Origin of the sequence: Myroides sp. DW712 (assembly GCF_046557355.1) — a bacterium.
Taxonomy (GTDB): Bacteria; Bacteroidota; Bacteroidia; order Flavobacteriales; family Flavobacteriaceae; genus Flavobacterium.
Window position 1 is genome coordinate 115,343 of sequence record NZ_JBKFDO010000008.1, and the last position, 57,671, is coordinate 173,013.

The window sequence follows — 57,671 nt, forward strand, 5'->3', positions numbered from 1 at the left end:
GGGAATCAATCAAAAATCCCATTCGGTTACCTTAACTCGTGGAATTATTGATACGTTAGACGATAAAGAACTCGAAGGTGTGATCGCTCATGAACTAATGCATATCCGAAATAACGATGTGCGCTTGTTGATTGTAACCATCGTTTTTGTGGGAATCCTAGGGGTTGTGCTCGATTTATTACTCCGTGGACTATTTCACGGCTTGGGACGTAGACGAGGAGGAAAAGACAATGGGGGAGCGATTATCATTCTCCTTTTAGTCGTAACGGTGGTGATTTACTTCTTTTCGATGGTGTTTAAATTTGCCTTATCGAGAAGTCGCGAGTATATGGCCGATGCAGGGGCAGTTAGCATGACCAAAGATGCCCATGCTTTAGCAAGTGCCCTGCGCAAAATCAGTGGAAACTCTAAAATTGAAACGAAAAACGACGAAGTAAAAGAATTGTTTATCGACAATGGAACTGATGAAAAAAGCAAAGGATTTATGGGAAGTATTGGCGCTATCTTCAGCACCCACCCACCCATTGAAAAACGCATTGAGTTTTTAGAAAAAATGTAAACCTATACATGATTGAAGGGTTTCCCAATTTAAATAGGGTAACGCTGAACCAATCACTTAAAAAAACAAAAAGAGGGTGACCTAAAAGGCACCCTCTTTAATTAATCCTCTCTACTTCCATCATCGGCCATTCGAACGATTTTCGGCGTAAACATCGCTACCACATCCACTAAATCGCCTTGAGCTGCCATCACCTGATGAATATCTTTATACGCCATTGGTGCTTCATCTTTTCCTGCTCCGATTAATTCAACCCCATGATCCTGTAAAACCGCTTTAATATCCTTTGCTTTTAGCGTTTTTATGGCTTGGGTTCGACTCATTTGTCGTCCTGCTCCATGAGATGCGGAATTCAACGCTTCTTCTTCTCCCTTTCCGCGGACTAAAAATCCCGGTGCAGTCATCGATCCAGGAATAATTCCCATCACGCCTTTACTCGCTGGAGTTGCTCCTTTTCGGTGTACAATGACCTCTTTTCCCTGGTACATTTCCTTCCAGGCAAAGTTATGGTGGTTTTCAATCTTCGCTAATACCTCAGCTCCAATCGCTTTTGTCAATTTATCGTGAATTACTTCGTGACAAGCAGAGGCGTAATCACCCGCTAAATTCATTAAGGTCCAATATTCTTGTCCTGCTTCTGAATTCATATCCAAATACGCTAAATTCTTCGCCTCCTGAGGGAGCTTACATAACTCTTTAGCAATTTGGGTATAACGCCCTGCAATCATGGCCCCCATTCCACGGGATCCTGAATGCGTCAGCAACGCCAAATACGTTCCTTGGTCTATGTTCAATATCTCATCGCGTTGCGCAAACTCCATGATTCCCCATTCCACAAAGTGGTTTCCTCCACCTGAAGATCCCAATTGTGCCCAGGCTTTATCCTGTAGATTCTTGATGAAGGGATTCAGATTAAACTCACCTCGATCCAAGATATCATGTTGGGATTTATACTGTCCTAAGAACCCATGTCCTGCGCCAAACTTCGTATGTTTCACCAATTGTTCTTTCAACAAGGCTTCCATTCCATAAAACTCGATTCCCTTAATATCAAAAATTGACAAAGCCATTCGACAACCAATATCCACTCCTACACCATAAGGAATCACTGCATTTTCTGTAGCTAATACCCCTCCAATAGGCAGTCCATATCCTTGATGGGCATCGGGCATTAAAGCCCCAGCAACAGCCACAGGTAATTTCACTGCAACTTCCATCTGCTTAATCGCTCCTTCTTCAATTTGGTTCGAACCATACACGCTATATGCAACAGACGTTTCTCTCAAAGGAATCGTTTCTTCCTCTTCCTCCTGCTGTCCAACTCCTTCAATTATAGCCGTAGCTAATGTTCCAAATACTTTATGGTTAAGGTAATCTTCAGCATTATCCAATACCATTTTATAATGCGCTAACATTTCTACACGTGTTAGTCCTGTTCGCTTTTTATTTGCCTTTAATGCAATCCCCAATAATTTCGTTTCAGGGTATCCCAAGGCGAGTAAATCGTTTCCGTTTATTTGTTTATTTTCTTTCATTTTTTTAAAAATTATGGGTAAATCCTAAGCCGTGAACTGTTAACCGTTAACCGTTAACCAAAAAGCTCTTTCAATTGTTTCAACACATTACCTCCTCCAGACAAACTAATTTCTCCCACTTTATCGGCAATTTTATCGATATATTCCATCTCTTTCAATCGCATTAACATCTCGTTTTCCTCCATTAATTTAGCGGTATTTAACAAGCTACGGGTAGCTGCGGTTTCTTCTCTGCGCGTAATCATATTGGCTTGTGCCTTTTTTTCAGCTATCAACACCTGGTTCATAATTTCTCGAATATCCCCTGGTAAAATAATATCCTTTACTCCACAAGATTTTAGGTCAATTCCCAAGGCGGTCACACTTTCTTTGGCATCTGTCAAAATCGCTTGGGAAATATTTTCTTTATTCTCCATCAATTCATCAAAAGACATACGTCCCACCTTTTCTCTGACCATCAATTGAATGGTATTGTACATTTGTTTTTCTACATCTTTGTTTTCCACATATGCCAACAACAAATCACGTACTTGATAAACAATATTGATGTTGATACGCAACTGTACTTTGTCTTTCGTTAATATTTCTTGTCCATTCATATCCATCGTTTGTTGACGTACATCAACAACGATCATCTGAACTTTGACTTCATTTTTCCAATAACAATAATCTCCTGCATCCAAGACCCCTTGAAACTGCTCATCGACAAACAACAGACCTTTCTCATTTGCTCCAACCGTATACATGCGCAAAAAGTTGAGCATATTCCCTTTGTTTCTAATGTTTCGGGCAATCGTTAAGGGCACTTCTAAACCGTCCATTGTAAAACGCTCAAAAGAGTATATTGTCGTCTCTTTCCAATAAACATAACGTCCCGCGGCTAGTGCTGTGTAAAAAATATTGTTTCGAAACACCAAAACCACTTCATTATCTAGCACATCGACAACCGCTACAAGCGCGGCGAACTGCTTATTTTCCAACAACGCATCCATATCTCTACGCATAGGGAACATTTCCGCCTGATTAAATTCCAACACTTCCTTTTGTCCCCACAACCAGTATTGCCCAGTTGTATACACATTTTGTAGTTCCCCTTGCTTAAACACTAAAGCTACGTGATTGGTTTTTACTTGTATCTTTTTCATCACTCTATTTTTTTATTTTTTTAAATCATTTTTACTAAGAACAATCCAACTAGGCTTCCCTTCACTCAGCGGAAAAAGAAGGACGCTTTGAAGTTGAATCATTTGTGTATAACCTAGTATCACTCAGCAAGCAAATGATACTGTTTATATCCTCCCTGATTCTCCTTTCGCACCGTTACTTGTTTTTACAGGCGTTGATCGGGTGTATTTAGCCTTGTCTTCCGAAGATTTCAAACCTAAAAACTGAAACACTAGTTGACTGAACTTTTTTATGGAGGAGATTTTTATTGAAGTTCTCCTGCTTCTCCAAAAATTGCTTTTAAGGCAATGGTATTTTGCTCTAACCAGCTAAGCTATATTGCATTTCGCAATAGTAGGATTCGAACCTACGACACAAATACATACTAAACCACTAGTCATCCATCTAAAGGAAGTGAGGAGTCGAACCTCAATATTCTACACATACAAACAGGATAAGGATAACGATTGCACCTTACTTCCGCGCTATACTGAAACGCTTCCAAGGTTTGTATCTTTCGAACAGTACAAAGATGCACCTCATACTACGCAAAGAAAATGCGCAGTTAAATATTTTTTCAAAATAAATTACAAAACGCTATAAAAGAACTATTTAAAACTTAATTTAAAAATAAAAAAAGCAATATACGCAATTCCATTGCGCACTTAAAGCAACAAACTGAAAAAAGAGGAGTAAAAACAAAAGAGAAAAATGCTATTTTAAAAAAGTAACGATCAAAAAAAAGAGGTTTTCCTTTCGAAAAACCTCTTCTATGTTACCTGAAGAAACCTAATGTTTACTTCAATTGCTTTTGCATGATTTGATTCGTATAATATTTCCCCTTTACTTTGATAAAGGCAGGCATAGATCCTTTGGTTTCAAAACCGTGTTTGCGGTATAGGGCAACGCCAGCCTTATTTTCTTCATAGACTTGAAGCCACAAAAGTTCGAGTTGGCTTGTCGTCCTTGCCCAATCCAGAACGCCTTGTACCAACAAGGTTCCCAAACCACACCCTCTCCAAGGTGCTAAAAGTCCCATACCTAAAATAGCAGTATGTTGAAGTGCATTTCTTGGATTTCCCGTTAGATCGATATTTCCGATAAGTTGCCCTTCACACGTGGCAACGAGTAGAATCGAATTCGGACTCTGTTGCATAGCATTGATCCACTGTTGGGTTTCTTCTTGCGTTTTAGTAAACTCCTCTACTTCCAAAGGAATATAAGCACTGTCTTTTAAATATGCGCGAATCAATTGATTTAAAGCAACTGCGTCTTCTACTTGAGCTTCTCGTATTACAACGGTAGATTCTTGCCTCAAAAGGTATGTTTGAGGGGTAAATGAAAGGGGGGTAGCCATCTTAGTCGATTTGAAATCTAAATATACTATTTTAATCCATTTGATTTGCTTTTATTCTACCAACTGCGCAATCATTCCGCGCAATCAAGAGGTTCAATCCTTTGTTTTGTGTATTTTTGAAAGGTATTTCAAATTCAATCCAATGGCAACAAATAAACTTGCGCTATTGCGTTATCGCATCCTTGATGAATGTTTACAAAATCGCTTCCGAAAATGGACGTTGAATGATCTTATCGAGAAAGTTTCTGATGGGCTTTATGAATATGAAGGAATTGATTCCGGAGTCAGCAAACGCACCATTCAATTGGATATTCAAACCATGCGCAGTGATAGCTTGGGATATAATGCCCCTATTGTAGTAGTGGATCGAAAATACTACACCTACGAGGATGCGCAGTACAGCATCAAAAACTCACCGATCAACGATTCGGATAGGGAGAAGCTAAAAGAAGTCGTTGCTATCTTAAAGCACTTAAACGGATTTAGTCAGGTCGATGAGATGAGTGAGGTCATCGCCAAATTGGACAACAGCTTATTGACGCGCAGTACAAAAGCGCCCAACTACATTCAGATGGAGGGCAATCCGTTATTAAAGGGAATTAAGTTTATTAGCCCCTTGTACGAAGCGATTAAGAATAAACAAACGTTGCTGATTGAATACCAATCTTTTAAATCCAAAGCAGCATCTAAGAATTTCTATTATCCTTATTTACTGAAAGAATACCGCAACCGTTGGTTTTTGATTACCCGAAGTAGTAAAAACAAACATTTACTTACTTTGGCACTGGATCGCATCACCAATGTATATGCTTTGGCCAACGAACCTTACAAAGAATATCAGGGCGTTAATTTTGATCGCTACTTTGAAGATGTATTAGGGGTAACGAAAACAGAGCAAGATCGCGCACACAAAGTTATTTTATGGGTCAATCAATACCATGCCCCCTACGTCAAAACCAAACCGCTCCACAGCTCACAACAATTGCTGGAGGAAAATGAAAAAGGAATCAAAATACGCTTAGATGTGGTACTAAATTTTGAATTAGAACGCGAAATATTGGGGTTTGGTGAAGCGATTAAAGTCCTTTCCCCTCGTCATTTACAACGACAAATTGCCAAACGCGTGGAGAAAATGCATCAACAGTATCTAAAGGATGAAGTATAAAAAAAAACAGCTGATTCGCTTCTCTTTTGCTTATATTTTCTCTTGAAAGTCAAGTAATTTTTGTTTCACTTCTCTTGATACTTCGTTTTCATCAATCGTAAGAACTAAATCTTTTAGATCCTGACGATCGGATAACGCAGCAATAATTCTACTGCCTAATTGAAAGAAAAGAAAGCCTTCATCTTTTAACGACGCTTGTTTTAGTTGCTTGGATACAAAATTTAGTATTTCTTTGTCTTGTTCATACTTTAGATAATTTAATACCCTCAAATCCATTACATTGATTTTATTTTTATCGAAAATGATTTGACGGACCACTTGATTCTGTTCTGCAGTAATGGAATACGGATGAGCTACAAGATTTCGTTCTGGTGTGTGATCTACTTTCTCGTTGAGTAAATCAAAAACGCCATCCCAGCGCGTTAACGGCTCTTTGATACAATCCACTATCCAAGTAACATACTGTTGTTCTTGTCGCTCCGGATTCGAGATTGCTAAAACAGCTTGTAAGCCGATTAACTTCTCTTTATACAGGCAGTAAGCATCTGCATCTACTTCTCTTGCTCCATAAGACCAAGAATAAGGCCAATAAAAATGCTCTCTTATATCCTTATTCAAAAAAAGCAATACTTCCTGTCCCTCTCTAAAATCAAAAGGTTCTGGGCACATCATACCGAGATAATGGGCAATACAGATCTCCTTCTCTATTAACTCCCCTTTTAGTTCTTCCTGTATGACAACTTGAACCCAGGTATTATATAGGCTTGGTGGTTTCGTCACATCATACTCTTCTTCTAAGGGGATAAAACCAACGACTTTTCCATAGGCCACATGATCTGCTCCTTTATACAAATCACTTAAGGTCTGCGGAAAAATAGGATAGGCCCACAATGAGTCACTACTTCCCGATAGGAAGAATACAAGAACAACAAACAAATATTTTCGCATAGGCTTTAACTTAAATAAACAAGGGATACGTATTCTAAAATACTACATTCTCAACAAAACTAAAGAACAAAAAAAAACTTATTTATTTAACTTTATTAAAATTAAACTTAATTTTATTATATTTAAACTTAATTTTTTTAAACAAACATAACTTGAAGACGCAATACCCAATCCTAAAAATCAAACCTAGCCAACTAGAACGTTATCACGATGTGATAAATGTTATACTACTCCTTTCATTAATAGGAACCACCTGTTATTACTATGGTCAATTACCCGATACTATTCCCACCCATTTCAATATTGCTGGTGAGCCTGATGCGTATGGGGATAAAATTACCCTACTTTTCTTACCAGGACTAGGTGTATTTGTTTTTGCCTTATTGTACTACTTTCAATACAAACCCCACCTCTTTAAACATCGAATAACGATAACCGCTGAAAATATAGAAGAACAATACACCAAAGCCATACGCATGATGCGCGTATTAAACACCTTTACCATCCTCCTCTTTTTCTATATTCAATACCAAACCATACAAACTGCTTTAGGCAAAGAAGAAGGATTAGGTCAATACTTTATCGTTTTTGCCGTAATTGGAGGGCTACTCCCTTTACTTACTTTCGTGTTTTCGAGTAAAAAGACATCGTAACCCAAACGAAGGATCCCTAGATCCAAAACAACTAACCTTCCTGATAAAAAAAATTCACCCAATACAAGGGAAACAATTCTTGAACAGATATCCCATTCATCTCAAACAAAAAAGGGATTGTCTACAAGACAACCCCTTCTATTTTATATCGCTACTGTCAACCGTTAACTGTCAACAATTATATCTCTCTATTGATATCCCAAGCTTCTAAAATATCAGCAACACGCTTCACGAAAGAACCTCCTAATGCTCCATCAACCACGCGGTGATCGTAGCTGTGTGATAAGAACATTTTTTGGCGGATACCGATAAAATCTCCTTCAGGTGTTTCAATTACTGCAGGCACTTTTCGGATTGCTCCTAAAGCTAAGATACCTACTTGTGGTTGGTTGATAATTGGCGTACCAAATACACTTCCAAATGTCCCCACATTTGTTACCGTATACGTTCCTCCTTGTGTATCGTCTGGTTTTAATTTTCCAGCTTTTGCGCGGTTTCCTAAGTCGTTAACCGCTTTAGCCATGCCAACTAGGTTCAATTGATCCGCATTTTTAATTACTGGAACGATTAAGTTTCCATTTGGTAAGGCAGCAGCCATTCCTAAGTTGATATTCTTTTTCTTGATGATGAAATCACCATCGACAGAAATATTCATTCCAGGGAAGTCTTTTAATGCTTTCGCTACCGCTTCCATGAAGATTGGTGTGAACGTTAATTTTTCACCTTCTCTCTTTTCGAATGTATTTTTTACTTTATTTCTCCAGTTTACGATATTCGTTACATCCACTTCGATAAATGATTGTACGTGTGCTGACGTTTGCACTGATTGTACCATGTATCCTGAAATCAATTTACGCATACGATCCATCTCCACGATTTCATCTCCACCGTTTACGGAAACTGGAACAGCTTTAGTTGCTGTTGTAGCTGGTTTTGCTACTTCTGCTTTTGCAACTGGAGCCGCTACCGCTTGAGGTTGCGTTCCTCTTGTCTCAACATAAGCTAAAATATCGTTTTTCGTTACTCTTCCTTCTTTTCCTGTACCTTGGATAGCCTCTAACTCGCTCAAAGAAATTCCTTCTTCTTTGGCAATATTTTTAACTAGTGGTGAAAAGAATTTTTCAGAAGCTGAAAAATCTACAGGTGCAGCTACTTCTTGAGCTACTTGTACTGTTTGTTCTACTGCTGCAGCTGTTGGAGTTGCGCTTGCAGCTGGAGTTGAAGCAACTTCGCCTCCTTCTGTTTCAATGATAGCGATTGTTTGCCCTACTTGAACAACATCGTCTACTTGAAATAATATTTCTACCAAAGTTCCTTCGACTTCTGATGGAACTTCACTGTCAACTTTATCCGTTGCGATTTCTAATACTGTCTCATCAGCCTCAATGCGATCCCCTACATTCTTCAACCAGTTTGTAATGGTTGCTTCCGCAACACTTTCTCCCATTTTGGGTAATTTCAATTCGAACTTTGCCATATTTATAACCTAAGGTTGTGTTTCTTAATTCAGATTACAAATTTAATAATATTTCGGACTTTTTCCACGTAAAGATAAAATTATCATTCTTCTAAAATTATCACGGATCCTTTACTATTACTATCATTACTACCAATCAAAAACAAAGAATTCACAGGTTTAATTTTATAAATTATTTCTGATCTATAATTTTTATGCATAAAGGTAATGATCTCTTTATTAGTTAAATAATCGCCATCAAAGATAATTTCTACTAAATCTCCATTGATTCCTTTCTTTTCCTTTATTATTTCTTCTAAGCCATGTAAGCTTTCCACCCGTTGTAGGGAGCGTTGCAACGTCTTTTCAATCCGTTCTCTTACCTTTGGATTTTCACTCACTACTATGGTGTGACTGACAGTTGCTACCTTATCCCCTTTTTTCTTTTGTTTTGAAAACAAAAAAACAAAGGTAATCAAGCGCATCAACACGTCAAAAACATAGGACTTTCGAAAGTGTTTCTCGTAAAAAATTTGCGTCCCTCGATGAAATCGTTTGACATATTCTAAATCTTTATCTGTACTTTCTCCTTTATAATGAATAATGGTTGTATCAGCATAGTAATAATTCTCATAGCCTTGTTTTAAGCTTGAATAAGATAAATCAGTATCTTCAACATACATAAAGAAGCGTTCGTCAAATCCACCGAGCTCGAGATACAGTTTACGAGGCATAAACATAAAGGCTCCTACTAAAATTTCCACAGGACCATTTTTATCTGCGGGTAAATGAGAAGCATAATACCCATTGACCAGCACACTGGAAGGAAATAAACGATACAATCCACTTACCTTCATAAAAGAGCGCCAATAAGTTGGAATTCCCCTTTTGGATTCGGGTAGAAATCCTCCTCGTCCATCGATTAATTGGCAACCAACAATTCCTAACTTTGCCTTACGTTCAAAAAGAGCCAATAACTTGTGAAACGTATCTTCTGCTACAACCGTATCGGGATTGAGAATGCAGATGTATTTTCCTGTAGCTCGTTTTACACCAATATTATTTCCTTTGGGAAACCCTAAATTCTCTTGATTCGCAATATAGCACACCTGGGGAAATAGGTTTTTCATCATCTCGGCACTATCATCTTGCGAATTATTATCAACTACTATAATTTCCGCGTCAATCCCTTCGATGGCAGACTGAACCGATTTAATACATTGTTCCAGAAAATAACGAACATTATAGTTTAAAATAATTATAGATAGTTGCATCCGGCAAATATAGTAGGATTAAGAAAACTACAATAGAAATAATACAAAAAAAAGGCTGAATACCGCTAGATATTCAGCCTTTTACTTCTTTATTATAATTCCTTATCCTTTATTTATTGCTTCTATTGTTTTTTTAGCAAAACTGTTCGAAGGATCTAAATTTAGTACTTTTTTAAACTCCTCTACCGCTTCTGAGTTTCTATCTTTGTTGGCATAATACGTAGCAATTGACGTATGAGCCTCAATAATCTGGTCTTTGTTCGAAGGATCTTTCAATTCATTCTTCTCTCCTAGCACTTTCAAGAACCCTTGGTATGATTCATACATGCGGTCATACGCGTCCACGTGATCAATATAGCGGTTTGCACGCGCTCTATAGAAATACGCCTCTTGTGTTAATGGTGAAGCTTCAATTGTTTTTCCTAAATACTCATCTGCTTTTTTCAACAAATCTTCACTATCTGGACGTTCTGTTGATCCCAATAAATAGTATGAATACCCCACATAGTAATTATCATAAATATAACCCGATGATTCTTTTATATCTGCAGAAATACTTAAGATATCAATTACATTTTGATACTTCTTCTCTCTAAACAAATCTATACCATAGCGGTTAAATTCACCTGCAATTGCAATTTCTACATTGACAGCATCTTTCAAGTGGTTCAAACCTTTATTATACAATTCTTTGTTCTCTCCATCCTGAGATAAACCAATTTCAGATAGTCCTAAATACATATAATCACGCCCAATTGCATTTAAGCTTTTTGACTCTTTTAAGTATACTTTCAAGAATTTATCTAAAGCATCTACACTAACCTGGTAGTTTTTATTTTCATAAGCAGCATACCCTAAATAACGGTAGATACGAGGATTTACTCCTTTTACATCTTTCATTTGTGTAGCTACGCGTTCCAATTCTGGATAATTTTCCGTCAAGACTAAGAAATCTGCATAGCGCATTTGAGAATCAATAGAATTCCCTGTTGCTTTAATGAATTTTTTATAATTTTCACCTGCCTGTGCAATTAACTGTTTTTCTTGTTTGGCATTTACTTTCGACCACATATATGAAATTTCAGCAATTTCTCTATACGCTGGTGCATAATCAGGTGTTGTTGCTAAGATTTCTTCACAAGCTTTGATTGCATCCGCATAAGCTCTTGCACGCTTTGTAATCATAGCCATTTGCAGCTTCGCCTCTACTAACGTAGTATCTAAATCATACGCATTTCTAAATGAAGCGAACGCATCATTCAAATTCTTTTGCTCTAAAAATGCACGTCCTAAAAGCAAGTGTCCCATTGGATTACTATAATCTTTTGCTACAACATCAGCCGCAATCAACTGTGCCTCTTTTGGATTAGGCATCTTCGAATTTAAATATGCCGCCGCAACTAACAACTGTTCGTTGTAGTCTTTCTTTTTAATATCTTTTTCTGCTTTTTTGAAATTCGCTACAGCTTCAGCAGAACGATTATTGTCTAATTCAATTTGACCTAAACCGATGTAGTTTAATGAACCTTTTGATTTTGCTAAAAGCCCTTTGTCAAAATAATAACGAGCTGAATCCGATTGATCTTCTTTTAAGAACACATCTCCTAAATAGAAATAGTTCATTCCATCCGCTGGTTTCTTCCCTATTAGTTCTTTTAAAATATCTTTTGCTTTATCAAATTGTTCTGCATTGATAGCTGTTTTTGCTTCATTTATACTTTGAGCAAAAGCAAAAGAACTACTTAAAGCTAAAGCTAACAATGAAATAGAATACTTTTTATTCATAATATATCGTTATTGTTTTATAAGTATGTGGTTTATTATTTAATTTCTTTGGTCACTACAATTTCTCTAGGTGGTGTATTAAAAGGAAACAAGCCTGATTTTAAAACAATACGTTGTCCTTTATAACCAGCAATATACGAAGCAAATCCTGTTCCTAAGCCATTTTTTCCTTGCATATCCCAAACATATAGTTTGCGAATCAAAGGATAAGTTTCTTCAGCAATATTGTTTTGACTTGGTTTATAGTATCGGTTATCTGCTGTGTTTTTCACCGCTAAGACTTTTACCGCCTCAATATTTTTTTGAATCTCGGCATTGGGCTGTGTCAGCCAATTCAATCCAATTACACCAATAGCTTTGGGATTCTTCACCACATAATCGATTACTTCTTCTGTGGTATTCAAGAAATAGGCGTAATCTTTAGGAAAAGCATCAAAACCCGTTGCTTTGCGGAAAGAAGCAGAAACGCTAGAATTATAGTTATCAAAAACCAAGAAAGAATCTTCTTCGCTTACGCGTCCTGTTTCTAATTTTTTCAAGATTGCTGTATAATCAACAATTGAATCTGTTGCTGTTTTACTTGTTACAAAAACAATTGCATCACTAGCGAAATGCGTTTGTTTAGGGGCAACAACTCCTTTGTAGTGCTCTTGTTCTTCTTCTGTCATTACTCGTGGCAACACAGCCACTCGAATTGAATCCGAGAACAGTAAATTAATGATTTCGCGTTCCGACTTAGAAAGCAAGTTCAACTTCGCGTGTTTATATTCATTTTCAAATAGAATTGCTACATCTTCCACAATAGGAAACACCGATTCATCTACTCCGATGGTTAATTTGCCCGTTAATAACGTTTCTTCCTGAGAAACTGCTTCCGTATTGGTATCAGCAGGGGTTGTGTTTTTATCTTTACATTGAAAGAACAAACTCGTTGTTGCTAAAACACCAGCTAAAATTCCTATTCTAGCAGCGCTTCTTCCTTGAATCATATAAAACAAATTTAGAACAAAACTTAGTTTGCTCATTTTCTTTCGTCTAAGATAGATATTCTTTATAAGAAGGAAAAAATAAAAGTATTTTTTAACATAAAAAGGAGGAATAAAAAAAGCTTCGAATAATTCGAAGCTTTTTTTAATCTTTTCCCATATTAGTATTCCACAAGCGGTAGAATCTAAAAAAACCATAGACTATCAGAACAATCCCGAATAATATTCGATGATTATCTTCCATTTGAAAGGGCAATGACTTACTTACGATAAGTGCTATTCCGCAGAACAAATAAAGAAGAAAAAACAAGAGTCCAAAAAAGAACAAAAATCGCTGTAAAAGCGATTTTTGTTTGAATTTATTGTTAAACATTACTATTGTACTTGAATTGTAATTGGCAATGTAAATTGAGATCGAACAGTTTTACCGTTTTGTACCGCTGGTTTCCATTTCGGCATGTTAGACAACACGCGTACTGCTTCTTTTCCAGCTCCGTAACCTGGGTCACGTACAACTTTGATATCGGTTAAAGATCCGTCTTTTTCAACGATAAACATAACGATAACACGAATAGATTTCACACCTGAATCGATGTCTGGGGTTCTAAAACGTTGAATAAATTGTTTATTAAACGTTTGCATTCCTCCAGGGTACTCTGCTGGCACTTGTACAGCAATGAAAACTTCGTTTCCATCTCCGTCTCCACCAGACCCAGTTCCTTTATCCGCTTCTCCTGTTTTCTCGGTAATCTTGATTTCCCCTTTGTCCTTATCCCCTTTCAGGTCTTTCTTACCAACCTCTGCATCTTTGAAATCCTCTTGTTTGGCGATTTCTTCTTTCACTTCCTCTTTCTTCGCAATTTCAGGTTCAGTAAACTTTTTCGTATCGTTTATTGATTTAACCTCATCTGCTGGTGGAGGTGGTGGAGGTGGTGGTACATCCTCTGGTGGTGGTGGTGGAGGGGGTGGTGTGTTATCTGGTAAATTTATATTTTCCATTTCGATAACCTTATCCAACTTATCCACCTTATTGTTTCCAAAAGTTCCTTTTGCCATATCGATTAACATTGGGGAAACCAATGCTAAACCGAACAAAGCAATTCCTGAGAACAAAGCTACAGTGGTTACTTTTGGGTTTTCAGATCGCAATTGATATGCTCCGTAAGACTTGTTACGTCCCTCGAAGATAATATCAACCCAATCCTTTTTAAAGATATTTAATTTTGACATAATTTCTTAATTTCTCAGAACGTTAACTACTTCTCACCTAATATTTCTAAATCCTCAGCTGTGATATCTACTAATGCATATGATTTAATACCTGAGATAGCCATCTCATCTAAAATATCAACTAAGTTGCGATACGTAGCTTTTTCACTAGCTCTGATGATTACGATCAACCCTTGGTCTGCTTTTTGTGAATAAGCTAAAGCGGCTTTGTCTTTCTCTAACAATACTTGACGAATTCCTGCTTTACCGTAGGTCTGATCTGTAGGTCCTTCTAATGGGTTGTTTACCATACCCATATACCATTTCAGTTTGTTATCCCCGCCAATTAGTATGGTCATTGTACGGTTCTCATCTACTTTTGTTTTTTCCTCCTCTATTTCAGTATCTGCATCCTTATCTGGCATCGCAAGATTCATAGACTGAGGCTTATTCATAGATGTCGTCAACATAAAGAACGTAATCAATAAGAAGGCCAAATCCACCATCGCAGTTAAATCTACTCCGGCATTTTGTTTTTTACTTCTTACTTTTTTGTCCTTATTGCCTCCGCCGCCTGTATTTAATTCAGCCATTTACAGTTTAATTTTTTAATGATTAAAAATCTTCGTTTCTAAGTCCTGTAACTAAGAAGAATCTATTTACACGTTGGGCTTGCAAGATATCGATAACGTTTTTCACTGCTGGGTAGTTTGCTTCTGCATCTCCCTTAATTGCAACGTCTAACACTTTGTTATTTCTTTCTTTTGCCACTACACGTGCCATCTCTACCCAATCTTTCAATTGATTGTTTACAGAATCTGTTGGAATACCTGGTTGGTCTGCACCAACTTTGTTTCTAACGTCTGCAGGTAGATTTAAAAATTTCTTCAAATCGTTAATAGGAGTTCCGATACCTTCAGTATAAGCAAATACTTCTTTTTCTTTATCACTAAACTCTATCTGATAACGACTACCCATTTTTTCAAGCGTAGCAATACGATCTTCTTTACCTACAACTCCGAAGAAAACCTTTTCATCACCTGGTTCTCCCCCGATTGTAACAGTTGCTAAGTTACTTTCAGGTAATTTCGTTTGAACGGTTGAATTTGGTGTATCTACTGGTAATGGCTCCGGAAGCTTTGCTGTCGATGTTAATACGAAGAAAGTTAAGAGTAAGAATGACACGTCACACATTGCGGTCATATCTACGCTCATACTCTTCTTTTTCATTTTACCTTTAGCCATTGATAAATTATTTTAACTCCTATATTTTTCAATATAAGATAATTAATACTTATTCTAAAATTATTTTACTAATCCTTTGAATCTTCTGTATGCTTGAGTAATAGCAAATCCAGCTTCATCAATTGAATAAGTTAATCTATCAATTTTTGTAGTAAATGAGTTATACATTACAATCGCTAATGTTGAAGTACCAATACCTGTTGCAGTACAAACTAACGCCTCAGAAATACCTGTTGCTAATGCAGCTGAGTCAGGAGTACCAGAAGTCGCTAAAGCGGAGAACGCTTTAATCATCCCTGTTACTGTTCCTAATAATCCACATAATGTACCGATAGATACTAACGTAGCCAATACGATCATGTTTTTCTCTAACATTGGCATCTCAAGCGTTGTAGCTTCTTCGATTTCTTTTTGGATAGCTTCTGTAGCTTCTTCGCTGTTGTATCCTTCTTTTTTCATTTGTTGATACTTCACTAAACCAGCTCTAACAACGTTAGCTACTGACCCTTTTTGAGTATCACAAGCTTCCATAGCCTCTTCGATTCTTCCTTCATTGATAGAAACTTGGATTTCTTTTACGAATTTCCCAACATCTCCTTTTCCTGAAGCTTTAGAAATCACTAAAAATCTCTCGATTGAGAAAACAATTGTCATAGTTAATAAACCAATTAACACAGCAACTACGGGTCCTCCTTTATAAACCATCCCCATGAAGTTACCTGGTAGTGGATGTCCTGCTGGATCACCATTTTCAAAGTTCGCTGGATTACCCATTACGAATTGCCAAATAAGGTAACCAAAAACAATACATAATACAACGGCTAATGATGCAAATAATCTACTTGCTCCTGAGCTTGACCCTACTTTTTCAACTGATTCGTTTGATACGTTTGTCATCTTTTTAAAATTTAATTCTTTTTTTTCAATTATTACTTATTACTTTTTTACTTTTTTAAAGTCATCAGTGTCGCAAATTTATGTTTTTAGATGAAATAAAAAAATTAAAATCCATTTTTTTAAAATAAGCTAACCTTGACTTAACATAAGTTTTTTTATACTTACCTTAACTTTTAAAAAATAGTAAGCAGTGGTAAAGATAATAAGTCTAAATGAATTTTACTATCTTTATTTCACCAACACAGTTACATTTAACATTTAATATTTATAACATTTGTTCATGTTTACTTGTGTATTTTGCTAAAAATCATCTTTAATTATACAAAATACTCAAAATGAGCCTAGAGATTTTTAAAACTGATATCATAAATGGTTATAGTCATAAAACTGATTTTATTACCATTGGTTGCGCAAATTTGGATCAAAAAATTGTCGCAGATACCTTTGTCAATCTACCGTTAAAGACCTTTAATCGCCATGGATTAATCGCAGGAGCAACCGGTACAGGAAAAACAAAAACCATCCAAGTTTTATCCGAACAACTCGCCTCAAAGGGAATTCCCGTGTTAATGATGGATATAAAAGGTGATTTTAGTGGTATTGCCCAACCAGGAATATCCAATGATTTTATCCAAAATCGCCATGTGCAGATGAATATTCCCTTTGAACCTAGCGGATTTCCGGTTGAATTACTCACTCTTTCCCAACAAGAGGGGGTGCGATTACGCGCAACCGTTGCCGAATTTGGTCCCATTTTACTGAGTCGAATACTTGAACTCAACGATACACAAGCGGGAATCATCGCACTACTTTTTAAATTTGCCGCCGATCAACAGCTTGAACTAATTGATCTAAAAGACTTTAAAAAACTATTACAGTACTTAACCAATGAAGGGAAATCCGAAATTGAAGGCGAATATGGACGTATTTCACCTGCTTCGACGAACGCTATTCTGAGAAAAGTAATCGAATTGGAGCAACAAGGGGCAGATATATTCTTTGGGCAACCTTCCTTTGATGTAAGTGATTTGATGCGGTATGACGACCAAGGTCGTGGCTATGTTAATATTCTGCGTTTAACAGACATTCAAGACAAACCCAAGCTATTTTCTACATTTATGCTTAATCTGTTGACTCAAGTGTACAACAAAATGCCGGAACAAGGAGATAGTGGACAACCAGAATTAGTTATTTTTATTGATGAAGCCCACCTTATTTTCAATGAAGCCAGCAAAGCTTTATTAACTCAAATTGAAACCATTGTTAAGCTCATTCGCTCTAAAGGGATTGGAATTTACTTTATCACGCAGAATCCAACCGATATTCCTCAGGGTGTTTTAGCTCAATTGGGACTTAAAATTCAACATGCCTTGCGTGCTTTTACAGAAAAAGATAGAAAAGCCATCAAATCTGCTTCGGAGAACTTCCCTTCTACTGCCTACTATACAACAAATGAAATTATCACCCAATTGGGAACAGGAGAGGCTTTAGTTACCGCACTAAATGAAAAGGGAATACCTACTCCTTTGGTTGTTTGTACGATGCGTGCACCGAGAAGCCGCATGGATATCTTAACCGAAGAAGAAATCAAAACCATCCTAAACCAATCCAAACTAGTAACGCGTTACAACCAAACGCTCGATACTGAAAGTGCATATGAGGTGTTACAAAGGCGAAGTGAAGCCCTAAATGAGCAAGCAACACCAGAGGCAAAACCAACTGCTACCGCTAAAAAAGAAGAGCCCACTCTTACTAAAAGTGTGCTAAAAGTTGTCACAAGTGCCACCTTCATCAAAGGAGCCTTTAGTTTACTCACGAAATTAATAGGGGGACCTACTCCTCCTAAAACAACTAGAAAAACCACCAGTAGAAATACGACGTCCAAAAAACGAAAATAGAGGATTAACATCCTCTATTTTCGTTTATCAACTGTTTTATTTTTTCTTCTATCTCGCTGCTATCCCATCGTTTTTCTATCCCTTCTATCGCCATAATCACATCCATAATTTTGGCTTGTTGATCTCCAATAGCTAACGCTTCTTGGTACGTACCTTGACTAAAAGTTACACGATCGTACAAAGGCAACCACAAATCGGGGTATTTTTTAGCAAACTTGCTTTCTATTTTTTTGCGCAACAAAAACAAGGGATTAGCGGTCTGTTCGCTCATTTCCTTAAAGTTGCGATAGGATAGCTCGGCAATAGCATCTGCATTCACTTTGCGTGAATGTTGGTACTGATCCAAGGCTTCTGTCCAATTCTCTGGATTGCGTTGCAAACAATCGAGCAATACATCTACATCTTCCAGTCCAGCATTGAGTCCTTGTCCATAAAAAGGCACCACAGCATGAGCTGCATCGCCAATTAAAGCTACTTTATCTTGGTATACCCACGGAAAACATCTTGTGGTCACTAATGCATTTACGGGATTATCGCGATAGAGTTCCAACAAATCAGGCATTAATTGTAAGGCATCGGGAAAATGCGTTTGAAAAAAGGTCTTTATTTCTTCTGGCGTTTGAATAGAATCAAAAGACACAGCTCCTTGATAAGGCATGAATAAAGTACACGTAAACGAGCCCTCCATATTGGGCAAGGCAATCAACATAAAGTCTTTCCGTGGCCAAATGTGAAAGGAATGTTCATCCATAGCAAAGCCACCTTCTGCTTTTGCTGGAATCATCAGCTCTTTATAAGCAATTGGCAAATAAGATTGTTGGTATTCAAATCGACTGCGTTGCTGTAAGCGGTTTCTCACTTTAGAATACGCTCCATCAGCACCGAAGATGATGTCATGTTGAATTTCACTCCACACGTGCTGTTCTTTCTCGCTCGTATATAGCACTCCTCTTTTCATATCCACACTCCAAATAGGCGTATGGAATACAAACTGAACCCCTATCTCTTCTGCCCAATCGACTAATTTCTTATTCAACCCACCCCGTGAAACCGCCCAGATGGATTCGCCGTGAATACCATAGGGTTGTTGTTCTTCTCGATCGACGTGATGAATAGCGCGTTGATGCATGGGAATTCCAAACTGGCGCACCTTTTCTTCGAGTCCAACCCGTCTCAACATTTTCCATCCACGTTCCGAAAGGGCTAAATTAATCGATCGCCCTGAAAAATCAATGGTGCGAATATCGTCTCCTTTTTCATATACAAAAACTTGATGTCCTTGTTGTTTGAGTGCAATGGCTAACACCGTTCCAACCAAACCACTCCCTACAATTGCAATACTTTTCCCCATATTCCCTTTCAATATTTGAATCTTTAATATAATTACCTAATTAATATTTGAATAGTGTTTTTTGCTTTTTTCATTATCGATTACTTTTAGCCTACACTCTTAACCGTAATGAAAAACTTAATTTGGATCATCGTTATTCTACTAACAGGTTGCTGGTATATTTGTCAGTTTATCCTTTCTATTGATGGCTTACTGGTCTATAGTTTACTGACATTTGCCATCCTTTTAACGCTAATCAACTGCTTTATTATCAAAGCAAATGAAAAAAAATAATCCCTTTAAAAGGGATTGTTTTTTATTTTTCAAACGTTAATTCCTTTCCAACAGCCAATCCTTGTGATTTTGCGAATGCTCCACACATGTGAAATAAGAGTCTTGCCCCTACATTTCCATCCCAATCATCTTCACCTGGTGCCACTTCGACTAAATCCATTCCAATGATTTCTTTCTTGGTTTCAGACAGTCTCGTAATTAAATACGTGGCTTGTTCAAAGGTCAATCCACCAGGCACTGGTGTTCCAGTATTGGGGCAATACCAAGGTAGTAAGGCATCAATATCAAAGCTGATAACAACTTTTTGCGGCAAGGAGTCGATAATTTGATTGCATTTTGTTTTCCAACTCATGCCTTCAAATTCATCTTGCTTCAAATCTGCATCGGTATGAACCAAAACACGACCAGAGGTTTTCACTACATCCACCTCTTGTTCACAGAAATCGCGAATTCCCACTTGGACAATTTTCTCCACTTGAGGTAATTGCAACGTATTGAACATGATAGAAGCATGCGAATAGGTAAATCCTTCATAGGCTTCTCTCAAATCCATATGTGCATCAAAGTGTAAAATTCCAAATGAATCGTGGTGTTTCGCTACTGCTTTATAATATCCCAGTGGTGTACTGTGATCTCCTCCTAATAGCACCACGCGTTTTCCTTTACTCATCCAATCCGCCACTTTTGCCTCCACTTCTTTGTGTAACGTATCACACACTTGATTGATGGTATTCAAGCTCTCTTGTAAACTAGGATGATCTGCTAAATCCTCCCCATTTTCTAAGGCTTCAATAATAGGTTGAGCTAGCGTTTTATATTGGGCACTTTGTTCTTGCCAATGTGCTGGTGCTTCATCAAAATAAATGCCCAACTTCCACAATTCAGGGTATTTCTGGTGTAGCAAGTCTACTTGGTAAGAAGCGTCCAGAATTGCTGCGGGTCCATCTGATGCACCTGCTCCATAACTTACCGTTACTTCCCAAGGCACGGGAACGACAATAATTTCACTTTCTTCTGCTGTAAATGGCAAACCATAAATAGTTGCATCTGCTAATCCAGGTTGAGACGGATCAAAAGTCTCTATTTTTTGTTGCTTTGTTGACATATCGTACGCTGTTATTTTTCGCTGCAAATTTATAAATTAAATCACAGGGTTTACTCAAAATTAGTTTTGACTTAGAATTCCTTCTTTTAAGATTTGTCCAAAGTGATACATATCTTCAAAACTTGTGTACAAAGGTACGGGTGCTAGGCGAATTACATTAGGTTCTCTCCAATCCACAATGACTCCAGCCTCCATTAAATAAGTAAACAAGGCGCGTCCTTCTCCATGTAATAAGATAGACAATTGACTGGCGCGTTCACTTTGTTCTGTTGGTGTGATTATTTCAAAATTCCCCCCTACCTCAGCACCAATGGTATTGATGATAAACTCTAAATAAGCCGTAATTAAATTTCTCTTTTCAATTAACTTAGGCATCCCAATTTCGGCAAATAGCTCTACGGATGCTAAATAAGGAGCCAACGTCAAGATTGGTAAATTACTAATTTGCCATCCATGCGCCCCTTCAATAGGATCGTACTTTGGTTCCATCAAAAAACGTCTTTCTTTGTTGTGTCCCCACCATCCGCCAAGGCGAACAAGCGCTTTGTTGGTATGGTGTTTTTCATGGATAAAACAGCCCGAAGCATTACCCGGTCCCGAATTCATATATTTGTAACTACACCAAGCGGCAAAATCCGCATCCCAATTGTGTAGCTCCAAATTAATATTTCCAGCAGCATGAGCTAAATCCCATCCAACATATGCCCCATGTTCATGTGCTTTAGCCGTGATGGTCTTCATATCCAATACTTGTCCTGTATAATAATTTAAACCTCCCATTAGCACCAAAGCCAACTCATCTCCTACTTCCTCTATCTTTGCCAAGATATCTTCCAATCTAAAATTGTGTTCTCCTGGTCTGCGTTTTACCTCAACAATCACCTCTTTAGGGTCTAATCCGTGCCATTTGACCTGTGTCTGAATTAAATACTGATCACTAGGGAATGCTTTTTCTTCGCATAAAATTTTGATGCGTTTTCCTTTCGGTTGATAGAATGTAGCCATCAACAAATGAAGGTTTACCGTTAACGTATTCATTACCGTAACTTCTGAAGGTTTTGCTCCTACAATTTTACTTAAAGGCTCACTAAATCTTTCGTGGTAGTCCCACCAAGGTTTATTCGCATAAAAGTGTCCTTCTACAGCTAACTCTGCCCAATCCGTCATCACTTCATTTACATAATCTACTGCGCGTTTCGGCTGAAGTCCAAGTGAATTTCCAGTAAAGTAAATCACTTGTTTCCCATTGACTTTAGGGAAATTAAATTCATTTCTATAGTTTGACAAGCTATCTTTAGCGTCGAGATTCTGAGCAAAAGCTAACGTATTTTCAAATTTCATGGTTTACTATTTTGGTTTTTGTAAATGTAGAATTTTTATCAATATTTCTACTATTTTCTACTTATAAAAAATCCCTTGCTGGAATTGCAAGGGATTTTTTATCAATATCATATTTTTTGTTGATTTACAAAATCAACATCGCATCTCCGTAAGAGTAAAATTTATAGCCTTCTTCCACCGCTTCTTTGTATGCTTTCATCATTAAATCATGACCACAAAAAGCAGAAATCATCATCAATAAGGTTGATTTTGGCATGTGGAAATTTGTAATCATACAATCTGCAATACTAAATTCATAGGGAGGAAAAATAAATTTATTTGTCCATCCTCTGAAAGGGTTAAGCGTTTGACTCGAAGAAACCGAGCTTTCTAAAGCACGCATACACGTTGTTCCTACAGCACACACTCTGTGTTTGGTTTCTTTGGCTTGGTTTACCACATCACAAGCTTCTTGAGAAACCACAAATTCTTCGGAATCCATTTTGTGTTTTGACAAGTCTTCTACTTCTACCGGGTTAAACGTTCCTAATCCGATGTGTAGTGTAATTTCAGCAAATTTAATTCCATTAATTTCCAAGCGCTTCATCAAGTGCTTAGAAAAGTGTAATCCTGCTGTTGGGGCAGCTACTGCACCTTCTTCTTTCGCATAAATCGTTTGGTAACGCTCTGCATCTTCTGGAACTACTTCTCTGTTGATGTATTTTGGAATTGGAGTTTCCCCTAACTCTTGCAACTTTGCGCGGAATTCTTCATACGAACCATCGTACAAAAAGCGCAACGTTCTACCTCTAGATGTTGTATTATCAATGACCTCAGCTACTAGAGAATCATCTTCTCCAAAATATAATTTATTTCCAATTCGAATCTTACGCGCAGGGTCTACAAGTACGTCCCATAAACGTTGTTCTTCGTTTAATTCACGCAATAAGAAAACTTCAATTCTAGCACCAGTTTTTTCTTTATTTCCATAAAGACGTGCAGGAAATACTTTCGTATTATTTAAAACCATGACATCCCCTTCTCCAAAATAATCCACCACATCTTTGAATAATTTATGTTCGATTGTCCCCGCTTTACGGTCAATAACCATTAAACGAGCTTCATCTCTATTCTCAGCTGGAAACTCTGCCAATAATTCTTCTGGCAAATCAAAATTAAAGTTTGATAACTTCATTGAAAACAATTTTAATTAGTTCAATAAAAAGAAGTCGCTTCTTTTCAAGTTTTACAAATATACAACCTTGAGATAGGGGTTGTCAAGTTTTTAGCGGTATTTTTTTCTATCTCACTTACTTTCAATCACTTGAACACCTAATTTTTTCAAGTCCTTCCAAAAGACAGGATAGGACTTAGTGACCACGTCCGCCTCGTTTATCCACAAGTCCATTTGAGTGACTAAAGGAGCAAAAGCCATAGCCATTCGGTGATCCTGATAGGTGTCGATGGCTTGACCAGCGGGGACGACCTGTCGTTTTGCAGACAACGTCAAGCTATCCGCAGTAATCTGTAAGTCTCCGCCCAACTTCCTCAATTCATTCTGCAGGGCTACTAACCGATCCGTTTCTTTAATTTTCAGCGTATGTAGTCCTCGAATAGTACAAGGAATACCCAAACCAAAACAACTCACTACAACAGTTTGTGCTAAATCGGGTGTATCTCTAAAATCAGCGTCAAAAGCCGGTTGTTCCCTTTCCTTTTTAACGAGCTGTATATAATCACCTGCGTCAAAACGTGTTTCCACCCCTAATTTCGCATAGATACGCACCAAAGCGGCATCCCCTTGTAAGCTAACTTTTTTGTATTTTCCCAAACGCAGTGTTGTTCCAAGAGGAGATAGCGCCAGTAGCGAATAGTAATAAGAAGCAGACGACCAATCCGCCTCTACTGTAAAGTGGGTTTGTTGAAGGGTTACGGGGGGAAGTACCGTAATAGTTTGCCCGATAAAAGAAGTCTTTGCTCCCAATTCATCAAGTAAAGACAGCGTCATTTCGATATAAGGTCGGGAGGTAATTTCCCCTTTTAAATGCAAGGTTAGTCCCTTTTTAAAACGAGTTGCCACTAGCAAGAGAGCCGAGATATACTGGCTACTGATTGCTGCAGAAATATCGATGCTCCCTCCTTCCGCCCAAATTCCACGGATCGACAAAGGTGGATATCCTTCTTTTTCCACGTACGAAATTTGAGCTCCTAAGCTTCGCAAAGCATCAACCAAAACACCAATGGGGCGATTGTGCATGCGTTCACTTCCTTTCAACACTACTGTTTGATTCTGACAAACCGCAAAATAAGCCGTTAAAAAACGCATGGCTGTTCCAGCATGATGCACATCAACCTGCGAAGCTCCAGAGGCTAATCCTGTCTGCATGGCCACTACATCATCCGAATCTGCAACATTATCCACAACGAGTTCAGGAAATAATTGTTGTAGCAACAACAAGCGGTTGCTCTCCGATTTACTTCCAGCTAGCTCAAGTGTTTGTCCTGATTTCAAAGCGGTTTGTTGTAAGTGAACTTGCATCCGTACTTTGTTTATTTTAACTTTTCGTTGTTGTGGTGACGATCGTGATCTCGTTTGGTTTTCAAATCCATCTTCTTGTCAAAAGCATCTTGTAAATTTACCCCAGTCTGATTGGCCAGACATAAAACTACAAATACAACATCCGCTAATTCTTCACCCAAATCTTTATTTTTATCACTTTCTTTTTCCGATTGCTCTCCATATCGACGAGCGATAATACGAGCTACCTCTCCTACTTCTTCTGTTAGCTGAGCCATATTAGTCAGCTCGTTAAAATAGCGAACCCCATGTTCTTTGATCCACGTATCTACTGCTAGTTGTGCGTCTTGTATATTCATTTTTTTGTTGTTTTTTTATTGGTTTGGTGTGGTTTGGTGAGGGAATGTTCCATGACCCATCACGCATTACCCATCACCTATTTTCCTTTCTTTTTAAACAGCTTGTGTTTTACCCATTTTTCATATACGACCATCAAAATCATAAAGATAATATAGCGAATAGCCACATTTTGCAAACACAGCGGATCTCCCTTTAAGGCACAAACAAAATCCGTGGCAATAAACCACGAAAATAAAATATAGATAACCGTAAACAGGCTAAATTTAATCAGTGTACTTTTCATTATTCTTTATTTTGAGAATCGATACAAATAGTTACGGGGCCATCATTGAGCAGGGCTACTTTCATATCTGCTCCAAATCGTCCCGTTTGTATTTTTTTATTCAAATCGCGCTCAACCTGAGCAATAAAATCCTCATACATCGGAATGGCAAAGTCAGGTTTTGCAGCGCGAAGGTAAGACGGCCGATTTCCTTTTTTCGTTGAGGCGTGTAAGGTAAATTGACTTACCACAAGTATGTCTCCATCTACTTCATGCACGGCTTTATTCATTACCCCTCCCTCATCTTCAAAGATGCGCAAGTTCACCAATTTACTGGACAGCCATTCGATATCCTGTTTCGTATCCACTTCCTCTATACCGACAAATACCAACAAACCGCGACCAATGCTTCCCGTGATTTCTCCTTCGACCGTAACAGATGCTTCTGTTACTCGTTGTATTACTATTCTCAATTCTTACTTTTTTTCTTCTTTATTTAGTTGTTCTAATACAATGAATTCGTTCATTTTTTCACTCATATCGTCGTAAAAAGAACGTAATTCACCGTAGTATTCTTTACCCACAACTGGATTCGTCACGCGTAAGGTAAAGCCAATTTGCACGTGATTGGAATCTAAGATTTTTGTCTCATATGTCATATTCATTCCGATGGCTCGACCAGTCAATACGCTACTCGCTGGCAACTGCTTCACTCGGTATCCTGCTGGAAGCTGAATCGTTACTTTGTAAATGTCCATAAAAGGATAGATAAAATTTATATCCGTATGTCTTGTTTCACTAACGAACGGATTTTCTTTATCTCGATAAAACTCCATCGGATTAAATGTTAGCGTTTTTTCTTGCTCATCTCGCGTTGCAAAGTTAAACTTTAGCAGCTGATAGGCCAGTTCCACTTCTCCTTTTTTTGGGGTGATTCTCTCTTCTGTTAAAAACAGTTGCGGGCTACGAGCTTCAATGATTGCTCGACTTTTATTGTGTGGGTCTTCACCGAATTTAGTGTGAAAATTCAAGGCTTCATAACGGGTAAGGGTACTATTCATCTGTCCTGTCACCTGTCCAGATTCTTCCAACTGCAACTGAAATTCTTCTTGTTTAAAAGAAATTTGTTTAGGAGTTAGCTCTACTTTTGTTACTGCATACTGATCAGAAATCATCCAACCTTCTCCGTTTAAATCATTAAAAGGCAACACATTTAGCATGGCTTGAGGCATAGTTCCATCAACGACATAAAACTGATTATCCGCATTGAATCCCACAATCAAGTGATTGATAAAGCGAGAAAACAACAAGGGTGCGGGGCCATTCGATTGTGTACTCAGTACAATCGGTTCCGCTTGAATTCCCACTGCCCCCAAAGCACCAATAATAGCTAAATTAATATCTGCTCCATTGCCTTCTCCTTGATTCATGGCTCGTTTTACTCCTTTTTCGGCAAAATAACCATACTGTTTATTCCATCTAATCTTATTTTGTACAAAAGCAATGACTTGCTCGGCCTTTTCTTGTTCACTCCCATCGACCAACGGAAAGTTTTTCAGTTGCTTAATCCAATAGGAGTCTAAACGCAGTTCACTTCCTACATTTCTACTCTTATACACTTCCTTTGCCACAGCAGTAGGCTCATGAGGAATAACCACAGAAGGGCTCATAGGGTATTGAAATTGAATCAAATCAAAACGAATCGAACTAGTACTTGAAGCATAGTCCATAAATGGTTCCTCTTCCAATGCTGGGATATTAGTTGCACTGTACTGAAGAATCGCTTCTTTAAATCGATACGATGTCCCCCATCTAGACGAAGATAAATTGCGTGATTCTTGGGTCACTTCCTTTGTTTCATGTAACGGGAGACTTCCTGTTGTTGAAATGAGATACGTTAAATTATCCGGAATCTTAACGGTATAGCTACTTTTTAATTTAGGTATTTGATCTTGAAAATACCAGGTTGGAATTGCGTCAATAGTTGGTATTTTTTTCGTGTAACTATATTCGATACGATCCCCTGCTTGAATGTCGTCTACTTTAATTTCTTTGAGATAAAAATCTTCTTCCACTTTGGTATTAGCAGCCTCTTCAATTGCTATAAGCTGCTCATTTCCATTTGTTATTCGATAGATTTTATAGTATTCAATAGCTACTTCTTCTTTTGCCAATCGTCCAAAATAAAAGGGTATTTGTAAACTGGCATGGCTGATTCCGTCTTTATTGACAATCAGCACACTGCGTTTTACATTCTGGATGATTTTAAATCCGCTTTCTTCATCAAATTCATACTCTACCATCCCTTCTTCATTCAAGATTACCGCATCAGCCTGTGGTAAGACCTTCTCATTTCGCAAGAACGCTACCGTTACTGTATTCGATACTACATTTGATTGTTGCTGCGCTATCGCAGTGCAACTTAAAATTCCAAAGGCAATTAGTACCACCTTATTCATCACGTATAGACTTTTTAGATTATCCTTATTCAAAAATACAAAACTACTTCTGTTTATGGTGCTATTTAGAGAGGATTTATCCTCCTCACCAAAAGAAAGCAAACTTACTTTCGCTTTCAGTTTGTTTATCCCCCAGAGATACCTCACACACCATGAATATAAATAAGAAATAAGACACTTCTATTTTCTATACATTTCTAACATCCTCACTTACTTTAACTTTCTATTAACTTTACAAAAAAACCTTTGGCCTAATTTTAGGTTATATCCTAAATAAAAAAATGAACTTTTCCCATCATAAACAAGACCATACTGATGGGCAAACTACAATAGCACACCTATTTTAATCGTTGCGCAAAAAGAAATCTTCATTCGACATAGCAACAGGTTACTACAATTCAGGTGTATGTTCGATTAATTGGCCAACGTTAATCCCTTGATGCTGCGAATAGAAACAATGGCAATTGTTTTCTATTGGCTTCAACGAGACAACACATTGTACAGAGTCATCTTGATGGGATTGTATGTGTGTTATACTCGATCGTCCTGAACCATTTATTCTATTGAAAAGGATTAATTAAACACAGACAAACATGAAACAAGTATATCTACTTATGCTAAGTTTTATGCCCTTATTTGCAGGGTGTAATTCTGATCAGGCAAATATGCCAACAACCGCCCCCCAATCGAAAGACCACAGTATTTATGAACAAATTAGCGCGAAATATGAGCAAAAGCAACAAGCATTACCCACTCCAAAAACCGCTGGTTTTTGGGGTTGGCTCAAACGCGTAGCTTCAGCAGATGCCAAAGCTGTGGCGGCCTATGTGGTAAAACACGGAACAAAAAGCGATTGGAAAGAGGCGTTAGTAATTGGCGCGGCAGCTTCTGCCTCGGAGGCAATAGGAAGCGGAACTTCAAAAAAAGGAATACGTGCCGCTAGTGAAACAACATCGTATCATCATTTGATCGTGTCGGATATTCAAGGTATTAAAACTGCGGAGTTTAAATTAAATACGATGGATTTCCTCGGATATTATCATTACATTTTAGTCAATGAAGTACTGAGAGACACCACCCTTTCAACAATTCCATCCAGTGAACTATCGGCTGTTTTATATGATAAAATCCACCAGCAAGCGAAAAAGATAGGGATTGATGCCACCTATGACAAGGAAATGGCCGTTGCATTCTTAGCCAAGCTTAACTCTGACCATCCTGCCAAAAGTGATGCTGATTATACTCAACACTATGCTTTTGAAAAAAACGAAGACCGAGAACATTTTATCCCCATTGCAAAACAATACACAACTACCTTCTTTCATCTCCACGATACGGCTCTTTTTATCGCCTATTCTAAAGAAATGGAAACCGCAGTTCTTCAAGACACAACGCTTTCCCAACACGTGAAGGACGTTTTATTACTAGCAATGGCCACTTATCGCTTTGGTAATACGTATTATTTTTCTAATTTTTAATTTTTTGGTTAATTAAAAAGAGCTACCTCGCTGTAGAGGTAGCTCTTTTGTTAGTTCTTTTTCAAAATCACTTGTTCTTCTATTTTTTCTAGAATCTTATCATAAAACTGTTTTACTTTTTTATAATCTGAAGCCTCTACATGAACCAGAGATTTAGAGCATTCAAAACTACATACAATCTTACCTTCTACTTCTTCTACACTATAAAAAGCTTTTAATCCTGTGGCTTGATCAAATAAATCCATATTTTCAGGCAGGTATTCGATGGTATAAGAAGGTGGAATAGTTAGGGTTAGTTTATAAACATCAACATAGGGGAGCCTAAATGAAATAGGCATTACTCGTTCTTCTGCTTGAAAAGGATTGGCATCTAACCCAAAAAATTGCATGGGATTAAAATATATTTCATTTCCAATTCTAGAAACTGCATTTGCTTTATCAAAGGAAAAGCGCATACTATAGGCCCTAGAAAGATCATCTTGCCCATAGATTCGAATTCCTTTGACATCCATATTTTTATAAGTCTTTTCTAATTCATTCGAGATTTGTTCCTCACTCTGTCCTTGTCTTTTTGTTCGTGCAAAATAAGCAATATAATCTTTGTACGTAAACATTGCCTGCCCTGATCCTGCTTCGCTTGTTTCATCTTCGGACAAATTAAAAACAAAACTTTCAGAAGAAACAGAATGAAAGTTAGGAATCATATTCACTTTAAAAAACTGTCCATTGTCTTTGATTAGAATTCCCTCCCAGTTTAGATTATGCGGTGGAACAATATTGATATCTGTATACTTTTCAGTAGCATCTAAGAGCAAGGTAGCTTGATTAATTTCTACACTACTCAATACAGTATTAAATGTTGTTTTTTGAAAAGACAAATCAATTCCATTATTTACCGTACTCACTAAAATAGGATTCGATTTCAACCCCACATAACGCAACATGCTGGTTAACATTAGGTTTATTTCTGCCACATTTCCCGTTTTCTGTTCAAAGGCCTTTTTTACTCCATCTCTGGTTAAATAGCCAAACTTTTCGTTCCAGGATACGCTATTCTTTACAAGGGCTAAAACCTTTTGTGTTTTCTCTTCTTCTGTTAATCCTTCATAATCTTGGAGATTAATGACTTTCTCAAAATATTTTGTTTGTTTTAATTGGTCTTTAAATCCGTTCCCCTCATAAATAGACTTGATTAAATCACTCTCACTTAGTGCAATAACTCGTGGTCTTTGGTTAGGATAATTAATCATGCTCAAATCGAATTGAATACTCGCACGATAATTATCAATATTATCAAGATAAGGCTCTTCTCTTAGAGGAAGAACATCAGTTACCGTATACTTATGGACAGATTCTTTCATCCGTACCTCTTTATAAGGATATGTATTCGTTAAGCGAATCGCCTTGGTTTCTACATTATTGATTTTATTTATTTTGATTCCTCCTTTTACACGCGTAGTATACACTAAAAATTCAGGAATTCGAACTTCATACGTCGACTTGTGAATAGGTATGCTTCGTTGAAAATTCCATGCAGGAATGATATTAAAATAATCACTAACTACCGTGTACGTATATTCTATGATACTCCCCTCTTTTACATCTGGAATAATTACTTTCTTTATTTTCCAATTCTCATTTTTCTTATCGTCAAATATAGCATTTGACTTAATCTTACTTCGTTCTATTTTTCCATTTTTCTCATTGTAGGTAATGACGTCATTTATCTTTACCAATTCTGTAACGCCGTTACCAATATAGTAAGGCACGCTTAAATCAATAGAAGAAATTCCGTCTTTGGTATAGACTTTTATTTTCCGACTAACAACTTGATTCATCTTAAAGCCAATCTCTGGAAAGTATTCAAAATACACTAGGCCTTCTTCATTCAAAATCGAAGTATCTGCTTCAGGATAAAGACTATCCTTTTCTTGTGTCAACTCTTCTAACGTCACTTTTCCTAAAAAAGATTGTCCTTGCACTACTGCGGAACTTACAAGAAGTAAGAACAATACGATACACTTTTTCATCTCTTATTTTTGTTTCTTCAACACTATTTTTACTTGGTCAGCGTTGTTTATTTTTTCTCTAAACGCTCTATAGTCCATATAATCTTCTTTTTCATAAATTCCACCTATATTATGTCTAGTTCTCTTATAGAAGAGTTTTTGATCCTTATATTCAAAATCTGCACGATATATCCCATACTTGCTCTTAATATCAATAGGTGATGGAAGAATATCTAAATCATAGCCTTCAGGTACTTTTATTTCTACTTCATCCGTATCCTTCCAATCGTATTGCAGCGTAAAAGGCGTGATTCGATTCCTGGCATTGGTTAACTTAGCGGATGTTGCATTCCAATTGGCTAAAGAAAAAACCAGTCGATCGCCTAATTTTTGTGCATAACGATCAGCAGTAAAATCTAAGTCTTCGATATACTTAACCTGACTCTTTTCAATTGAAGTTTCTAATTTTGAAAACTGGACATTCTTAAAATCATCTAACAGGCGTTTATACGCTCTTTCTTTGTCTTTGGAATTCATAGAAGAAATAAAAAAACGATTATCAAACTGAATTCCGATAGATTCTATATGTAAATTAACTTTAGCATTTCCTTGTTCATCTAGCACTATTGTCGCATTGCTCTCTTGCTTGCTTTCTTCTAATGTATAGTGCTTTGTTCGAACCAATTCGCTTCCTGTTTCTTTTACCACCAGTACATCTCGATTATCCGTGAATCCACCGATATAACCAAAAGGACTTTTTTGACTTGTACATTCAATCCACTGATAGCTGTCACCAAGAGGGAGAGCCAAAATCATATGATTTCCCTGCAAACAAACAACCTCTTTCTCAATATTTAACGGAGTAGCTGAACCATAAACTAAAACAGGGTAAGATTGTACACCTGCCTCCTTTAACAGTGCTCTTAAATAATTGGTTAATCCCTTACAATCTCCGTATCCTAAAATATCAACATCTTTTGCCAACATAGGTTTCCAGCCTCCAATTCCCAACTGAATGCTGATATAACGAGTTCTTTCTTGCATATAGGCATACAGAATTTTAGCTTTTTCTACGGGATCTTCTACTCCTTGCACTAATTCATGTACTTTCTTTTTCGTCTCCGTACTTAAAACATCGGTTCCTTTAATCAAGTGTTGATAGTACCAATTTCCCAACTCTTCCCAACTGGAAAATGAAGCATTTACCCCTTCGAGATTTACCTTATTTAAGGCCACCAGTACCTTAGGAACAAATTGTTGTAGACTTGGAGCTAAGCTCTCATGAACGAGAGCCGGAAAGTTGCGCATAGTATATTGTACCGTTGTTGCTGTTGTTGTCTTTTCAATCGGGTAAAAAGAAGGATTGAATAAATGCGCGTTCATGGCGATATCAGCGGGTACTTCGACTGAAAAAACAGCATACAAAACGGATTGTTGATATCCTTGAATCGGATACCACTTAGGTAAAAAAGCAGTATTTTTAGCTTCGACTTCACTTTCAAAAACAAAAACAACAGGATAGTTTGCTGGTCGATAATCAAAACGCAACAAGCGACTATCCGTAATATTCATGTCTTGACTCAGTGAATAATTGGTGAAATCCTTTTGTTTTAGTGAACGAATAGACTTCCCTTGCTCATCCAATACAGATACTTGAATACTTTTTATTTTTCGATTTTTATTGTAATACTCATCAAATCCCAAATCCTCTAGTCCCTTTTCGTTTAAGACCGTAATTACCTTTCGTGTCTTGACGCTAAAACGATCGATAGCGGTGACTTTTACCTCAACTCTTTCTTCATTGATGATCGAATAAGCATTTTGTTTATATTCATCGGTTATTTCTGTTGTGAGCACGCTATTTTTCTGTGCAAACAAAGAGAATGAGAGTAACAATACCCAACAATAACGATACATATTGATTTAATTTTAACTTAACCACAAATATATGTTATTTTCAGACTTTTTTTCAGATATAAAAAATTAAAAAAACACAGAATAAAACACTAATTTAAATAAATTAAATAAAAAATACACACATTACTCCTCTTATTCTAAAATTCAATCTGTTGCATTTATTACAAAATAGAGGCAAAAAAAAACCAAGATTATTCTTCTTGGTTTCTTCCGTCTTTATAAATATCTGTGCGATACTGTTCTTCTTCTCCATCGAGAATTTGAATATACGTTTTATAGCGCGACCAGGCTAATTCATCCCGATCTAACGCCTCTTTAACTGCGCAATGAGGTTCCTCTCGATGCAAACAGTTATTGAATTTACACTGTTCTTTTAAGGCAAAGAATTCTGGAAAGTAATCTCCTACTTCTTGCGGTTCCATATCCACTACACCAAATCCTCGGATTCCTGGGGTGTCAATAATGGCTGCATCAAAGGTTAAATCAAACATCTCCGCAAAAGTAGTAGTATGCTGTCCTTGTTGATGTTGTTCTGATATTTGTGCCGTTTTTAAGTTTAATCCTGGCTCAATAGCATTAATTAAAGTTGATTTTCCAACACCAGAATGACCAGAGAACATGGATACTTTACCTACCATGCGTTCTTTAATTGCTTCTAATCCTTTTGATTCTAGAGCTGACACACGTAAACACTCGTAGCCAATCTGACTATACACATATTGTAAATACAATTGTTCGTCCAAGGCATCTTCTGAATAGGTATCAATCTTATTGAATACTAAGACTGTTTTTATTCCATAGGCTTCAGCAGTAACTAAAAAGCGATCAATAAAACTCGTTGTAGTCACGGGGTTATTAATAGTCACAATCAAGAACATCGTATCGATATTCGAGGCAATAATATGTACTTGTTTGGATAAGTTCACTGATTTTCGAACAATATAATTCATACGTGGTGCAATCTCGTGGATTACTCCTGTGGTTGCATCATTGGTTGTTTCTAGCTCAAATGTCACATGATCTCCAACCGCAATTGGATTCGTACTTTTAATTCCCTTAATACGAAACTTTCCCTTGATGCGACAATTGTAAAACTGTCCATCCTCTCCCTTTACTAGATACCAGCTTCCCGTTGATTTATAAACCGTTCCTTTCATAAGGCAAATATATTTTAAAATCTAGCCAAAAAAAAGAGACCAGGTAGAAAAATACCTGGTCTTGTTCTTCTGTATAATTCTCTGTTTTTATTCTTCATCTTTTCTATTAATCACTTGATCCTGACGATAAATACTTTCTTGATGAATAGCCGTATAAATAGTGCGAATAAACTCATCTGTAAATCCGAGGTGTTCCCCTTCTTTCATCATTTTTTCCACAATACTATTCCATCGTTCTTGTTGGAAAACAGCAACATTTCGCTCGCGTTTTAGTGAACCAATAGCGTCAGAAATCATCATTCTCTTCTTCAATAAGTCTAGTATTTTGCTGTCCATATCATCTATTTGGATGCGATAGGTTTGCAATTTTTGCAAGTATTCTTCTGTATCATCTGTAACATTGCGCAATTTAAGAGTTTGCACAATGGTTTGTAATTGTTCAGGTGTCACTTGTTGAGCAGGATCGCTCCACGCTTTATCCGGATTACAATGCGTTTCAATCATCAATCCATCAAAATTTAAATCTAGCGCCAATTGCGAAATAGCTAAGATTCGATCGCGACGCCCCGTAATATGAGAAGGATCACAGAAAATGGGAATATGTGGCAATTCAGACTTAATATCTAACGGAATTTGCCATTCGGGTATGTTTCTATACTTTGTCTTCTCATAGGTACTAAATCCGCGATGGATTAATCCTAATTTATTAATATTAGCTTTTTCCAATCGTTCCAATCCACCCATCCATAGGGATAAATCGGGGTTAATTGGATTTTTAAGCATTACAATTTTATCTGTACCTCTTAGTGCATCTGCTATTTCTTGTACAGAAAAGGGATTAACCGCAGTACGAGCGCCAATCCACAAAATATCGATATCATTTTGCAAACACAAATCGACATGTTCAGCAGTGGCAACTTCCGTGGCTAACAACAAACCTGTTTCTTCCTTAACCTGTCTCATCCAGTCAAGACCAATTGCTCCTACTCCCTCAAATCCTCCAGGTTTAGTTCTTGGTTTCCAAATTCCCGCGCGAAATACCTTTACCTCTTGAGGCAAAGTACGGGCGATTTGCAACAGTTGTTCTGGTGTTTCAGCACTACAGGGACCTGCAATAATAGCAGGGGCTTGCCCTTGAAAAACAGTTAACCAATCTTTACTCATTTCTTATCTTTTCTTTTGTTGCAAATTTACGAGTTAAATTCTATTAAATGGGATTTTATCCCAAATGATAAATGTCCAAACAGAGATAACTCCCTTTTTGTTCTTTGTTTTTTATAATAATTAATACTTTTACCTCTCACCAAAAAAATCCATTACATGTCAGTATTAACTTTTATCTTAATTCTATTTCTAGGTGCTTTTGCAGCTGGTTTTATCGGCTCATTATCAGGACTTGGAGGTGGTATTATTATAATTCCTTTGCTTTCTGTTTTTTTAGGCGTGGACATTCACTACGCCATTGGAACAGCGCTCGTAGCGGTTATCGCTACCTCTTCGGGTTCAGCATCTGCCTATGTCCGAGAGGGAATTACCAATATGCGCTTGGGGATGTTTCTCGAAATAGCAACGACCATTGGTGCTGTTGTAGGCGCCCTACTCTCAACCAATGCTCCTACTTCTTTACTTGCCATTATTTTCGGAGCAACCTTAATTTTCTCCTCGATTAATTCCATTCGCAAAAAAGAAGATCACCTAGTTCTTCCCGAAAACGGTAGCTTTTTAGCCAAAAAACTTAAACTCGCAGGAAATTATCCTACAGCAAATGGCGAGAAAGTACAGTATAGTATGACGAATATCCTTGGTGGTTTTACTATGATGGGAGTAGCGGGTATGATGTCTGGTTTATTGGGAATTGGGTCAGGTGCATTTAAAGTCATTGCCATGGATACCATTATGAAGGTACCTTTTAAAGTATCCACAACCACCAGTAACTTTATGATGGGAGTAACCGCAATCGCCAGTTCCGTGATCTACATCCAAAAAGGATATATTGAACCATCGATTTGCATGCCTGTCATCATTGGTGTACTGATTGGCTCAATGGTAGGAGCGAAAGTTCTGATGAAAGCCAATACCAAAAAACTTAAAATGTTCTTTGCTGTACTAATTTTTATTATTGCATTGAATATGATTTACAACGGAATTACTGGAAAAATCTAAAATCTAGACTATGAGTACATTTAAATTTACAGATAATCAATTACAAAGCATCATCGGAAATGTATTGCGCTATGGCGTCTTGAGTGCATTAACAGTAACCTTATTGGGAGGTATTATTCTACTAGTCAAAGATTCCCAGCAAGTTGTTTCCTACGCAACATTCATTGAAAAAGATCAAAATCTATTCGTGGTATTCCAAAATATCCTAGAAGGAATCAAGGAGTGGAATGGAGAATCGATTATATTCTTGGGTATTTTACTTTTATTCTTGACCCCAGCTCTACGTTTAGTACTGTCGTTGTTTTCTTTTATACTCGAAAAAGACGCTTTATATGTTGCCATAACTCTACTTGTTATCGCGGTTATCATTCTTAGTGTATCGTTCGGATTTTCTCATTAATTTACCTACATTTGTTTGTATTAACCTTCCATTATCTATGTCTATTAAAGTAGAAAACATTAGTAAATATTACGGCGAACAACAAGCGCTAAATGCCATTAGTTTTACCGTACCCAAAGGGCAAATTGTCGGTTTTTTAGGTCCAAATGGAGCGGGAAAATCGACGCTGATGAAGATACTAACGACCTTTATTCACAGTGATGAAGGAGTGGCCTACGTCAACGAATACAACGTGGCAACACAAGCAAAGAAGGTACAGCAATCGATTGGGTATTTGCCCGAACACAATCCGCTGTATTTAGATATGTATGTCCGAGAGTATTTACAGTTCAACGCTTCGATTTACAAGACAAAAAAAGAACGCATTGAAGAGGTGATTACCTTAACAGGATTAACACCCGAAGCACACAAAAAAATCGGTCAGTTGTCCAAAGGATACCGTCAACGTGTGGGAATTGCAACCGCTTTACTGCACGATCCAGAAGTCCTTATCTTAGATGAACCCACAACCGGACTAGACCCCAATCAGTTGGTAGAAATAAGAGCATTGATTAAGGCCGTAGGCCAAAACAAAACGGTTTTTCTTTCTACTCATATCATGCAAGAAGTAGAAGCAATATGTGAACGCGTGATTATTATTAAGAAAGGACAAATTGTAGCAGATCAATTACTGGATGAATTATTAGACAACCAAGAAGAACAAATTATCGCGGTTGAATTTGACTTCAAAATAGAGATTGAATTTGTCAATCGAATTCCTCATTTGATTCAAGCCAATCACATTCACGATACTCAATGGGAACTTGTTTTTCCTGCAGATCAAGACTATCGAGCAACCGTTTATGACTTTGCCCAACAACAAGGCTTAAAAACGCTTTCTTTACAACCGAAAAACAAAAATTTAGAAAAACTATTTTACGAATATACCGCAAACAAAGAAGCATAAAAAAATAGCCCTAGGGCTATTTTTTTATGCTGTTGAACTAAAACAGTCCATTAATTTCAGTGTCAATTTTATGGATAATCAATCCTAAATCTTCTGGTTTATCTACAAAGTCTAATTCATCGACATCGATAACTAACAGTTTACCCTTGTCGTAACTTTTGATCCAATTTTCGTATCGATCATTCAACCCGCTTAGATATTCAATCGAAATTGAGTTTTCGTATTCTCTTCCTCTTTTGTGAATCTGTCCAACCAAATTTGGCACCGTACTTCTCAAGTAAATCAATAAATCTGGAGCAGCTACTAAATCTTGCATTAAATCAAAAAGCGTAGCGTAATTTTTAAAGTCTCGATTTGACATCAAGCCCATGGCATGTAAGTTCGGTGCGAAAATATGAGCATCTTCATATATCGTACGATCTTGAATAATTGTTTTTCCACTTTGTCTAATTTGAAGTACTTGGCGAAAACGACTATTCAAGAAATACACTTGTAAATTAAATGACCAACGATCCATTTGATGGTAAAAGTCATCCAAATACGGATTGTCAACCACATCTTCATAATGGGCTTCCCATCCATAGTGTTTGGCTAATAAATCTGTCAGTGTTGTTTTTCCCGCTCCAATATTTCCAGCAATCGCTATATGCATTACGGTAAATTTATTTGATAATTATTTATTTTTTGCTCTGTAAAAATACTCAATTTTGAAGTGTTATAAAAGAAGCCTAAAATACTTTTTACATCCACTTTAATTTCTCTACTCTTATTCTTCTCCATATCAACAAAGTACAGCTTATTTAGATGCGAATAAAATACCTGCTTATTATTTACAATTTGAATGTGTTCATAATCCGAAGGTAATTGATAGTTCAATACTTCATTACCATAGATATCTATTCCAATAATTTGATTTGTTGAAGTAACACGGTATAAATAATTCAAAGTTGACTGATAGGTCTTAATCTGTTCCTCTTTAATGGTGTAAATATTGCGTATTTCTAGCGTACTCAAATTATAGCGCAACACACTTTGATTGGCTTGATTGACAATCCACAGGTTATTTTGTATACTAGTTCCGACATAAGCTGGATCCATAGCGGCAAATCGGCCTGTTAAATCGATAGTATTTAACAACGCTAATTCTTTACTCAACAGAACAATGGTATTAAAATCGCCATAAAACAGAACAGGTAATCGTGAATTAGTCAAATCAACCATCTTCATCCTTCCTAGCTTGGGTAAGCTAAAATGTTCTGTGCTGTATTTACTGCGTTTGCGCAAAATATTTTCTTCTTGAGTAAAGGTGTTATCCAACATATCTTTACTGAGAAAAAACTCTTTTTCTTTGAGACTTTCACTATTGAGATAGCGTACTTCCAAGGGTTCTTGAGCCATTGCTACAAGACTGCTACAAAACAGAATAAAAGCGAATAACTTTTTCATCACTAGCTTCGAATATAGGTTTGAAAAGTAAAAGCATAGGCGTGTCGTTCATCTTGTGGATGATAACTCTCCTTGACCAATTGCCAATCGGAAGTTGAGAATTCTGGAAAAAATGCATCCCCTTCAAAAGAAGCATGAACTTGCGTCAGCTCTAATTTATCTGCGTATGCTAAAGCTTGTTGGTAGATTTCTCCTCCTCCAATAACAAAAACTTCTGCTTCCTTCTTCGTTTGTTGTAAGGCTTCTGCTAAGCTATGTACTACTAGACAACCTTCAGGAGCAACATAATCTAATTGTCTGGTAATAATTACGTGCGTTCTATTGGGTAAAGGTTTCGGAAAAGATTCAAACGTTTTACGCCCCATAATAATGTAATGATGGGAAGTTAAGGTCTTAAAATGTTTAAAATCATCAGGTAAATGCCAGATGATGGCATTGTCTTTTCCTAACACTTTATTTTCTGCAATTGCAGCTATTAAGGTAATCATGATTTACTGTTTTGGATCCTCGTGATTTAAATCGCGTTTTACATCAACCAAAGGAAAATCTTTTTCCACTTTAGCGCGTAATTGTCGTATTTTTTCTTGCTGGATTGCGATTAGTCGTTCTATTTCTCGTTCTTGCCAAGCGGGTCCCATAAAGCGGTTAATTACCAAGACATTGATAACGTGAAACAAAAGCAACAATGCCCATGCTCCAACGGCATAGGTCCACCAAACCCCAACGATTTGGGGATCTTTCACCCACATATTAACTCCGTAGAGCACTAGGGATCCCAAAAGAAAAATAACAAAGTGAAACAACAACATACGGCGTTGTTTGATTCGATTCTTTGCGTATTCGTACTGCTTAATTGCTTCCGTTTTTTCCATAGCATTTTTGGATTTAAATTATACAGATACTTGTCCCTTTATTGCAGGGTGAGACACATAGTCTTCTAGTTCAAAATCTTCATAGGTAAAGCTAAAAATATCTTTTACCGCTGGATTAATTTTCATTTTTGGCAAAGCATGAGGTTCTCTGCTCAATTGTAAGTTCACTTGCTCCATATGGTTGTTATAGATGTGAACATCACCAAAGGTATGCACAAAATCACCAGGTTCTAAATCACATACTTGAGCGACCATCATCGTTAATAGAGCATAGGACGCAATATTAAAAGGAACACCTAAGAAAACGTCTGCACTGCGTTGATATAGCTGGCAAGACAGTTTCCCTTCAGCTACATAAAACTGAAAAAACGAGTGACAAGGAGGTAACGCAGCTTTGTTATTCGCTACATTTTCCGCAAAAGAAACGCTAGTATCTGGCAACACACTTGGATTCCAAGCTGAAACCATTATACGCCTACTATCTGGATTGTTTTTCAAGGTGTCAATCACCTCTTTGATTTGATCAATCCCTTCTCCATTCCAATTGCGCCATTGATAGCCGTAAACTGGACCTAAATCTCCGTTTTCATCTGCCCATTCATCCCAAATACGAACACCATGCTCTTTTAAGTAGGCGATATTCGTTTCTCCTTTCAAAAACCATAGAAGTTCGTGAATAATGGATTTCAAATGTACTTTCTTGGTTGTCACCAATGGAAAGCCTTCAGCTAAATCAAAACGCATTTGATGTCCAAAAATACTCTTGGTTCCCGTTCCAGTACGATCCCCTTTTTGTACGCCTTTATCTAAAACTTCTTGTACTAAATCTAAATATTGTTTCATTCTTATCTTCTTCCTTTATGACCTAAGATCGCTTACTAATTTCATCTCTAATTCGCGCCGCTGTTTCGTAATCTTCATTACCAATCGCTTCATTCAATAATCGCTGTAAATCGGGTAAACCATATTTGCCATAGCCTTTGCCTTCAATATCCAGTTCTAAGAACTGTTCTACTTGACTAGCAATATCATCTTCTGCGGAATCTTCTTCCTCTACTTCGGGGGTTCCACTTAAAATAATTCCTGCTTTATTCATGATATCAGGGTAGGTATAAATAGGGGCAAAAAATCGAATTGCCAAGGCAATCGCATCCGAAGTACGGGCATCCATTACTTCTTCAACCCCATTTTTTTCCCAAACTAAACTCGAAAAAAACACCCCATCCACTAGTTTGTGAACAATAACGTGTTTCAATTGAATATCAAATGTATCGGCAAAACTTTTAAATAAATCGTGCGTTAAAGGTCTCGGAGGCCTAATTTCTTCTTCAATAGCGATGGCGATGGCCTGCGCTTCAAAAGCTCCAATAACAATAGGCAATTTACGATCCCCATGCTCTTCATCTAAAATCAAAGCATAAGCGCCATTTTGGGAATGGCTATATGAAATTCCTTTAACTGTCAGCTTAATCAAACTCATAATTTTTTTTATAAAAACAAAAAACAGTAACTAAATCAAAGATAAACAATCTTTAGATTTTAGTTACTGTCTTGTCTAATTATCTAAATTAAAAAATGCTGATTAGGCGTTTTTCGCTTTGAATTCTTTTAATTTTTCAACTAATTGAGGTAATACTTGGAAAGCATCTCCTACGATTCCGTAATCTGCTACTTTGAAGAAAGGTGCCTCTGGATCGGTATTGATTACTACTTTCACTTTAGATGAGTTCACCCCAGCAATGTGTTGAATTGCTCCAGAAATCCCTACAGCGATATATAAATTAGCCGCTACTGGTTTTCCTGTTTGTCCTACGTGCTCTTCGTGTGATCTCCATCCCACATCCGATACAGGTTTTGAACAAGCTAAAGCAGCACCTAATACCTCTGCTAAATCTTCTAACATTCCCCAGTTTTCTGGTCCTTTCATTCCACGTCCACCAGATACTACGATATCTGCGTCAGCGATAGTTACTTTTCCAGATACTTTTTCTACTCCTTCTACTTTCAAACTGAAATCAGTCTCATTTAAACTTGGAGCGAAATCTTCTGCAGCTGCTGCACCTGAAGCTTCAACTAATCCGAATGAATTTTTCCCTAAAGCGATTACTTTTACATCAGAAGAAATTTCAGTAAAATTGAATGCTTTGTTTGAGAATCCTGTTCTCTTTACGACAAAGGGAGTTGTGCTTTCTGGCAAGGCAATTACGTTTGATGCAAAACCTGCATTCAATCCGATTGTCACTGCTGGAGCCGCGTATAAACTATCTGTTGAAGAAGATAAAACCACCAATTTAGCGCCTTCTTTCTGAGCCGCTTGTTTGATTACATCCGCATAAGCTTTAGCGTTGAATGTATTCAATTGATCATTTGATACTTTTAATACTTTATCAACTCCATATTTTCCTAATTCGCTTACATCAGCAGCATTCACTGTTACCGCTGTAACTGTGGTGCCCATTGATTCCGCTACTTTCTTTGCATAAGAAGCTAACTCTAATGCTACTTTTTTAAATTTTCCTTCTGCTGATTCAGCATATATTAAAACTGACATACTTTTTCTTTTTTAGGTTTACTACTAGATTAGATCACTTTTGCTTCGTTGTGCAACAAGTTGATTAGCTCATCTAAATTATCTGGAGCAATCATTTTACACGCTGATTTTGCAGCTGGTTTCTCGAATTTCACCGCTTTTGTTGCTACGTCTGCTCCAACTGGATCAAGAACGGTCAACGCTTTTGTTCTAGCAGCCATAATTCCACGCATATTTGGAATACGCAAATCTTTCTCGTCTACTAATCCTTTTTGTCCTCCAATTACCAGCGGTAATTTTCCAGAAATAGTTTCTTTTCCTCCATCGATTTGGCGAATTGCTTTTACAGCTGTTCCGTCCACTTCCATTCCTTCGCAAGAATTGATGAAGTCATACCCTAAAATAGCTGCTAACATCCCTGGAACCATTCCACCATTATAGTCTAATGATTCTTTTCCTGCTAATACTAAATCATATCCTCCGTTTTTCACTACTTCAGCTAATTGCTTGGCAACGAATAATCCATCTGTAGGAACTGCATTTACACGGATCGCCTCATCAGCACCAATAGCCAATGCTTTTCTCAATGTAGGTTCTGTGTCAGCTCCTCCAACATTCACTACAGTTACTGTAGCTCCTTGTTTTTCTTTAAACCAAATAGCACGTGTTAATGCATACTCGTCGTTAGCATTGATCACAAATTGCACTCCATTGGTATCAAACTCAGCATCACCATTTGTGAAATTGATTTTTGATGTAGTATCAGGCACGTGGCTGATGCAAACTAATATCTTCATTATTATTATAGTTTTTTGTTTTACAATATACTTGTGAACGAAAATAAGAATTAATTTTCAAACTTTTACTATGCAAGCATATCAAATATTTTAGAATTAACCAAATAAAATTCACTAAATCGCACAATAATTCGCTATCTTTTGTAGAATTACGGCTATCAAATACCCATTTCTTGAAACAAAAGACAAAAATTTAAAAAGTTTATAATTCAGTAATTGAACGATAAAAATAGAGGATTGTAAGCTGTGGAATCACAGTACTAGGTTCTTTTGTATTTGGCGATAGCTAACATCAATATAGAGGTGAGTAATTCCGTTAACGAAATACCCGCATATTCAAAGAGTTTTGGATACATGCTTTGACTAGTAAATCCTGGCAAGGTATTAATCTCGTTAACAAGGAAACAGCCATCTTCTTTTAAAAAAAAATCAACGCGAGCAAAGCCTAAAAACACAAAGAGGGTAACCTTTTAGGCCACCCTCTTCATTTCTATAGTAAAAAATATTTTCCTTATTTTGTAACGTTAGCTACTAAAACACCACCTTCTGACTTTGAAGTTTCAATAACTTTTCCATCTTGTATGATTTCCAAGGTTAAAAATCCTTTATCTCCGTCTTTAATAGTACTTCCAGTAACAGAAACAGCTACTACTTTGTTTCCTGAAAATGACTTAGACCATTCGTTTTTTCCCAAATCTGCAATAGATTCTGTAGCGCCTCCTTCAACAACAACGATATTGTGAATAACCGCGTTGTCTGATGTTTTAGCTACAATTTCATATCCACTTGCACTTGAAGAGCTATCATCACTACTACATGAAGACACGCCCACGGCTACCACTGCACAGATAAGTGCAACTTTAATTTTTTTCAACATAAATTAGCATTTTTGAGTTTTATGCTACAAATAAAATACGTATTCAAGATATTTACAACTAATTTAATTCAATCGGAAAAACTACATCATTTTGTGTATTATTTCCACAAAAAGAGGCGGTAATCGCAAAAAGTGCAGTATTACTCGTATTTTTCATTATTCAACTAAACTACATATTAATAAAGGTGAATCAGCTTGAATATTAAAACTTTCATTTTCAAAAAGTTAAAAAAAAAGATTACACACAGTCACTTTTTTTTACATTCCACACTTTTTTTAAACCAAAAAATACGATTTAATGTATCGCGCGATTCTTGACTATTGCATTAAAAAGTAAAATAAGGAGGAAACCTTCGTGATTTTGCTCCTTTTTCTTCCCAGAGACCCAAATAAAAAAAAGGTCGATCTTCCACTCTAACGCTTGCCGTTAAAAAATACAAAACAGCAAACAACATAAGCGAGATAAGGATATTTTTTCATACTTTTGCTCCTATTGAATAATTTTACGGAAAATAAGAACTTATGAGAACGATTCAATTTAGAGAGGCCGTATGTGAAGCTATGAGCGAAGAAATGCGTCGCGACGAAACCATATATTTAATTGGAGAAGAAGTAGCAGAATATAATGGTGCATATAAAGCTTCAAAAGGTATGTTGGACGAATTCGGTCCAAAACGCGTAATTGACGCTCCTATTGCAGAACTTGGTTTTGCAGGAATTGGTGTTGGTTCTGCCATGAATGGAAACCGTCCAATTGTTGAATTTATGACATTCAACTTCTCTTTAGTAGGAATCGACCAAATCATAAATAACGCAGCAAAAATGCGCCAAATGTCAGGTGGTCAATTCAACATTCCTATTGTATTTCGCGGGCCAACAGCTTCAGCAGGACAATTGGGAGCTACACACTCTCAAGCCTTTGAAAACTGGTATGCAAATGTACCGGGATTGAAAGTGGTTGTACCTTCGACACCTTATGATGCAAAAGGATTATTAAAATCTGCGATTCGCGATAATGACCCTGTAATTTTCATGGAGTCTGAGCAAATGTATGGAGATAAAGGAGAAGTACCTGAAGGAGAATATACCATCCCATTAGGGGTTGCTGATATCAAAAAAGCAGGAAAAGATGTAACGATTGTTTCTTTCGGTAAAATCATCAAAGAAGCTTTAAAAGCAGCAGAAGAATTAGAAAAAGAAGGAATTTCTTGTGAAGTCATCGATTTGAGAACGGTACGTCCCTTGGATCAAGAGGCGATTTTAACTTCAGTAAAGAAAACCAACCGCTTAGTTATTCTAGAAGAAGCTTGGCCATTTGGAAGCATTTCATCAGAAATCACGTATTTAGTTCAAGAACAGGCCTTTGACCATTTAGATGCGCCAATCCAACGTATAACAACTGCAGATACTCCTGCTCCCTATTCACCAGTTTTATTGGAACAATGGCTACCAAACGCCAATGATGTAATTAAGGCAGTGAAAAAAGTACTATACAGATAAACTTTTTTAAGTAAAAAAATATTGTATATTTGAATTACTCCATCTTATTTTTTAATAGGATGGAGTTTTTTGTTTACTCCCAAATTGACTATGAAAAAAAAGATATTATTTTACCTCGTTTTCCTTTTATTAGCTAGCTTTCAAGGTATTGCCCAAACAAAAGTAAGTGGTAAAATTAAAGATACGAACCAATTGGACGTGTCTTACGCGAGTGTGTATTTCAAGAATTCTACCCAAGGAGTGATTGCGAATGAGCTTGGGAAGTTCTATTTGGAAACTGAAAATAACTATGATACACTCGTGGTTTCCTTTGTTGGATACAAGACGGCCTACATTCCACTAAGAAGCCGTACCAACCTGGATCTGAACATTACGTTAGAAGAGGATAATATGCTCGAAGAAGTGCGTATCTATACAGGAAAAACATCCAAAAAGAATAATCCTGCGTTAGATATTTTACGTAAAATATGGGAGCGCAAGCGCAAAAATGGTTTATACATGTTCAGTCAATACGAGTTTGATAAATATGAAAAAATCGAATTTGATTTAAACTCTATTGATAGCGCCTACCAAAAGAAAAAGATTTTCAAAGGCATGGAATTCATCTTTGAACAAGTAGACACCAATCGCATTACTGGTAAAACCTATCTTCCTATTTTCATCAATGAAAATATTGGACAAGTATACGGGGACAATATCGGCAACAAAAAAATAGAAAAAACGCTAGGTAACAAGAACTCTGGGTTTGATACCAACCAACATATTATTGAGTTTGTCAAAGATTTATATGCAGAATATAATATCTACAACAACTATATCAAAATCTTTGATAAGGATTTTGTCAGCCCTTTATCGCGTACAGGAATTAATGTATACAACTATGTACTAGCAGATAGTGCCTTTATAGACAGCAAATGGTGTTATAATATTATCTATTACCCAAGACGAAAAGGAGAATTAACATTCAAAGGTGATTTTTGGGTAAATGACTCGACCTTTGCCATCAAAAAAATCAATATGGAAGCCAGTCGCGATGCCAACATCAACTGGGTGAAAGAGATTTATATTGAACAAGAATTTGACGTACTCAATGACTCGGTATTTTTACTGACACGAGATCACTTTATGTCGGATTTTGCTCTCTCTAAAAAAGAGGAATCCAAGGGAATTTACGGCAAGCGAACCACAGTGTATCAAAACCATCAATTCAATATTGAACATCCTGACGACTTTTACAAAAAGGATGTCAATCAATACGATGAATCCATTTATAGCCGTTCCGATGACTTCTGGCAAACGTATCGCTTTGAACCTCTAAGTAAGGATGAGTTTGGTATCTACAAAATGTTAGATACGTTGAAAACAGTCCCAAAATTTAGATTTTTATTTGACCTAACCTCTACTATTGCGAGTAACTACTACAATATCCCGAAGTACAAATTTGACTATGGTCCTATCTTCTCTACATTTGGGTATAATGATATTGAAGGTTTGCGCATGCGTGCGGGAGGAAGAACGTATTTTGGTCCAAACGATAAATGGCGTTTAGAAGGATATGGAGCTTATGGTTTCAAGGACAATAAATTTAAATACGGAGTTAGTGGAAAAGTATTGCTTCACAGTCCCTCGCGTTTTATTCTCTTTGGTGGAAATCGCCGCGATGTAGAGCAAATTGGAGTAAGTTTAACAGAAACGAACGACGTACTCGGTCGTAGTTTTGCCTCTAGTTCCTTATTTGCGAGTGGAGATAATTCAAAACTAACGGATATTAATCTATCTACCATTGGTTTAGAAATTGAGCCTGTAAAAAACTTTCGCTTGTTGACGACCTTCAGCTATCGAACGCTGAAACCCGCATCAGATCGCTTCAACCTCGATTATTACGTGGATGAGGAACATACGATTATTTCCAACGAAACCAAGCAATCTGAAATAGAAATGGCGATTGATTATACGCCAGGAAAAAGAACCATTGGTTATGGAGTGGATCGAAACGAAATTGACCAAAAGTACCTCAAATTATACCTGCGTTATAGTCACGGGTTCAAAGGAGCTTTTGACAGTAATTTCCAATACGACAAATTGCAGTTCTACGCGAGAAAACCAATTTTATTGGGCGGATTCGGAACCTTTACCACGACTTTCGAAGCGGGTAAAACATTCGGTGAAGTGCCGTTAGGATTATTAAGTGTGGTACCTGGAAATCAATCGTGGTTTAATATTGAGAATACCTTTGCCAACCTAAACTACTACGAGTTCGTAACAAACGAATATGCTTCGATTCACTTGGAACACAATTTTGGCGGACGTCTGCTTTCGAGAATTCCTTGGTTTAGGGATTTAAACTTACGAGAAATTGTGGGTATTCGAGGAATTTACGGAAAAATATCGCAAGAAAATATCAACCTCAATGCTTCGCAATTGGTCTACAAAGCCCCAGAAGATTTTTATTATGAGTATTATGTAGGGGTTGGAAATATTTTCAAAATATTCAGACTTGACTTAAGCTGGAGAGGAAATTATCTCGATATGCCTGATGCAAGGAGATTTGCAATTCGAGGTTCTTTCGGAATTTATTTCTAATAATGTCGATAAAACTTGGTAAACCGCACGAATTGAAGTATTTTTGCACCCATTATTACGTTTTTTGACTATTAAAATAAATGAATATGAGTACATTCGAAACTTTTGATGCCTTCGTTGAAATCCCAGCAGGTAGTAGAAATAAATACGAATATGATTTTGATTTAAAACGATTGAGATTTGATCGTTTACTTTATTCAAACATGAGATATCCTGCAGACTACGGTTTCATTCCTGAAACATTAGCCTTAGATGGTGATCCACTAGATGTATTAGTATTGTTTACTGAGCCTTCTCTTCCGGGAATGGTGGTTGAAGTAAAACCTATCGGTATTTTCTACATGGCAGATGATAAAGGACAAGATGAAAAAATTATCTGTGTTCCTGTTTCTGATCCATTGATGAACAAATTAAACGACATCGACGATGTAAATGAGCACTTCAAAAAAGAAGTAGAACATTTCTTCCAAGTGTACAAAGACTTAGAAAATAAAACAGTAACGACAAATGGTTTTGGAGACAAAGCTGCTGCAATCAAAATGATTCAAGAGTGTGTAACACGTTTTGAAAATTTAGAGAACAAAGCAGAAGGTTTATTCAGCATTCGTTACTAAGCACAAAAATAAATACAAAAAAGCCCTTTCTTTATAGATGGGGCTTTTTTGTTCTTTGTTCTTTGGCTTTTGTTGTTCGGCTTTTGATGAGACTATCTTTTACAAAGAGTAATTTTCTTATAAAAAACAAACCTCACCCAACCTCACCCAACCACACCCAACCACACCCAACCCTCACCCAACCCTCACCCAACCCTCACCCAACCCTCACCCAACCCTCACCCAACCCTCACCTAACCCTCACCCAACCTCACCCAACCTCACCCAACCTCACCCAACCTCACCCAACCTCACCCAACCTCACCCAACCTCACCCAACCCTCACCTAACCCTCACCTAACCCTCACCCAACCTCACCCAACCTCACCCAACCTCACCCAACCCTCACCCAACCCCCAACCACTCACTATTAAATTAATCAAACACAAACCACTTATTACATACAACATTCACAAGAAAATAGCGTATTCCGTAAAAAATTATTACTTTAAAGCCAAATTAACTAACATGGAAGAAGCGATAAAATTTATTAATGACATCTTGTGGTCTAATCTACTCATCCTATTATGCCTAGGAGCTGGTTTATTCTTTACGATTAAAACAAAATTTATTCAAGTACGATACTTCCGGCAAATGGTTAAATTACTTTTCACCGAAGGATCTTCTGAAAAAGGAGTAAGTCCTTTCCAAGCCTTTAGTATTGCCATTGCGGGGCGCGTCGGGGTTGGAAATATTGTTGGAGTAGCTACTGCCATTGCTTATGGAGGTCCAGGCGCTATTTTCTGGATGTGGATGATTGCTTTTTTAGGGAGCGCTTCTGCCTTTGTTGAATCTACTTTAGCCCAAATTTACAAGGAGGAGAAAAATGGACATTATTGTGGAGGGCCTGCCTTTTACATTGAGAAAGGACTCAACAGCAAAAGATTAGCCTTGATTTTTTCCCTTGTTACCATTATTAGCTGTGTCTTATTTCTTCCGAGTATCCAAGGAAATAGTATTGCAATTAGTATCAAAGATGCCTTTCATGTTCCGCAATGGATTACGGGCCTAGCAATCTGTCTATTATTAAGTGTAACTGTATTTGGAGGCGCAAAAAAAATTGGACGCATTGCTCAAGTTGTGGTTCCATTCATGGCTATTATCTATATTGTCATGGCAGTTATTATCATTGCGATTAATGCAAAAGAGATTCCAGCGATATTTGGTTTAATCTTCCGCTCAGCATTTAATTTAGAGGCAACTTTCAGTGGTATTTTTGGAGCGGCCATTGCATGGGGAGTAAAACGAGGGATTTATTCCAATGAAGCAGGACAAGGAACAGCACCACATGCCGCTGCTGCCTCTGAAACTTCTCACCCAGTGAAACAGGGATTAGTACAAGCATTTTCGGTGTACATTGACACCCTCTTTGTTTGTACAGCGACCGCCTTGATGATCTTGTTTACCCACCAATATAACGTTTTTGATGAAGCAGGAAATTATATTGTTCAAAATATTCCAGGCGTAGAAGTAGGTTCTGCTTATACGGTTCAAGCCATTAGTGTTCACTTTCCCCTATTAGCCAGCCAGTTCATTGCCATTGCCTTGACCTTTTTTGCTTTTACTACTATTATGTCTTATGTTTTCATCGCAGAATCCAATTTTAATTACCTAACCAATCAACCCAAGATAATCTTGCGTTGGATCATGCGTTTGTTGTTATTGGCTACCGTTTTTTATGCTTCTATCAATGAATCAGCAATGGCATGGGGAATTGGAGATATTGGCGTGGGACTCATGGCGTGGATTAACTTTATTGTCATTTTATTTCTTTATAAACCTACTTTAGTCGCCTTGAATGATTATATCGCACAATACAAGCAAGGGTTGAATCCAATATTTGATCCCGAAAAATTGAAAATTAAAAATGCGAGTCCCATTTGGCAAAGACTCTTAAAAGAACGCAAAAGTTAGTTGAACAGACGCTAACTCTTTAGCAACTCTTTCCTAACTTTGTAGCAAATAAAAAATAGAATCATGCATTTTACCATTAGACCTGCACAAAAGGAAGATTTTGATGTTGTTCCTGAATTAATGTTACAAGCGATGGAGGACATCGTGTTCAATTTCATTCAACAAGAAGATATTGAAGAGGCGATTAATTTTTTAACCACACTATTTAAACAACCGGATAATTTATACAGCTATCAAAACACATTTGTTGCTGTTGATGAAGAAGACAATGTAGTAGGATCCATCACAGGATACAATGGAGATGACTTTCTCCAATTAAGACAACCTGTTCTTGACCTAATGAGAAAGAAGTACAACAATGGAATGATTCCAGAACCTGAAACAGAAGGTGGAGAGTATTACCTCGACACGGTTGCTGTATCTCCCCTAGTACAAGGTAAAGGTGTAGGTAGTCACTTACTAAAAGCGGCTACGGATTTTGCGAAAGCACAACAACACAAACAAGTGGGATTGATTGTGGATTTAGAAAATCCCAGTGCAATGAAACTTTATACGCGATTAGGTTTTGTACAAGGCAAACAACTTGATTTTGTAGGTGGAGAATATTATCATATGTATATCCAATTCTAACACATACTAGGGAATATCAGTTTGATATTCCCTTTTTTTGCCCTCTATCTTTATTCCACAAGAGAAACCTTCTTTTTGATAGAGATTAATTATATTTGCCTAAAAATAATCACGATGAGTAAAAATATCACGCCCTATAAAGATTCTCAGCTTGGAAAAAAACAACAAGTAGAGCAAATGTTCGATACAATTTCAGGTAATTATGACAATTTGAATCGAATGATCTCATTAGGGACGGATCAAGGTTGGAGAAGAAAAGTATTAAAGCTAGTTGCTGAGACAAATCCTACTACCATATTGGATATCGCAACAGGAACAGGCGATATGGCTATCCTTTTATCTAAAACCAACGCACAGAAAATCACCGGATTAGATTTATCAGCGGGTATGTTAGAAGTGGGTAGAAAAAAAATAAAAGCACTGAATCTTGATAATCGCATTGAGATGATTCAAGGAGATTCAGAAAACTTACCCTTTGAAGACCATTCTTTTGATGCCATTACAGTAGGCTTTGGAATACGAAATTTTGAAAATTTAGAAAAAGGTTTAACAGAAATTTTAAGAGTATTAAAACCTAATGGAATTTTTATTATCTTAGAAACCTCAGTTCCGACTAAGTTTCCATTTAAGCAAGGGTATTTCTTTTATACGAAAAACATTATGCCATTCATGGGTAAAATGTTTTCAAAAGATCAAGATGCTTATAAATATTTATCAGATTCTGCTAAAAATTTTCCTTTTGGACAAGAATTGAACAATATTTTGGTCAAAGTTGGGTTTAAGACTGTGAAACACCGTCCGCAAACGATGGGTATAGCAACCATATATTCTGCTTCAAAGTAGTTATGAAAAAACTGTTTATCTTACTTCTTGTTCTGTTCACGTCAGCCAATGTGTCTGCACAGTGGATATTTGGAAAAAATCCAATCCGCAACAAACCCGATTGGGACAAGCAACGTGTCCATTACGGCTATTACTTGGGGACAAATTTCCTCAACTTTGATTTCAATTATGATAAACAGTACTACGATAAGATTAGAAGTCTCTCCAGTGAATATGGCAGCGACAATACGGAAATACAAGTAACAACTAATATGGGGTTCAGTGTAGGTCTAGTAGGAAACTTGCGCATCATGGAATATTTAGATTTGCGTTTTGAACCAGGATTAATCTATTCTAAACGGGATTTAAAATTTCCTCGTGCTTTTATTATGGATTACTACATCAAGAATAAACCTCTTGAGACCATTCCAAGCATGCAAGAATTGGCTAATTCAAGTACAAAATCCATTAGCAGTACTTTAATTCACTTGCCTTTGTTGCTTAAATTCTCTGCGATGCGTACTGGAAATATTCGTCCGTATGTATTAGGAGGATTTTCTGCAGACCTAAACTTGAGCAGTAACCACAAATCCGACGATGATAATTACGAAGGAGTTTGGCGCATGAAGCAATGGACGACGAACTATGAATTGGGAGTCGGCATTGATATATACTTTGAATATTTCAAATTTAGTCCCTCTATCCGTGGAGTATTTGGTTTGGGTGATGAGTTGATTCGCGATAAAAATCCTGATAGTCCTTGGACGGGGCATATTAGCTCCATGAAAACCAAAGGGGTATTCTTAAACTTTACGGTGCACTAAAAACTGCTCTACGAAACTCACTCAAAACAATCGATGTAGCCATCGCTACGTTTAAACTCTCCGTTTGTTGTAGGTCTCCAAAACGAGGAATAGTAATTTTTCGTGTAACCAATTGTTCTATTTCCTTAGAAATCCCATTGGCTTCATTTCCCATGACCACAACACCTGGTTGAATCTTCCCCATTTCATATATATTCTCCCCTCCTAAGAAAGTGCCATAAATAGGAACCTCTATACCTTGTAGAAGTGCAGGCAAATCAGTATATTCAATATTGACACGAGAAACAGACCCCATGGTTGCCTGAATAACTTTGGGATTATACACATCTACTGTTTCGGGAGAACACACCAAATGACGAATACCAAACCAATCACATAATCGGATGATGGTTCCTAAATTCCCTGGATCTCGAATATCGTCCAAGGCCACTACCCAATCTGAAAAATCTACAGGTTGTTGTGCTAAGCAATGGAAAACCGCTAAACAATTAGGCGTTGTTGTTAGTGCACTCATTTTTTTTAAATCAGCTGCTGAAACTAGAGTAATCCGATCAACAGGAACGCCAAAATCACAAGTATCTGTTACATATAAGTGTTCCAAAACAAAAGACGACTGCAAGAGTTCTTGGATAACTTTAACTCCCTCTGCAATAAATAATTGGTACTCTTTTCTATATTTTTTTTGATGAAGGCTTTTTATTCGCTTAATTTGGTTTTTGGTAACCATAAAAAAATGTATTTTTGATCTGTATATATCGATGTAATAAAGTTGGGCAATTTTTTATCAAAAATAGTATTTATTCTTATAATCTCTGCATGTTTTTTTTCGTGTTCCTTAACGAAGAATGTGCCAGAGGATTATGAATTATTAATGGAGAACAGCATTGTCATCAATGACAAAAAAACGTCCAAAGAAGAGCTTTACAATCAGCTGTACCAACAACCTAACAGTAAATTTCCAGTTATTGGATCTCGTCTTCGTTTAAATTTATACAACTTAGCCCGACAAGATGCAGACTCCAACTACCAGGCTTGGTTAAACAAACACCCAAAAACGGATAAAGCACTAGAAGGATTACTTTCTCGTAAGCAGGTCAATCGCTTAGGTCAATCTTTTATTATCGCGGGATTCAATAATTTCTTGATTAAAACAGGAGAACCCCCTGTTCTATACGACAGCATAAAAACAGAAAAATCCCTCACTCGTTTAAGAAACTACTATTTCAATAAAGGGTATTTTGACACCAAAGTGACCCATGAAACCAAACACCTTGGAAATCAAAAGATGACAAACTCCTACTTTGTTTCGACGGGTAATCCCTATCTCATAGACAGCATTACCTATCTAATCAGTACGCCCGAGTTGAAAACCTTATACGAGAGCAATCAATCCAAGAGTTTGCTTAAAACCAATACGGTATTCGATGTCAAAAACTTTGAGGAGGAACGCAAACGCCTTACCTCTATTTACAGAAATCACGGAGCTTATCACTTCCAAGAAATTAATATTCGCTATGAAGTAGACACTATTTTAGATAGCAAAAACAAGGCGAACATTTTGTTGATTGTCGATCAACAAACGGTAAAATCTGGAGATACACTCCAACAAGTTCCCTTTAAAATTTACCAAATTAGCAAGGTCAATATTTTTACGGACAATGTTTCAAAAAACAAAACGTATGTATTAGACAGTATTCAATACAATGGTTTTAATATCTACAGTTCAACTAAACTGCAATACAAGCCCAAAGCGCTAACAGATGCAATATTCATCACCCCTGAAAGTACCTTTAGCGATTCAAGACGTATTCTTACCTCTCGATCAATCAGTAACTTGCGTATTTTTAATTATCCTGTTATTGAGTATTTAGAAGATCCCAACGACCCAGAGGGCAATACCCTTATCAGCAATATTTACCTAACCTCTCGTAAAAAGATGACTTTCAACCCCTCGTTGGATGTTACCCACTCTAATATTCAAGACTTTGGTATTGGAGGGAGTATGGGACTCTTGTTTCGAAATGTGTTCAGAGGAGCTGAAATTTTAGAATTTGGTTTACGCGGAACCATTGGATCCTCTAGACAAATGAGTAATCCCAATGATGTTTTTTTTAACGTTACTGAATATGGAACAGACATCAAGTTGACGTTCCCCCGTTTTCTATTCCCTTTTGCTTCAAATAAAATTATTCCCAAAACCATGTTACCCACTACAGCAATGAGTTTTGGTTTTGCTCGACAACGCAACATCGGTTTGGACAAAGACAATTTCACTGGTATTATCAATTACAGCTGGTATCCTTCTCGCAAAAATTCATTTAGCGTTGATGTTGCCAATATTCAATATGTTCGAAACACCAATCCGAACAACTATTTTAGTGTATACAAATCGTCTTACAACACCTTAAATCAGCTTTCAAAGGAATATGACGTACCAAGTGAATATGTAGATGAGGAACAAAACTTAACCATACAAGGAGAAGGGGCGAATCGTTTTATTTCAGATGCTTTAGCTACGAATAACCCCTTGGGAATCTCTCCAGAGGATTACCGTGATATTCGCAGTATAGAAGAGCGAAAAGTGCGTCTTTCTGAGAATAACTTAATCTTAGCCTCCAATATTTCTTTTAATTCTTCTACACGAACAGGAATTAACGACAATAGCTTTCATATCGTTCGCGCAAAAGTGGAAGCCGCAGGTGGGCTACTTGATTTAATCATGAATCGCGTTAGTGATAAGGAAGGTCATACAGGCAAGCGAACGCTATTTGACGTGGAGTATTCCCAATACGTCAAAACAGAACTAGATTTTGTTAAATATTGGGACATTGGACGTCAGCAAGTTATTGCACTACGCCTATTTGGAGGGATGGCAGTTCCTTATGGCAATGCCAACTCAATTCCGTTCTCTCGAAGCTATTTTTCTGGAGGTTCTAATGATAACCGCGGATGGCAATCCTATCGTTTAGGGCCTGGAAAAAGTGGAGGAATCAACGACTTTAACGAAGCGAATATGAAGCTCTTCTTCAGTACAGAATACCGTTTTAACATTAGTGGTAAATGGAATGGAGCCTTCTTTGTTGATGCAAGTAACATTTGGAATGTCTTTGATAATGTGGAAGATAAAAACTATACCTTCAATGGGATAAGCTCACTCAAAGATTTAGCAGTGAGTTCTGGTTTTGGAATTCGCTATGACTTTAGTTTCTTTGTCTTCCGATTAGACATGGGCTTCAAAACGTATGATCCTTCGATTTACTCCAAACGCAAATGGTTTGGAGAATTTAGCTTCAAAGAGTCTGTCCTGAATGTTGGTATTAATTATCCATTCTAATCAAATAATAATTAGTATTTTTGTCCAATAAATTAAACACACGACTATGGCACACAATATTAAACCTGGAGTAGCATTTGGCGATCAAGTGCAAGAAATATTCAACTATGCAAAAGAGAAAGGTTTTGCTTTACCAGCTGTTAATGTGACTAGTTCTAGTACAATCAACGGTGTATTGGAAACAGCGGCAAAACTAAATGCGCCTGTTATTATTCAATTTTCGAATGGTGGTGCGTCTTTTATGGCAGGGAAAGGATTATCAAATGAAAATCAGAAATCTGCTATTGCAGGAGCTATTGCAGGAGCAAAACACGTACACGCTTTAGCTGAAGCTTATGGTGTGCCTGTTATTTTGCATACGGATCACTGTGCAAAAAAATTATTACCTTGGATTGATGGTTTACTAGATGCGAGTGAAGAACATATGGCTAAATACGGACAACCCTTGTTTAGTTCACATATGATTGATTTATCAGAAGAACCTATTCAAGAGAATATCGAAATCTCTAAAAAATATCTAGCTCGTATGGCTAAGATGGGGATGACATTAGAGATTGAATTGGGAATTACAGGAGGAGAAGAAGACGGAGTGGATAACTCAGGAGTAGATTCATCTAAATTATATACACAACCAGACGAAGTTGCTTATGCCTATGAAGAGCTAAGCAAAGTAAGTCCTCGTTTTACCATTGCAGCTGCATTCGGAAACGTACACGGGGTTTACAAACCAGGAAACGTAAAGCTAACGCCAATTATCTTGAGAAATTCCCAAGATTATGTTGCTAAGAAATTCAACTTAGGTCACAACCCAGTTGATTTTGTATTCCATGGAGGTTCTGGTTCATCAGTAGAAGAAATTAGAGAAGCGATTTCTTATGGCGTAATCAAAATGAATATCGATACTGATATGCAATTTGCTTATACAGAAGGAATAAGAGACTATATGACTTCTAAAATTGAATATTTAAAAACACAAATAGGAAATCCAGAAGGAGCGGATGTACCCAATAAAAAGTACTACGATCCACGTGCTTGGGTTA

At 37.1% G+C, this 57,671-nt stretch carries 54 protein-coding genes and 1 pseudogene (2 of these 55 running past the window's edge); 19 read left to right on the forward strand and 36 right to left on the reverse strand.

Features of this window, described 5'->3' with window-relative positions; genetic code table 11:
* Positions 1-559: the 3' portion of a M48 family metallopeptidase gene (locus ACLJX0_RS08395; RefSeq protein WP_410879749.1), read on the forward strand. The gene continues 374 nt to the left of window position 1, outside the view; 559 of the gene's 933 nt are visible here — the last part of the coding sequence; its start codon lies beyond the left edge, outside the window; the stop codon is at positions 557-559.
* Between the two features lie 101 nt (positions 560-660).
* On the opposite strand, the gene ACLJX0_RS08400 is transcribed toward ACLJX0_RS08395, so the two are convergent.
* The 3 genes from ACLJX0_RS08400 to ACLJX0_RS08410 form a co-directional block, all read right to left on the reverse strand.
* The gene (locus ACLJX0_RS08400; protein WP_410879750.1) at positions 661-2,094 is read right to left on the reverse strand and encodes an RtcB family protein; all 1,434 of its coding nucleotides are present in this window, start codon (positions 2,092-2,094) and stop codon (positions 661-663) included.
* 53 nt (positions 2,095-2,147) lie between these two features.
* Positions 2,148-3,239, reverse strand: coding sequence for a slipin family protein (locus tag ACLJX0_RS08405; RefSeq protein ID WP_410879751.1), 1,092 nt, complete (start codon positions 3,237-3,239; stop codon positions 2,148-2,150).
* Between the two features lie 815 nt (positions 3,240-4,054).
* Positions 4,055-4,615 (reverse strand): GNAT family N-acetyltransferase, encoded by a 561-nt coding sequence (locus ACLJX0_RS08410; RefSeq protein WP_410879752.1) that lies wholly within the window; start codon positions 4,613-4,615, stop codon positions 4,055-4,057.
* A gap of 142 nt (positions 4,616-4,757) precedes the next feature.
* Between ACLJX0_RS08410 and ACLJX0_RS08415 the strand changes: the two genes are divergently transcribed.
* The gene (locus tag ACLJX0_RS08415; RefSeq protein ID WP_410879753.1) at positions 4,758-5,780 is read left to right on the forward strand and encodes a helix-turn-helix transcriptional regulator; all 1,023 of its coding nucleotides are present in this window, start codon (positions 4,758-4,760) and stop codon (positions 5,778-5,780) included.
* Between the two features lie 30 nt (positions 5,781-5,810).
* On the opposite strand, the gene ACLJX0_RS08420 is transcribed toward ACLJX0_RS08415, so the two are convergent.
* On the reverse strand, positions 5,811-6,728 hold the full coding sequence (locus ACLJX0_RS08420) for a hypothetical protein (RefSeq protein WP_410879754.1): 918 nt from the start codon (positions 6,726-6,728) through the stop codon (positions 5,811-5,813).
* Positions 6,729-6,880: 152 nt separating this feature from the next.
* Here ACLJX0_RS08420 and ACLJX0_RS08425 point away from each other — a divergent pair, with 152 nt between their 5' ends.
* A complete protein-coding gene (locus tag ACLJX0_RS08425) occupies positions 6,881-7,381 on the forward strand; it encodes a DUF1648 domain-containing protein (protein ID WP_410879755.1) in 501 nt (166 codons plus the stop codon).
* Between the two features lie 178 nt (positions 7,382-7,559).
* On the opposite strand, the gene ACLJX0_RS08430 is transcribed toward ACLJX0_RS08425, so the two are convergent.
* From ACLJX0_RS08430 to ACLJX0_RS08465, 8 genes are all read right to left on the reverse strand, one after another.
* Entirely contained in the window at positions 7,560-8,858 is a 1,299-nt protein-coding gene (locus tag ACLJX0_RS08430; RefSeq protein ID WP_410879756.1) for a dihydrolipoamide acetyltransferase family protein, read from the reverse strand.
* An 83-nt stretch (positions 8,859-8,941) separates the two neighbouring features.
* Positions 8,942-10,111, reverse strand: coding sequence for a glycosyltransferase family 2 protein (locus ACLJX0_RS08435; RefSeq protein WP_410879757.1), 1,170 nt, complete (start codon positions 10,109-10,111; stop codon positions 8,942-8,944).
* A gap of 102 nt (positions 10,112-10,213) precedes the next feature.
* On the reverse strand, positions 10,214-11,896 hold the full coding sequence (locus ACLJX0_RS08440) for a tetratricopeptide repeat protein (RefSeq protein WP_410879758.1): 1,683 nt from the start codon (positions 11,894-11,896) through the stop codon (positions 10,214-10,216).
* 35 nt (positions 11,897-11,931) lie between these two features.
* Positions 11,932-12,885 carry a PstS family phosphate ABC transporter substrate-binding protein gene (locus ACLJX0_RS08445; RefSeq protein ID WP_410879759.1) on the reverse strand — a complete coding sequence of 318 codons (954 nt, stop codon included), beginning with the start codon at positions 12,883-12,885 and terminating at the stop codon, positions 11,932-11,934.
* Between the two features lie 372 nt (positions 12,886-13,257).
* Positions 13,258-14,112 (reverse strand): energy transducer TonB, encoded by an 855-nt coding sequence (locus tag ACLJX0_RS08450; protein WP_410879760.1) that lies wholly within the window; start codon positions 14,110-14,112, stop codon positions 13,258-13,260.
* A gap of 26 nt (positions 14,113-14,138) precedes the next feature.
* Positions 14,139-14,684, reverse strand: coding sequence for an ExbD/TolR family protein (locus ACLJX0_RS08455; RefSeq protein WP_410879761.1), 546 nt, complete (start codon positions 14,682-14,684; stop codon positions 14,139-14,141).
* A gap of 22 nt (positions 14,685-14,706) precedes the next feature.
* Positions 14,707-15,336, reverse strand: coding sequence for a biopolymer transporter ExbD (locus ACLJX0_RS08460; RefSeq protein WP_410879762.1), 630 nt, complete (start codon positions 15,334-15,336; stop codon positions 14,707-14,709).
* Positions 15,337-15,396: 60 nt separating this feature from the next.
* Positions 15,397-16,233, reverse strand: coding sequence for a MotA/TolQ/ExbB proton channel family protein (locus ACLJX0_RS08465; protein WP_410879763.1), 837 nt, complete (start codon positions 16,231-16,233; stop codon positions 15,397-15,399).
* A 335-nt stretch (positions 16,234-16,568) separates the two neighbouring features.
* Between ACLJX0_RS08465 and ACLJX0_RS08470 the strand changes: the two genes are divergently transcribed.
* Entirely contained in the window at positions 16,569-18,131 is a 1,563-nt protein-coding gene (locus ACLJX0_RS08470) for a helicase HerA-like domain-containing protein (RefSeq protein ID WP_410879764.1), read from the forward strand.
* Positions 18,132-18,135: 4 nt separating this feature from the next.
* On the opposite strand, the gene ACLJX0_RS08475 is transcribed toward ACLJX0_RS08470, so the two are convergent.
* Entirely contained in the window at positions 18,136-19,482 is a 1,347-nt protein-coding gene (locus ACLJX0_RS08475; protein WP_410879765.1) for an FAD-dependent oxidoreductase, read from the reverse strand.
* A gap of 108 nt (positions 19,483-19,590) precedes the next feature.
* On the opposite strand from ACLJX0_RS08475, the gene ACLJX0_RS08480 reads away from it, so the two are divergent.
* Complete coding sequence (locus ACLJX0_RS08480; protein WP_410879766.1) at positions 19,591-19,755, forward strand: hypothetical protein; 165 nt, start codon at positions 19,591-19,593, stop codon at positions 19,753-19,755.
* 22 nt (positions 19,756-19,777) lie between these two features.
* Here ACLJX0_RS08480 and ACLJX0_RS08485 read toward each other — a convergent pair whose 3' ends face one another.
* The 8 genes from ACLJX0_RS08485 to ACLJX0_RS08520 all read right to left on the reverse strand — a co-directional run bounded on the left by ACLJX0_RS08485 (position 19,778) and on the right by ACLJX0_RS08520 (position 27,779).
* Positions 19,778-20,860 (reverse strand): agmatinase family protein, encoded by a 1,083-nt coding sequence (locus ACLJX0_RS08485; protein WP_410879767.1) that lies wholly within the window; start codon positions 20,858-20,860, stop codon positions 19,778-19,780.
* A gap of 60 nt (positions 20,861-20,920) precedes the next feature.
* The gene (kynU, locus tag ACLJX0_RS08490) at positions 20,921-22,201 is read right to left on the reverse strand and encodes a kynureninase (protein WP_410879768.1); all 1,281 of its coding nucleotides are present in this window, start codon (positions 22,199-22,201) and stop codon (positions 20,921-20,923) included.
* Positions 22,202-22,325: 124 nt separating this feature from the next.
* Positions 22,326-23,375 carry a tRNA preQ1(34) S-adenosylmethionine ribosyltransferase-isomerase QueA gene (queA, locus tag ACLJX0_RS08495; protein ID WP_410879769.1) on the reverse strand — a complete coding sequence of 350 codons (1,050 nt, stop codon included), beginning with the start codon at positions 23,373-23,375 and terminating at the stop codon, positions 22,326-22,328.
* 111 nt (positions 23,376-23,486) lie between these two features.
* Positions 23,487-24,719: a 3-phosphoshikimate 1-carboxyvinyltransferase gene (locus tag ACLJX0_RS08500; RefSeq protein ID WP_410879770.1), complete on the reverse strand. Its 1,233-nt coding sequence runs from the start codon at positions 24,717-24,719 to the stop codon at positions 23,487-23,489.
* 11 nt (positions 24,720-24,730) lie between these two features.
* Entirely contained in the window at positions 24,731-25,057 is a 327-nt protein-coding gene (locus tag ACLJX0_RS08505; RefSeq protein WP_410879771.1) for a nucleotide pyrophosphohydrolase, read from the reverse strand.
* Between the two features lie 77 nt (positions 25,058-25,134).
* Complete coding sequence (locus ACLJX0_RS08510; protein WP_410879772.1) at positions 25,135-25,341, reverse strand: hypothetical protein; 207 nt, start codon at positions 25,339-25,341, stop codon at positions 25,135-25,137.
* The gene (gene dtd, locus ACLJX0_RS08515; RefSeq protein ID WP_410879773.1) at positions 25,341-25,793 is read right to left on the reverse strand and encodes a D-aminoacyl-tRNA deacylase; all 453 of its coding nucleotides are present in this window, start codon (positions 25,791-25,793) and stop codon (positions 25,341-25,343) included. The genes ACLJX0_RS08510 and dtd overlap by 1 nt, the downstream gene beginning before the upstream one ends.
* Before the next feature lie 3 nt (positions 25,794-25,796).
* A complete protein-coding gene (locus ACLJX0_RS08520) occupies positions 25,797-27,779 on the reverse strand; it encodes a DUF3857 domain-containing protein (protein WP_410879774.1) in 1,983 nt (660 codons plus the stop codon).
* Between the two features lie 593 nt (positions 27,780-28,372).
* Here ACLJX0_RS08520 and ACLJX0_RS08525 point away from each other — a divergent pair.
* Positions 28,373-29,257 carry a hypothetical protein gene (locus ACLJX0_RS08525; RefSeq protein ID WP_410879775.1) on the forward strand — a complete coding sequence of 295 codons (885 nt, stop codon included), beginning with the start codon at positions 28,373-28,375 and terminating at the stop codon, positions 29,255-29,257.
* 50 nt (positions 29,258-29,307) lie between these two features.
* Here ACLJX0_RS08525 and ACLJX0_RS08530 read toward each other — a convergent pair whose 3' ends face one another.
* The 4 genes from ACLJX0_RS08530 to ACLJX0_RS08545 form a co-directional block, all read right to left on the reverse strand.
* Positions 29,308-31,287, reverse strand: a complete 1,980-nt coding sequence (locus ACLJX0_RS08530; RefSeq protein WP_410879776.1) for a DUF3857 domain-containing protein — start codon at positions 31,285-31,287, stop codon at positions 29,308-29,310.
* Between the two features lie 3 nt (positions 31,288-31,290).
* Complete coding sequence (locus tag ACLJX0_RS08535; RefSeq protein WP_410879777.1) at positions 31,291-33,183, reverse strand: DUF3857 domain-containing protein; 1,893 nt, start codon at positions 33,181-33,183, stop codon at positions 31,291-31,293.
* Between the two features lie 191 nt (positions 33,184-33,374).
* Entirely contained in the window at positions 33,375-34,340 is a 966-nt protein-coding gene (rsgA, locus tag ACLJX0_RS08540) for a ribosome small subunit-dependent GTPase A (RefSeq protein WP_410879778.1), read from the reverse strand.
* Positions 34,341-34,427: 87 nt separating this feature from the next.
* The gene (locus ACLJX0_RS08545; RefSeq protein WP_410879779.1) at positions 34,428-35,504 is read right to left on the reverse strand and encodes a chorismate mutase; all 1,077 of its coding nucleotides are present in this window, start codon (positions 35,502-35,504) and stop codon (positions 34,428-34,430) included.
* A gap of 156 nt (positions 35,505-35,660) precedes the next feature.
* Between ACLJX0_RS08545 and ACLJX0_RS08550 the strand changes: the two genes are divergently transcribed.
* The 3 genes from ACLJX0_RS08550 to gldA are packed head-to-tail and all read left to right on the forward strand — an operon-like array spanning position 35,661 to position 37,849.
* Positions 35,661-36,503, forward strand: a complete 843-nt coding sequence (locus ACLJX0_RS08550) for a sulfite exporter TauE/SafE family protein (RefSeq protein WP_410879780.1) — start codon at positions 35,661-35,663, stop codon at positions 36,501-36,503.
* Positions 36,504-36,513: 10 nt separating this feature from the next.
* The gene (locus tag ACLJX0_RS08555) at positions 36,514-36,903 is read left to right on the forward strand and encodes a DUF1634 domain-containing protein (RefSeq protein ID WP_410879781.1); all 390 of its coding nucleotides are present in this window, start codon (positions 36,514-36,516) and stop codon (positions 36,901-36,903) included.
* 37 nt (positions 36,904-36,940) lie between these two features.
* Positions 36,941-37,849: a gliding motility-associated ABC transporter ATP-binding subunit GldA gene (gene gldA, locus ACLJX0_RS08560; protein ID WP_410879782.1), complete on the forward strand. Its 909-nt coding sequence runs from the start codon at positions 36,941-36,943 to the stop codon at positions 37,847-37,849.
* Positions 37,850-37,886: 37 nt separating this feature from the next.
* Here the strand turns inward: gldA and ACLJX0_RS08565 are convergent, their stop codons facing one another.
* The 10 genes and pseudogenes from ACLJX0_RS08565 to ACLJX0_RS08610 all read right to left on the reverse strand — a co-directional run bounded on the left by ACLJX0_RS08565 (position 37,887) and on the right by ACLJX0_RS08610 (position 44,371).
* Complete coding sequence (locus ACLJX0_RS08565) at positions 37,887-38,501, reverse strand: deoxynucleoside kinase (protein ID WP_410879783.1); 615 nt, start codon at positions 38,499-38,501, stop codon at positions 37,887-37,889.
* Complete coding sequence (locus ACLJX0_RS08570) at positions 38,501-39,295, reverse strand: hypothetical protein (protein ID WP_410879784.1); 795 nt, start codon at positions 39,293-39,295, stop codon at positions 38,501-38,503. Before ACLJX0_RS08570 ends, ACLJX0_RS08565 begins: the two co-directional genes overlap by 1 nt.
* A gap of 2 nt (positions 39,296-39,297) precedes the next feature.
* The gene (locus ACLJX0_RS08575) at positions 39,298-39,783 is read right to left on the reverse strand and encodes a dihydrofolate reductase (RefSeq protein WP_410879785.1); all 486 of its coding nucleotides are present in this window, start codon (positions 39,781-39,783) and stop codon (positions 39,298-39,300) included.
* A gap of 3 nt (positions 39,784-39,786) precedes the next feature.
* Positions 39,787-40,167: a 2TM domain-containing protein gene (locus ACLJX0_RS08580; RefSeq protein ID WP_410879786.1), complete on the reverse strand. Its 381-nt coding sequence runs from the start codon at positions 40,165-40,167 to the stop codon at positions 39,787-39,789.
* Positions 40,168-40,185: 18 nt separating this feature from the next.
* On the reverse strand, positions 40,186-41,010 hold the full coding sequence (locus ACLJX0_RS08585) for a thymidylate synthase (RefSeq protein WP_410879787.1): 825 nt from the start codon (positions 41,008-41,010) through the stop codon (positions 40,186-40,188).
* 22 nt (positions 41,011-41,032) lie between these two features.
* Positions 41,033-41,647: a bifunctional nuclease domain-containing protein gene (locus tag ACLJX0_RS08590; RefSeq protein ID WP_410879788.1), complete on the reverse strand. Its 615-nt coding sequence runs from the start codon at positions 41,645-41,647 to the stop codon at positions 41,033-41,035.
* 102 nt (positions 41,648-41,749) lie between these two features.
* Positions 41,750-42,718: an electron transfer flavoprotein subunit alpha/FixB family protein gene (locus ACLJX0_RS08595; RefSeq protein ID WP_410879789.1), complete on the reverse strand. Its 969-nt coding sequence runs from the start codon at positions 42,716-42,718 to the stop codon at positions 41,750-41,752.
* Positions 42,719-42,747: 29 nt separating this feature from the next.
* A complete protein-coding gene (locus ACLJX0_RS08600; RefSeq protein WP_410879790.1) occupies positions 42,748-43,494 on the reverse strand; it encodes an electron transfer flavoprotein subunit beta/FixA family protein in 747 nt (248 codons plus the stop codon).
* Between the two features lie 352 nt (positions 43,495-43,846).
* Positions 43,847-43,940 (reverse strand): annotated as a pseudogene (locus ACLJX0_RS08605) (hypothetical protein); the annotation flags it as partial.
* A 65-nt stretch (positions 43,941-44,005) separates the two neighbouring features.
* Positions 44,006-44,371, reverse strand: coding sequence for a hypothetical protein (locus ACLJX0_RS08610; RefSeq protein WP_410879791.1), 366 nt, complete (start codon positions 44,369-44,371; stop codon positions 44,006-44,008).
* A 522-nt stretch (positions 44,372-44,893) separates the two neighbouring features.
* On the opposite strand from ACLJX0_RS08610, the gene ACLJX0_RS08615 reads away from it, so the two are divergent.
* The 8 genes from ACLJX0_RS08615 (at position 44,894) to ACLJX0_RS08650 (ending at position 53,297) form a co-directional block, all read left to right on the forward strand.
* The gene (locus tag ACLJX0_RS08615; protein WP_410879792.1) at positions 44,894-45,871 is read left to right on the forward strand and encodes a pyruvate dehydrogenase complex E1 component subunit beta; all 978 of its coding nucleotides are present in this window, start codon (positions 44,894-44,896) and stop codon (positions 45,869-45,871) included.
* Between the two features lie 90 nt (positions 45,872-45,961).
* Entirely contained in the window at positions 45,962-48,454 is a 2,493-nt protein-coding gene (locus tag ACLJX0_RS08620; protein ID WP_410879793.1) for a DUF5686 family protein, read from the forward strand.
* An 86-nt stretch (positions 48,455-48,540) separates the two neighbouring features.
* Positions 48,541-49,068: an inorganic diphosphatase gene (locus ACLJX0_RS08625; protein WP_410879794.1), complete on the forward strand. Its 528-nt coding sequence runs from the start codon at positions 48,541-48,543 to the stop codon at positions 49,066-49,068.
* A gap of 86 nt (positions 49,069-49,154) precedes the next feature.
* Positions 49,155-49,397 carry a hypothetical protein gene (locus ACLJX0_RS08630; RefSeq protein ID WP_410879795.1) on the forward strand — a complete coding sequence of 81 codons (243 nt, stop codon included), beginning with the start codon at positions 49,155-49,157 and terminating at the stop codon, positions 49,395-49,397.
* 178 nt (positions 49,398-49,575) lie between these two features.
* Positions 49,576-51,021, forward strand: coding sequence for an alanine/glycine:cation symporter family protein (locus ACLJX0_RS08635; RefSeq protein WP_410879796.1), 1,446 nt, complete (start codon positions 49,576-49,578; stop codon positions 51,019-51,021).
* A gap of 63 nt (positions 51,022-51,084) precedes the next feature.
* Positions 51,085-51,651, forward strand: a complete 567-nt coding sequence (locus ACLJX0_RS08640) for a GNAT family N-acetyltransferase (protein WP_410879797.1) — start codon at positions 51,085-51,087, stop codon at positions 51,649-51,651.
* 114 nt (positions 51,652-51,765) lie between these two features.
* The gene (gene ubiE, locus ACLJX0_RS08645) at positions 51,766-52,494 is read left to right on the forward strand and encodes a bifunctional demethylmenaquinone methyltransferase/2-methoxy-6-polyprenyl-1,4-benzoquinol methylase UbiE (RefSeq protein WP_410879798.1); all 729 of its coding nucleotides are present in this window, start codon (positions 51,766-51,768) and stop codon (positions 52,492-52,494) included.
* Positions 52,495-52,496: 2 nt separating this feature from the next.
* The gene (locus ACLJX0_RS08650; RefSeq protein WP_410879799.1) at positions 52,497-53,297 is read left to right on the forward strand and encodes a porin family protein; all 801 of its coding nucleotides are present in this window, start codon (positions 52,497-52,499) and stop codon (positions 53,295-53,297) included.
* Here the strand turns inward: ACLJX0_RS08650 and ACLJX0_RS08655 are convergent.
* A complete protein-coding gene (locus ACLJX0_RS08655) occupies positions 53,284-54,024 on the reverse strand; it encodes a TrmH family RNA methyltransferase (RefSeq protein ID WP_410879800.1) in 741 nt (246 codons plus the stop codon). The two genes, ACLJX0_RS08650 and ACLJX0_RS08655, sit on opposite strands and share 14 nt — an antisense overlap.
* Positions 54,025-54,105: 81 nt before the next feature.
* Here ACLJX0_RS08655 and ACLJX0_RS08660 point away from each other — a divergent pair, with 81 nt between their 5' ends.
* Entirely contained in the window at positions 54,106-56,631 is a 2,526-nt protein-coding gene (locus ACLJX0_RS08660) for a BamA/TamA family outer membrane protein (RefSeq protein ID WP_410879811.1), read from the forward strand.
* A 46-nt stretch (positions 56,632-56,677) separates the two neighbouring features.
* Positions 56,678-57,671: the 5' portion of a class II fructose-bisphosphate aldolase gene (gene fbaA / locus ACLJX0_RS08665; protein ID WP_410879801.1), read on the forward strand. The gene runs 74 nt beyond the window's last position; only the first 994 of its 1,068 coding nucleotides appear in the window; its start codon is at positions 56,678-56,680; the stop codon falls past the right edge of the window.

Excerpts from the sequence above, each read along its gene's own strand:
- ACLJX0_RS08500 (WP_410879770.1), bottom strand. The coding sequence starts at position 24,719 with ATGCAAGTTCACTTACAACAAACCGCTTTGAAATCAGGACAAACACTT.
- ACLJX0_RS08420 (WP_410879754.1), bottom strand. The coding sequence starts at position 6,728 with ATGCGAAAATATTTGTTTGTTGTTCTTGTATTCTTCCTATCGGGAAGT.
- ACLJX0_RS08445 (WP_410879759.1), bottom strand. The coding sequence starts at position 12,885 with ATGATTCAAGGAAGAAGCGCTGCTAGAATAGGAATTTTAGCTGGTGTT.
- ACLJX0_RS08630 (WP_410879795.1), top strand. The coding sequence starts at position 49,155 with ATGAGACTATCTTTTACAAAGAGTAATTTTCTTATAAAAAACAAACCT.
- ACLJX0_RS08655 (WP_410879800.1), bottom strand. The coding sequence starts at position 54,024 with ATGGTTACCAAAAACCAAATTAAGCGAATAAAAAGCCTTCATCAAAAA.
- ACLJX0_RS08650 (WP_410879799.1), top strand. The coding sequence starts at position 52,497 with ATGAAAAAACTGTTTATCTTACTTCTTGTTCTGTTCACGTCAGCCAAT.
- ACLJX0_RS08505 (WP_410879771.1), bottom strand. The coding sequence starts at position 25,057 with ATGAATATACAAGACGCACAACTAGCAGTAGATACGTGGATCAAAGAA.
- ACLJX0_RS08640 (WP_410879797.1), top strand. The coding sequence starts at position 51,085 with ATGCATTTTACCATTAGACCTGCACAAAAGGAAGATTTTGATGTTGTT.
- ACLJX0_RS08485 (WP_410879767.1), bottom strand. The coding sequence starts at position 20,860 with ATGTCAACAAAGCAACAAAAAATAGAGACTTTTGATCCGTCTCAACCT.
- ACLJX0_RS08590 (WP_410879788.1), bottom strand. The coding sequence starts at position 41,647 with ATGAGTTTGATTAAGCTGACAGTTAAAGGAATTTCATATAGCCATTCC.
- ACLJX0_RS08470 (WP_410879764.1), top strand. The coding sequence starts at position 16,569 with ATGAGCCTAGAGATTTTTAAAACTGATATCATAAATGGTTATAGTCAT.
- ACLJX0_RS08475 (WP_410879765.1), bottom strand. The coding sequence starts at position 19,482 with ATGGGGAAAAGTATTGCAATTGTAGGGAGTGGTTTGGTTGGAACGGTG.
- ACLJX0_RS08465 (WP_410879763.1), bottom strand. The coding sequence starts at position 16,233 with ATGACAAACGTATCAAACGAATCAGTTGAAAAAGTAGGGTCAAGCTCA.
- kynU (WP_410879768.1), bottom strand. The coding sequence starts at position 22,201 with ATGAAATTTGAAAATACGTTAGCTTTTGCTCAGAATCTCGACGCTAAA.
- ACLJX0_RS08585 (WP_410879787.1), bottom strand. The coding sequence starts at position 41,010 with ATGAAACAATATTTAGATTTAGTACAAGAAGTTTTAGATAAAGGCGTA.
- ACLJX0_RS08580 (WP_410879786.1), bottom strand. The coding sequence starts at position 40,167 with ATGGAAAAAACGGAAGCAATTAAGCAGTACGAATACGCAAAGAATCGA.
- ACLJX0_RS08600 (WP_410879790.1), bottom strand. The coding sequence starts at position 43,494 with ATGAAGATATTAGTTTGCATCAGCCACGTGCCTGATACTACATCAAAA.
- gldA (WP_410879782.1), top strand. The coding sequence starts at position 36,941 with ATGTCTATTAAAGTAGAAAACATTAGTAAATATTACGGCGAACAACAA.
- ACLJX0_RS08575 (WP_410879785.1), bottom strand. The coding sequence starts at position 39,783 with ATGATTACCTTAATAGCTGCAATTGCAGAAAATAAAGTGTTAGGAAAA.
- ACLJX0_RS08625 (WP_410879794.1), top strand. The coding sequence starts at position 48,541 with ATGAGTACATTCGAAACTTTTGATGCCTTCGTTGAAATCCCAGCAGGT.
- ACLJX0_RS08435 (WP_410879757.1), bottom strand. The coding sequence starts at position 10,111 with ATGCAACTATCTATAATTATTTTAAACTATAATGTTCGTTATTTTCTG.
- ACLJX0_RS08520 (WP_410879774.1), bottom strand. The coding sequence starts at position 27,779 with ATGAATAAGGTGGTACTAATTGCCTTTGGAATTTTAAGTTGCACTGCG.
- ACLJX0_RS08570 (WP_410879784.1), bottom strand. The coding sequence starts at position 39,295 with ATGAAAAAGTTATTCGCTTTTATTCTGTTTTGTAGCAGTCTTGTAGCA.
- ACLJX0_RS08535 (WP_410879777.1), bottom strand. The coding sequence starts at position 33,183 with ATGTATCGTTATTGTTGGGTATTGTTACTCTCATTCTCTTTGTTTGCA.
- ACLJX0_RS08440 (WP_410879758.1), bottom strand. The coding sequence starts at position 11,896 with ATGAATAAAAAGTATTCTATTTCATTGTTAGCTTTAGCTTTAAGTAGT.
- ACLJX0_RS08510 (WP_410879772.1), bottom strand. The coding sequence starts at position 25,341 with ATGAAAAGTACACTGATTAAATTTAGCCTGTTTACGGTTATCTATATT.
- ubiE (WP_410879798.1), top strand. The coding sequence starts at position 51,766 with ATGAGTAAAAATATCACGCCCTATAAAGATTCTCAGCTTGGAAAAAAA.
- ACLJX0_RS08460 (WP_410879762.1), bottom strand. The coding sequence starts at position 15,336 with ATGGCTAAAGGTAAAATGAAAAAGAAGAGTATGAGCGTAGATATGACC.
- ACLJX0_RS08545 (WP_410879779.1), bottom strand. The coding sequence starts at position 35,504 with ATGAGTAAAGATTGGTTAACTGTTTTTCAAGGGCAAGCCCCTGCTATT.
- ACLJX0_RS08480 (WP_410879766.1), top strand. The coding sequence starts at position 19,591 with ATGAAAAACTTAATTTGGATCATCGTTATTCTACTAACAGGTTGCTGG.
- ACLJX0_RS08455 (WP_410879761.1), bottom strand. The coding sequence starts at position 14,684 with ATGGCTGAATTAAATACAGGCGGCGGAGGCAATAAGGACAAAAAAGTA.
- ACLJX0_RS08400 (WP_410879750.1), bottom strand. The coding sequence starts at position 2,094 with ATGAAAGAAAATAAACAAATAAACGGAAACGATTTACTCGCCTTGGGA.
- ACLJX0_RS08405 (WP_410879751.1), bottom strand. The coding sequence starts at position 3,239 with ATGAAAAAGATACAAGTAAAAACCAATCACGTAGCTTTAGTGTTTAAG.
- ACLJX0_RS08635 (WP_410879796.1), top strand. The coding sequence starts at position 49,576 with ATGGAAGAAGCGATAAAATTTATTAATGACATCTTGTGGTCTAATCTA.
- ACLJX0_RS08610 (WP_410879791.1), bottom strand. The coding sequence starts at position 44,371 with ATGTTGAAAAAAATTAAAGTTGCACTTATCTGTGCAGTGGTAGCCGTG.
- rsgA (WP_410879778.1), bottom strand. The coding sequence starts at position 34,340 with ATGAAAGGAACGGTTTATAAATCAACGGGAAGCTGGTATCTAGTAAAG.
- ACLJX0_RS08615 (WP_410879792.1), top strand. The coding sequence starts at position 44,894 with ATGAGAACGATTCAATTTAGAGAGGCCGTATGTGAAGCTATGAGCGAA.
- ACLJX0_RS08555 (WP_410879781.1), top strand. The coding sequence starts at position 36,514 with ATGAGTACATTTAAATTTACAGATAATCAATTACAAAGCATCATCGGA.
- ACLJX0_RS08565 (WP_410879783.1), bottom strand. The coding sequence starts at position 38,501 with ATGCATATAGCGATTGCTGGAAATATTGGAGCGGGAAAAACAACACTG.
- queA (WP_410879769.1), bottom strand. The coding sequence starts at position 23,375 with ATGAAGTTATCAAACTTTAATTTTGATTTGCCAGAAGAATTATTGGCA.
- ACLJX0_RS08595 (WP_410879789.1), bottom strand. The coding sequence starts at position 42,718 with ATGTCAGTTTTAATATATGCTGAATCAGCAGAAGGAAAATTTAAAAAA.
- ACLJX0_RS08550 (WP_410879780.1), top strand. The coding sequence starts at position 35,661 with ATGTCAGTATTAACTTTTATCTTAATTCTATTTCTAGGTGCTTTTGCA.
- ACLJX0_RS08415 (WP_410879753.1), top strand. The coding sequence starts at position 4,758 with ATGGCAACAAATAAACTTGCGCTATTGCGTTATCGCATCCTTGATGAA.
- ACLJX0_RS08620 (WP_410879793.1), top strand. The coding sequence starts at position 45,962 with ATGAAAAAAAAGATATTATTTTACCTCGTTTTCCTTTTATTAGCTAGC.
- ACLJX0_RS08525 (WP_410879775.1), top strand. The coding sequence starts at position 28,373 with ATGAAACAAGTATATCTACTTATGCTAAGTTTTATGCCCTTATTTGCA.
- ACLJX0_RS08430 (WP_410879756.1), bottom strand. The coding sequence starts at position 8,858 with ATGGCAAAGTTCGAATTGAAATTACCCAAAATGGGAGAAAGTGTTGCG.
- ACLJX0_RS08530 (WP_410879776.1), bottom strand. The coding sequence starts at position 31,287 with ATGAAAAAGTGTATCGTATTGTTCTTACTTCTTGTAAGTTCCGCAGTA.
- ACLJX0_RS08410 (WP_410879752.1), bottom strand. The coding sequence starts at position 4,615 with ATGGCTACCCCCCTTTCATTTACCCCTCAAACATACCTTTTGAGGCAA.
- ACLJX0_RS08450 (WP_410879760.1), bottom strand. The coding sequence starts at position 14,112 with ATGTCAAAATTAAATATCTTTAAAAAGGATTGGGTTGATATTATCTTC.